The sequence below is a fragment of the Sphingobium sp. CFD-2 genome (assembly GCF_024611135.1).
Classification (GTDB): domain Bacteria; phylum Pseudomonadota; class Alphaproteobacteria; order Sphingomonadales; family Sphingomonadaceae; genus Sphingobium; species Sphingobium fuliginis.
In genome coordinates this window covers 2759344-2816333 of the sequence record NZ_CP084405.1, presented here as the reverse complement: position 1 = coordinate 2816333, position 56990 = coordinate 2759344, and the positions used below count along the sequence as shown (strand labels likewise).

Genomic DNA, 56990 nt, shown 5'->3' with positions numbered 1-56990 from the left:
TCTTCCTGCCGTTCCTGATCATCGACCTTGTGGTGGCATCGACGCTGATGGCGCTCGGCATGATGATGCTGTCGCCCACGATCATCTCCATGCCGTTCAAGCTGCTGCTGTTCGTGCTGGTGGACGGCTGGGCGTTGACCATGGGTTCGCTGGCCGGATCGTTCGCGACATGAAGGGCGGGCGCTTCTCTCCTCCAAACGGCTCCGGGGCGGCCTGATCCATGGAAAACGCCGATTTCTTCATGGGGCTGGCGCAGCAGGCGCTGTGGATCACGGCGCTGGCGGCAGCGCCGATCCTGATTCCCGCGCTGATCGCAGGCGTCGTCATCGGCATGGTGCAGGCCGCGACCTCCATCAATGAACAGACGCTGGCCTTCATCCCCAAGATCATCGTCGTCGGCGCGATGCTGGTGCTGTTCGGCGGTTCCATCATGGTGCTGATCGCCGATTTCACGCGCGAGATTTTCGAGCGCATTCCGGACCTGCTGCAATGATCGCGCCGGGCTTCGCCCCAGGCTTTGTCAATGTGGAAGTCCAGCTCTGGATCTGGCTGATCGCCATGATCCGCCCCGGCGCCGCCTTCATCGCCGCGCCCGTCTTCGGCGCGCCCGCCGTGCCGTTGCAATTGCGGCTGATCCTGTCGCTGGCGCTGGGCATGGCAGCGCTCAACAGCGTGCCTATCCAGCTTCCCGCCGACGGCGTCGCCAGTTTCCAGGGCGTGATGCTGGTCGCGGGTGAGGTGCTTGCCGGCCTCGCCATCGGTTTTGCCGTGCAGATCGGCTATGCCGCCGCGCTGGTGGCCGGGGAGGCTATCGGCAACACCATGGGCCTCAATTTCGCGGCGATGGTCGATCCTTCGTCGGGCCAGGCGACGCAGGCGGTGGGCCAGTTCCTCTCCATCCTGTCGACCTTCCTGCTGCTGGCGATGGACGGGCATCTGATGCTGGTGAGCTTTGTCGTGCAAAGCTATCGGGCGCTGCCGCCGGGTGGCGCGATGCTGAGCAACGATGCGGTCTGGCACCTGATCGAATTCGGCGGCGCGCTGCTCGGCGCGGGCGTCACCATCGCGCTGCCGGTCGGTTTCGCGCTGGTGCTGGTGCAGATCGTCATGGGCATGCTGGCGCGCACAGCGCCCGCGCTCAACCTGTTCGCGGTCGGCATGCCGGTGGCGCTGATGGCGGGGCTCATCCTGCTGGCCGTCACCGCGCCGATCATGGGGGAGGGGATCGCCGCCGCCCTGAAGGCCGGGCTGGACCAGGCCCAGACCATTGCGGAGGGGCACTGACCATGGCCGGGAGCAATGGCGGCGGCGAAAAGACCGAGAAGCCGACAGCCAAGAAGCTGAAGGATGCGGCTAAGAATGGCGACATTCTCCAGTCCCGCGATCTCGCCACTGCATTGGTGGTGATGGCCGGCATTGGCTGGATCGCGGTCACGGGGCCCTCCATGGTCGAATCCCTGTCCGACATGCTGATAGAGGCGTTGCGTTTCCGGCGGGAGGACATCGTGAATTTCGCGCCGGCCGACCGGGGCATCGCGCTGCTGTCCGGCATCGCCCTGCCGGTCGCGGGGATATTGCTGGCGACCTTGCTGGCTGCCATTGCGGGGCCGGCGCTGCTCGGCTCGCTCGGCTTCCGTCCCGGCGCCTTCGCGCCCAAGGCGTCGAAGCTCAATCCCGCCGCCGGCCTCAAGCGCATGTTCGGGCTCCAGGGGCTGATCGAACTGGTCAAGTCCGTCGCCAAGGTCGCGCTGCTGGGCGCGATCGGCGTCTGGATGATCTGGGACCGGCTGACGGAGATCGTCGGGCTGGGCAAGGCGGGGCTGGCGCCCGCCATGGCGGACCTTGGCAATATGTTCATCATGACCTGCCTGATCATGGCGGGGGGCCTGTTCCTGATCGCGGGCATCGACGTTCCCGCCCAGCTCATGCAGCGGTCCAGGCGGCTGTCGATGACCAAGCAGGAGATCAAGGACGAGCATAAGGAGAGCGAAGGTTCCCCCGAGCTGAAAGGCCATATCCGCCGCAAGCAATATGAGGTGCTGAGCGGTTCGACCCGCAAGGCGGTGGCGGAGGCCAGCGTCATCATCACCAACCCCACCCATTTCGCCGTCGCCTTGCGCTACAAGCCGGGGCAGGACGCCGCGCCGGTGGTGGTGGCGCGCGGCTGCGACGCGGTGGCGGCGGCGATCCGCGACCTTGCCGACCAGAACGGGGTCACGGTGCTGCAATATCCCGAACTGGCCCGCGCCATATACTTCACCTCGCGCGCCGGGCAGATCGTCAATGAAGGGCTGTACATGGCGGTCGCGACCGTCCTTGCCTTCGTCTTCCGGGTGGAGAATCGGATGGCGAGCGAGATGGACCGGCCATTCATCACCGTGCCGGACGATCTGCGCTTCGACGCGGACGGCAAAAAATCATCTTGATAATCAGCGGTTTCCTGAAAATCGATCGTCCTTAACTTAAGTTTAGGGCTTAATATCCGTATAATCTTCACGGGGACGCATTAGGATGTGCGTCATGAACGACTATATTTCGCGGACTGAACTGTCGGTGGAGCGCGGCGCGACCCGCGCGCCGTCCGCCGTGTCCGCGATTGCGCCCATTTCATCGGCCGCCACCGTGCATCAGGGCGGTGGATCGTCCCGGCAGGCGCCGACGCCGGAGGATCAGTCGGGCGTGGAGGAAAGCATCGCGACCAGCGCCGAATATGCCAAGGTGCATGCCCGCATTGCCGACATTCTGGCTGAATTGCGCAGTCAGGGCGGCACGGTGACGGTCGACGGGGCAGCCGACGAAATCCAGTCGATGCTGCCCGAGCCGCAGATACTGGTCCCCTTGCCCCCGGCCTCCAAGGAGGCGGTGGAAAGCACGATCCGCGTCGCCAAGCGCATCGCGGAGCAGGCCGCCTATGCCCATGCGGCGCAGGCCAACATCCGTCGCGGCGCGGTCGACCAGATTCTGTCTCCGGGCGTTTGAGCCGGGTTCGTCGCGGCGCTCCTGCGCCTGCTCGCGAGCGCGCCGTTGCAGGCGGCGTTGAGAAATTCAGGACTGTGGTCTGAGCGGTTGGGGTGGATTGCCGACATTCCCCTCCCGCTTGCGGGAGGGGAATGTCTTGGATTGGCCAATCCCGGACATTTCGAAATTCGTCCACGCGGCCTGGATGTTGCGTCGGTGAGGTGGGCTCCTGCCTTCCCCCCTGAAAATCATTCCTAAAGGTCTTCGCGCTAGGGCCGTTCTCTCTCTTGAAAGGACGGCCAATGACTTCGGTGAGCAGCAGCATCTTGACGGCGCTAGGCGCGGGATCGGGCATCGACACCGCGTCGCTCGTCTCCAGCCTGGTCAGCGCCACCAAGGAACCGCGCCAGACGGCCATCACCAGTCGCCAGACGCTGAACACCGCGCGGATTTCCGCCCTGGCGTCGGCCTCCAGTTCGCTCGACACCTTTGCCGATGCGCTGAACAGCCTGCTCGCGGGCACCGGCTATTCGGGCGCGCCGGCTTCCAACGACCCCAGCATCGCTTCGGTCAGCGCGCTGCCCGGCGGCACGCCCACCGGCCTTCCGGCGCAGATCGAAGTGCGCAACCTGGCGACCAGCCGGACGCTGGTGTCGGCGGTCAACGCGAACACCGATGCGGCAAGCGGCGCGGCGGCGACCGTGGGCACGGGCACGCTGATGCTGAAGGTCGGTTCCGGCGCCGCGGTTCCCGTCACCATCACCTCGGCCAACAACAGCTATGCCGGCCTTGCCGCCGCCATCAACGCGTCCGGTACCGGCGTCACCGCCTCCGTCATCACCGATTCGCAGGGCACCCGCCTGATGATGAAGGGGCCGACCGGTGCGGCCAACGACATCTCGCTGACGGTTTCTTCCTCCACCCCCGATGCCAGCGGCGCGTCCCTGGACCAGTTCGCCTGGACCAAGGCCAGCGTCCCGGCCGGCAGCACCATGGCCAGCGCCGCCGACCCGGCGGACGCGGTGATCCTGCTCGACGGCGTGGAGCAGCATTATGCCGGCAACACCATCGACGGCGCGATCCCCTATCTGCGCATCGACCTCAACAAGGCGGCGCCTGGGACCAGCGTCACGCTCGCCACGACCGAGCCGACCACGTCGATGCGCGACCTGATGGTCGAATTCGTCGACGCCTACAACACGCTGATGAAGGCGCTGAACACCGCCACCTCCACCGGCACGGACTCGTCCAATGCGGGCGTGCTGAACGGAGAATCCTCGATCCGCGACATGAAGCGGCAGCTTTCGCAGATGGTGTCGGCCCAGCTCAGCAGCACCGGCGCCTACAAGACGCTGAACGACCTGGGCGTCAGCACCAATCGCGACGGTACGCTGTCGCTCGATACCAAGGCGCTGGACAAGGCGATTGCGGCCGATCCGAAGGCGATCACGCAATTGCTGAACCCGTCGGTCAAGACCGCCACGAATATCGGCCTTGCCGGCCTGATGGACAGCGTGCGCGACAATATCAAGAAGGATGGCGGACCGCTCGCCACCACGCAGGACAAATATGAGAAGCTGGCGAAGGATCTGACGGATCAGCTCGACAAGCTCGATACCCAGATGACCAACTATCAGGAGCAGCTCACCAAGGTCTATTCGGCCATGGAAACGCGCCTGTCGGCGTTGAAGGCGACGCAAAGCTATCTCCAGCAGCAGGTCGCCCTCTGGACCAAAAACGACAATTAATACCGAAAGGGTCGGAATATCATGTTCTACAATCATGGCGGGTTCGGCGGCACGGCAGCGGCGCGGCGCTATGCGGCGGTCCATTCGGGCAGCCGGATCGAGGGTGCGACGCCCCACGCGCTGGTCAAGGTGCTGTTCGACGAGCTGCTGCTGGCGCTGGATGCCGCCGCGCTGGCGGAACGCAATGGCGACCGGCTCAAGGTTTCCGACAAGCAGGCCCGCGCCATGTCGATCCTCTTCGCGCTGGAATCGAGCCTCGATTTCGACAAGGGCGGAGACATCGCCACTGGCCTCGCCCAGATCTACCGCGAAGCGCGGCGCCTGCTGCTCGTCAGCGCCAAGGAGCATGATGCCGCGCCGGTGGAGCAGGCCCGCCTGATGATCGGCGAGATCGCGGAGGCGTGGAACCAGATCGGCTGAAGGCGTCCGTCATCCCGGCTTTCGCCGGATGACGGCATGTTGCACGGGGTTGCGCCTTCAAAGGCGCGCTTGTATAGGCAGCGCTCGCAAAGGGCGGCCCGGCGGGGGCCGCCTTTTTGCGTTTCGGACTTTGTTTGCATCAGCCCAGAAAGGGAAGGACCATGTCGATTACGCCGCTCATGCCCGTTTACCCCCGGTGCGATGTACGCCCGGTCCGAGGCGAGGGCTGCTATCTGATCGGGGAACGCGGCGAACGCTATCTGGATTTCGCCAGCGGCATCGCGGTCAACCTGCTGGGCCATGGCCATCCGAAGCTGGTCAAGGCGATCGCGGATCAGGCCGCGACGCTGATGCACACGTCGAACCTCTACGGCATGCCGCTGGGCGAGAAATTCGCGCAGCGTCTGGTCGACACGACCTTTGCCGATACGGTGTTCTTCACCAATTCGGGCGCGGAAGCGGTGGAATGCGCGATCAAGACCGCGCGCCGTTACCACTATGCCAATGGCGAGGCGCACCGGCACAAGATCATCAGCTTCGACAACGCCTTCCATGGGCGGACGCTGGGGACGATCTCCGCCACCAGCCAGCCCAAGATGCGCGACGGTTTCGAACCGCTGCTGCCCGGCTTCACCGTGGTGCCGTTCAACGATCTGGAGGCCGCGACGGCCGCCGTCGATGAGAACACCGCCGGTTTCCTGGTGGAAACGGTGCAGGGCGAAGGCGGCGTGACGCCGGCGACGCAGGAGTTTCTGAGCGGCCTGCGCAAGCTGTGCGACGATCAGGGCCTGCTGCTGATCCTGGACGAGGTGCAGTGCGGCTATGCCCGCACCGGCACCTTCTTCGCGCATGAGCAATATGGCCTGACCCCCGACATCATGGCGGTGGCCAAGGGCATTGGCGCTGGCTTCCCGCTGGGCGCCTGCCTCGCGACCGAGGAAGCGGCCAAGGGCATGGTGTTCGGCACCCATGGGTCGACCTATGGCGGCAATCCGCTGGCCATGGCCGTCGGCATGACGGTGCTGGACGAAGTGCTGGGCGAGGGTTTCCTCGACCATGTGAAGGCCATCGGCGCGCGCCTGCGTTCGGCGTTGGAGCAGCTTATCCCCAATCACGACATGTTCGAGGATGTGCGTGGGCTGGGCCTGATGCTCGGCGTGAAGCTGAAGAGCGACTATGACGCCCGCGAGTTCGTGGCGCATCTGCGCGACAATCACGGCCTGCTGACCGTGTCGGCGGGGCAGAATGTCGTGCGCATCCTGCCGGCGCTCGTGATCGAGGAAAGCCATGTCGCGGAATGCGTCGAACGGCTTTCCGCCGGGGCGCGGAGCTTTGCGGAGGCTGCGGCCTGAATTAATCTCCGTTCGCCCGAACGGGTTGAGGGGGTTCCTCATGACCAATCATTTCCTGAATCTGAGTGACGCCGGCGGCGATGCGATCGCCGCCATGATTGCCGACGCCATCGACCGGAAGGCCGCGCGCAAAGCTTGGCCCAAGGGCAAAGCGGATGCGGATGCGCCGCTCGCCGGTCACACGCTGGCGATGATCTTCGAGAAGAATTCGACCCGCACCCGCGTGTCGTTCGACATGGCGATCCGCCAGTTGGGCGGCACATCGCTGATCCTGGACGGCGCGACCAGCCAGCTTGGCCGGGGCGAGACGATTGCGGACACCGCCCGCGTGCTGAGCCGCATGGCCGACGCCATCATGATTCGCACCGACGATCATGCGAAGATCCAGGAAATGGCGCATTACGCCAGTGTTCCGGTGATCAATGGCCTGACCGACCTGTCGCACCCCTGCCAGATCGTCGCCGACCTGCTGACCGTGGTGGAGCATGGCGTGGCATTGCCCGGCAGCCAATGGGCATGGCTGGGCGACGGCAACAATGTCCTCCATTCCATCGTCGAGGCGGCGGGCCTGATGAAGTTCGGCGTGCGCATCGCCGTGCCGGAGGGTTATGACCCCGACCCGTCCTTCGAGGCCGAAGCGCAGGCGCGTGGCGCGACCATCACTCGCACCCGCGACCCGCTGGCGGCGGTGGCCGGCGCGGACATCGTCGTCACCGACACCTGGATCTCCATGGGCCAGGCCCATGCCGAGGAGAAGCTCAAGGCGATGATGCCCTATCAGGTGACGCCGGAACTGATGGCGCTGGCGAAGCCCGCGGCGAAGTTCCTCCATTGCCTGCCCGCCCATCGCGGCGAGGAAGTGGTGGAAGCGGTGATAGACGGGCCGCAATCGGTGATCTGGGACGAAGCGGAAAACCGCATCCATGCGCAGAAGTCGGTGCTGCTCTGGGCGTTGGGCCGGCTTGGTTGAGTTTGGGGCTCCTGCGCGGCCAGGAGCCCGGTCCCGCCCTTCGCAGATTATCGCATCGCCTGAACCGGGTTCCCGCCGGCGCGGGAGCACGACCTGTCCCAAGGAGCGGGCCGCGATCAGACCGTCCGCATCCCACCGATCAAGTCCAAACCCAAGTGCATTTGCATGCCCGGGCATCGCAACCTATCTAAGCGCCTTTGCATGATCGGCGCGCCCCGGCGCGCCGCACGGAGCCTGACTTGACCTCTTCCGCTACCCTTGACCAGGCCCTTGGCTTCACCATCCCCTCCCGCCACGCGCGCGGGCGGATCGTGCGGCTGGGGCCGGTGCTCGACGATGTCCTTGCCGCCCATGCCTATCCGCCGCAGATCGAGCGGCTGCTCGCCTCCGCATTGGTGCTGGCGGCGCTGCTCGGCTCGACGCTCAAGGATGCGGGTGGGCAGCTCACGCTTCAGGCGCAGACCGAAAATGGCGTCGTCAGCCTGCTGGTGGCGGACTATAAGGGCGGCGAGGTGCGCGGCTATGCCAAGTTCGATGCCGACCGGCTGGCCGAACTGGGCCCCGATCCGACGCTGTTCGGCCTGTTCGGCAAGGGCTATCTCGCCATCACCTTCGACCAGGCGGTGACTGGCGAGCGTTATCAGGGCATCGTCCCATTGGACGGCGAATCGCTTGCCGATGCGGCGGAACATTATTTCTTCCAGTCCGAGCAGATCCCCAGCATCATCCAGATCGCCACGCGCCACGACGCGGGGGAGGGGTGCCTTGCCGCTGGCCTGCTGCTCCAGCACCTGCCCGAGGGGGAAGTCGGGCGGGAACGGCTGCATGTCCGCCACGACCATCCGGAATGGGAGCATGTCCAGGCGCTGGCCCACACGCTCAAGGACGCGGAACTGACCGACAACGCGCTGCCGCTGTCCGACATCGTCTGGCGGCTGTTCCACGAAGAGGAGGAGGTGCGCGTCACCGATCCCACGGCGCTCAGCAAGGGGTGCCGTTGCGACCTCGATCATATCCGCAGCGTCATCGGCCGCTTTCCGGCGGCGGAGCGGGCGGACATGGCGGATGATCAGGGCATTATCGGCGTGGATTGCGCCTTCTGCTCGCGTCTTTTCCCGGTCGCGCTCGCCAGCTTTGCGGAGGAATGAGCGGGCGCCCTCCTTATTGCTATCAAATTGCCGCAATTGACGCGCAAGGCTGATCTGGATCAGCAACGATCGACAGGGGGATCGGAATGGTGGCAAAGCGGCGCGCCCTTGGTGCGGCGGCGATGATGATGGCGGTTTCTGCCGTGCAGGCGGCGGCGCCCGCGTCACGCCTGCCCAAGGGACTGGAGACGGGTGAATGGGAATTGCGCGGGCGGGGCGAGGATGGCGCCGCGCGCAAGCTCTGCGTCTCCAGCCTCAGCCAGCTTCTGCAAAGCCGCCATGCGGGCCATGCCTGCAAGAGCTTCACCGTCAGCGATGTCGCCAACCGGCTGGTCGTCACCTATGAATGCGGCGCGGCGGGCAATGGGCGGACGGACCTGCGCGTCGAAACGTCCCGGCTGGTGCAGATCCAGTCGCAGGGCATTGCCGACGGCGCGCCCTTCGCCTTCGCGCTGGAGGGCCGCTGGCTCGGCGCCTGCCATTAGGCGCGACCGGCTTGCGCTGACGCGTCGGGAGGCGTAGCGCGGCGCTCATGGTTGCCCATAACGGAAAATTCGCCGTCGTCCTGCTGTCGGGCGGGCTCGACTCCATGGTGGCGGGCGGGCTGGCGCGCGAGGCCGGTTATCGCCTGTTCGCCCTGTCGATCGACTATAATCAGCGCCACCGGCTGGAATTGCAGGCGGCGGGTCGAGTCGCGTCGGCGCTGAACGCCATCTCGCATATCGTGCTGCCGCTGGACCTGACGGCCTTTGGCGGGTCTGCGCTCACCGCGGACATTGCCGTGCCCAAGGGCGGCGTCGGGACCGGCATTCCCGTCACCTATGTACCCGCGCGCAACACCATATTCCTGTCGCTGACCCTGGGCCTGGCCGAGGTGGCGGGCGCGAACGACGTGTTCATCGGCGTCAATGCGCTCGATTATTCGGGCTATCCCGATTGCCGGCCGGAGTTCATCGACGCCTTTCAGAAGATGGCCGCGCTCGCCACCAAGGCAGGGGTGGAGGGGAATCCGGTCCGGATCAATGCCCCGCTCCAGCATATGAGCAAGGCGGACATCGTGCGCGAAGCCTATCGGCTGGGGCTGGATACGGGGCTGAGCTGGTCCTGCTACGATCCGACGCCGGACGGCAGGCATTGCGGCCTCTGCGACAGTTGCCGCCTGCGGTCCAAGGGTTTCGTGGAGGCCGGCCTGCCCGATCCCACCGACTATGCGGTGAAGCCCTGACGCCATGAGCTACGCCGTCAAGGAAATGTTCCTGACCCTTCAGGGAGAGGGCGTCCATGCCGGCCGCCGGGCGGTCTTCCTGCGCTTTGCCGGTTGCAACCTCTGGACCGGGCGGGAGCAGGACAGGGCAAGCGCCGTCTGCCGCTTTTGCGACACCGATTTCGTCGGCACCGACGGCGATGGCGGGGGCAGGTTCGCGGATGCGGACGGTCTGGCCGAGGCCGCGCTCGCCTTTTGGGGCGAGGGGCGGGAGGGGCGCTATATCGTGCTGACCGGCGGGGAACCGATGCTCCAGGTGGACGATGCTCTGGTCGATGCGCTCCATGCGCGCGGCTTTGCCATTGCGATCGAGAGCAACGGCACCTTGCCCGCGCATCCGGGGCTGGACTGGGTCTGCATCAGCCCCAAGGCGGGCAGCGAGGTGGTCCAGCGCAGCGGCAATGAGCTGAAGCTGGTCTGGCCGCAGCCGGGGCGGGGGCACAGCCTGGCGGATGTCGAGGATATGGAGCGCTGGGCCTTCGATCATTGGCTGGTGCAGCCGCTGGACGATCCGAAGGCAGCGGAAAACGCGCGGGCGGCGGTGGATCTGGTGATGGGGCGGCCCCGCTGGCGGCTCAGCCTTCAGTCGCACAAATATCTGGGATTGCGCTGAGGGCCGTGGCCTGCCTCAGGGGAAGCTTCCATCCTGGAGCGATGAAAACCACTCTGGCCGCTGAAACCTGTCGCTGACGTCGCGCCAGCCCGCCCCCCTTGCCCCCTCCCGTTTGCGGGAGGAGGAATGTCGTGATTGGCGCCGTTGCCTTAAGGCTGGACGCCGATCTTCTGGTTCCATGCGAGCTGGCACGCAGGCAGCATCTTGCCCTTCTTCCAGCATTTGGGGTCGAAGGACGGCAGGGTCAGCGAATAGCTGCGTCCCGGATCGCCGTAAAATTGCTCGCCCGCCAGGACCAGCGACTTCTTGATCGACCCCAGTCCGTTGCGCGCCACCTCGTTCAGCGTGCCCCGCTGGGCAAAGATCGCCTGCCGTCCGACCAGCGCCGCCGCCTGGCAGAAGCCGCGTTGCGCCTGCACCGTCGAATAGCCGGAATAGATGCGCGTGCCATATTGGTCCGATGCCATCTGGCCGGGCTTGCCCTTGCCGACCGTCCGCTGGAAATAGCCGAGCAGCGTCGTCTGCGCGGCGTCCAGTTCGGCGTCGTGATGGGCGATCATGGCGTTGTAATTGCTGATCGACAGCAGGGTCGGCTCAAACTGGCATTGCAGGGCCGCGACGTTCAACGCCGCGCGCAGGTTCCACACCAGCCCGGCCTTGACCTCCGCCGCGGTCGCGCCCGGCAGGCCCAGCGCGGTCGTGGCTTCGGCGTCGGTCAGGGGCGGGGTCGAGAAATCGGGCGGCGACCAGAAGAATTGCGCGGCGGCCGGCTGCGCCATCAGCGTCGCCGCCGTCATGGCCAGCCCCAGCACGACCCGGCGTCCAAGGGATCGGTGTCCAATGGAACGGCCCACATAACGCAATGTCATTGAAATCCCTCTTTGTAACGAGCGCTGCGAACTATCTCCCGCCCGTCTGTATCATGCCTGAACGCGGACGCCAGCCTATTGATCCGACAGCACTTCGGTATCGGCCGCGGGCTTGCCCTCGCTCTCATTCTTCGCCGCCGCCGCCGGAGCGGCCGCATTGTCGCTGCGGTTGGCGGGAAGCGCGACGGCCACGCCCTCGCTCTGCACCCCGTCCAGATCGGTCATGGCGTCGGTGGCGGTGCCGTCGACCACTTCCAGATTGTTCATCGGGACGGCGGTGCCGCTTTCCTTCTTGCTGCCGCATCCGGCCAGCGCCATGCAGCCGGCCGAAACCAATATTGCCATTGTCGTCTTGACGTCAGGACGCATCCGGGTCTCCTAAAGCGTTGCAGCATGCCCGGCAGCCCCCCACCTGGCGAAAGCCGCGACCCTAGCGGCCCGTCCCGCATTGCTCAACCCCCGCTCCATCTGCCGCCGGACACCGGCGCAGGCGGCCGAGAAAGGCCGGGAAATGCCGGGCAAGCGCCGAGTCCAGCTCGGTCATCGATGCCTTCACGCCCAGCGCGGCCATGCTCGTCACAGGATATTCGGCCAGGCCGCACGGCACGATGCCTCCGAAATGGGACAGGTCGGGATCGACATTGATCGAAAAGCCATGAAGCGTGATCCAGCGCCGCACCCGGATGCCGAGGGCGCCGATCTTCGCCTCCCGCCCCTGGGCATCGTCGGTCCAGATGCCGATCCGTCCCTTCGCGCGCCGGGCCGCTATGCCGAAATCGGCCAGCGCATCGATCATCCATCCCTCCAGGTGATGGACGAAATTGCGCACGTCCTTGCCCCGATTCCGCAGGTCGATGTTGAGATAGCCGATGCGCTGGCCCGGCCCATGATAGGTATAGCGTCCGCCCCGCCCCGCATCGTGCACCGGAAAGCGCGGGTCGAGCAGTTCGGCCGGATCGGCGCTGGTTCCGGCCGTGTAAAGCGGCGGATGTTCGAGCAGCCAGACCCGCTCTGCGGCCTGCCCCTCGAAGATCGCGGCGGCCCGGCCCTCCATCTCGGCCAGCGCCCGGGGGTAGTCGACGGGCGCGCTTTCCACGCGCCATTCCACGCTGGGGGCGTCAGGGGCTTGGGCTGGGGATGGCGAGGACATGGCGCTTCCTTGACTTGGGCAGAGCGAGCGATCAAGTCTCCTCCGCGATTTTCAGAGCATCGGGTAGAGAACAGGGCGTAGAGATATGGCGACAATGTCCATCGGCAAGGCGTGGGAGGAGGCGGTCGCCTTCGTCGCGCGCGAAAGCAGCCTGCTGTTTCCCGTCGCCCTGCTGTTCGTCGCCCTGCCGGGCCTCATCCTTCAGGAGATGACGCCGCCGGAACTCGCCAAATGGAACCTGTCGGAAACCACCATGCCGCAGGTGCCGGGCAGCTTCTGGCTGGCGATGATGCTGGCGATGATCATCATCGGGTTCGGATCGCTGACCCTGTTGGCGCTCGCCCTGCGCCCGGGCATCAGCGTGGGAGAGGCGCTGCGGCTGAGCTTTGCGCGGCTTCCGGTGCTGCTGGGCGTGGCGCTGGTGGTCGCCGGTTTCCTGGCCGGCGCGGTGATCGCCGCCACCCTGGCGGTGACGGTCCTGTCGCTCATCGCCAAGCCTCTGGGCGCGACGCTGGCGCTGCTGCTCGGCGTGGGAGTGGTGGCCGTCACCATCTTCGCGAGCGTGCGGCTGCTGTTGCTCAATCCCGTGGTGATCGACGGGACGGCCGGCGTCATGGCGTCGCTGCGCCATGGCTGGGCGCTGACCAGGGGGCATTTCTGGCGGTTGTTCGGCTTCATCGTGGCGCTGACCCTGTTGTCCGCCATTGTCGGCGGCGCGGCGCAGGCGGTGTTCGGCCTGATCGGGACGTTGATCGGCGGTCCGACGGGCGGCCGGCTGATCGGCGGCGTGGCTGCCGCTGTCGTGTCGACGGTGGTGCAGGTCTATATGCTGGTGATGCTGGCGCGGCTCTATCGTCAGGCGGAGGGCAGCTGACCCAGCACCGGCACATGCGGCGCGGCGTCGGGCGACAAAAGCCCCGCAAGTCGCGGATCGGCGAAGATTTCCACTTCACGCCTGTAGGGCACGAAGCCCGCCTTGCGGTAAAATCCCAGCGCCGCGGGGCTGTCGAGCGTGCAGCTGTGCACCCAGAAGCGCGTGACCTCCTTGCGCCAGGCCAGCGCCTTGGCCTGCGCCATCAGCCATCGGCCCAGACCCTTGCCGGTCAATTCCGGGATCAGTCCGAAAAAGGCCAGCTCGCAGTCGGGCAATGAACGGAAGTCGAGTTCCAGCAGCCCCACCTCCACGCCCCGGGGATCGGTGACGGCATAGACCTCGACCGCGGGATCGTGAATGATCGCGCTCAGCGTGGCGTCGTCCATCACCAGGCGGGAGAACCAGAGCCACGGCTCACCCACGCGCCGGAACAGCGCGCGATAGGCCTCTGGCGTCGGCGCCTTCCATGGCACCAGCCGCAACGGGGCGGGCGGGATGGGGGCGGGTTTCGGCCGCTCCCGCATTTCCAGATGGGTGACGATCGTCGCGATCCGGTCGTCGGGAACGGGCGTCAGGCCCATGCTCAGCTCCAGCTCGCCATCGGCGGCAGGCTCATCAGGATCGCGTCGACATTGCCCCCGGTCTTCAGCCCGAACAGCGTGCCGCGGTCATGCACCAGGTTGAATTCGGCGTAGCGGCCGCGCCATTCGAGCATGCGGGCATGATCCTCCCGCGACCAGCTTTCCCCCATGCGCCGCCGGACAATGGGCGGGAAGGCCTTGAGGAACGCCTCGCCCACGTCCCGCGTGAAGGCGAAATTCGCGTCGAAATCGCCCTCCAGATGGTCGTAGAATATTCCGCCGACGCCGCGATGGACGCCGCGATGCGGAATGAAGAAATAATCGTCTGCCCATGACTTGAAACGGGGATAATAGTCCGGGTCATGGGCGTCGCAGGCGGCCTTCAGCACATCATGGAAATGCGCCGTGTCCTCCTCGCGCGGCAGGGGAGGGTTGAGATCCGCGCCGCCGCCGAACCAGCTTTTGGACGTCCTCAGATAGCGCGTGTTCATATGCACGGCGGGCACATGGGGATTGGCCATGTGCGCGACCAGGCTGATGCCGGTGGCGAAGAAGCTCGGGTCTTCGCTCGCGCCGTGGATGGTCCTGGCGAACTCCGGAGAGAAGGCGCCGCCCACGGTCGAGACGTTGACGCCGACCTTCTCGAACACCTTGCCCTTCATGACGCCGCGCACGCCGCCGCCGCCTTCGCCGGGCGCTATACCAGGCGCCTCCCGATTCCAGGCGATATAGTCGAAGCGGGCGTCGGACCCGGCCTCCCGCTCGATCGCTTCGAATTCGGCGCAGATGCGGTCCCTCAGCGATTCGAACCAGTCGCGGGCGGCTTGCTGTTGCGGGTCGAGCGCCAACGTCATTTTCGGTAACTCTGTCATTGCGGGAAACTTCCGGTCTGGCGAAGGGCCTCTGCTATCGCGATGCCCGTGGAAACGGCGATGTTCAAGGACCGAAAGCCCGGCGCCATCGGAATGCGCACGCGCACATCGGCCAGATCGCGCACGCTGTCGGGGACGCCGGCGCTTTCCGATCCCATCAGCAGAACGTCGTCGGCGCGGAATTCCACCTCCGGCAGGCGTTGCGAAGCATGGCTGCTCATCAGCATCAGCCGCCTCCCTTCGGCCCGGCGCCGGGCGTCGAACGCCTCGAAATTTGCATGCTGGGTGATGTCGGCGGCCGCCCCATAGTCCATCGCGGCGCGTTTCAGCTTCGCGTCGGAAAAGGCGAAACCCATCGGCATGATGATGTCCACGGGCACGGAAAAGCAGGCGGCAAGGCGCAGGATCGCGCCGACATTGCCGGCGATTTCGGGTTGATAGAGGGCGATACGCATGCGCCGCGCCATAGAACAGCGCGGTTAATTCTCCTAGCCTGTCTAAAAGGCTTGGCAAATGGCGCATCCTACGGTTATCAGGCCTGCAAACCGCGCCAGGGGGAAAGGCGCGCCCTTCTGCTTGGGCGCCGCGGCTCTCCCGATAACATAGCCATAATGGGCAATGCGGCGGGGTCAGGGACGTTCTTGCAAGGGTTGAGGTGCATGGCGATCGTTGAACATTTGGAGAGTGAGGGGGCGTCCGTCTCCGATGGAGGCGGCAGCGACGGTGTTCGCCGTCGCGATTTCATCAACATCGCCGCGGTGAGCTTCGCCGGGGTCGGTGCGGTCGCGGTGGTCATACCGCTGGTCGATCAGATGAACCCCAGCGCCGACGTGCTGGCGCTCGCCTCGACGGAGGTCGACCTGTCCTCCATCCAGCCGGGCCAGGCGATCAAGACGACGTTCCGGTCGCAGCCGCTGTTCGTCCGGCACCTGACCGACAAGGAAATCGCGGAAGCCGACAAGGTCGATCCGTCCAGCCTGCGCGATCCGCAGACGCTGGAGGAACGCACCGTCGACGGCAAGAAGCAGTGGCTGGTCACCATGGGCGTCTGCACCCATCTGGGCTGCGTGCCGCTGGGCGCGGGCGAGGGTGAGAACAGGGGCGAATATGGCGGCTATTTCTGCCCCTGCCACGGTTCGTCCTACGACACCGCCGCCCGCATTCGTAAGGGCCCCGCGCCCAAGAACCTGGAAGTGCCGAAGTTCAGCTTCACTTCCGACACCGCCATTCTCGTGGGTTGAGGGGGACTGTCATGAGCTTTCCATGGGCTGAACATTATACTCCCAAGCATCCCGCGATGCAGTGGATCGACGAGAAGCTGCCCTTGCCGCGCCTCGTCTACAATGCCGTGGGCGCCGGTTATCCGGTGCCGCGCAACCTCAACTATTTCTGGAACTTCGGCGTATTGGCCGGTCTCGCGCTGGTGATCCAGATCGTCACCGGCGTGATCATGGCGATGCATTACGGCGCCAACACGCTGGTCGCCTTCGGCACCGTCGAACAGACGATGCGCGACGTGAACGCCGGCTGGCTGATGCGCTATGCCCATGCCAACGGCGCCAGCTTCTTTTTCATCGTGGTCTATCTGCACATCTTCCGCGGTCTTTTCTTCGGTTCCTACAAGGCGCCGCGCGAAATGGTGTGGCTGCTGGGCCTCGTCATCTTCCTCCTCATGATGGCGACCGCCTTCATGGGCTATGTGCTTCCCTGGGGGCAGATGTCCTACTGGGGCGCGAAGGTGATCACCGGTCTGTTCGGCGCGATCCCCGTGGTGGGCGAGCCGATCCAGACCTGGCTGCTGGGCGGTTTCGCCCCCGGCAACGCGTCGCTCAACCGCTTCTTCTCGCTGCACTTCCTGCTGCCCTTCGTGATCGCCGCCGTGGTGATCCTGCACATCTGGGCGCTGCATATTCCGGGTTCCTCCAACCCGACCGGCGTGGAAGTGAAGGGGCCGCAGGACACCGTGCCCTTCCACCCCTATTACACCGCGAAGGACGGTTTCGGGGCGGGCGTGTTCCTGATCCTGTTCGCGGTCCTGCTGTTCTATGCGCCCAACTATCTGGGCCATCCGGACAATTATATCGAGGCGAACCCGCTTTCGACGCCGGCGCATATCGTGCCTGAATGGTATTTCTGGCCTTTCTACGCGATCCTGCGCGCCTTCACCGTGGACTTCTTCTTCGTCCCGGCGAAGCTGCTGGGCGTGCTGGCGATGTTCGCGTCGATCCTGCTGCTCTTCTTCCTGCCCTGGCTGGACACCTCCCCGGTGCGGTCGGGCAATTATCGCCCGACCTTCAGGAAGTTCTTCTGGATCCTGATCGTCGACGTGCTGATCCTGGGCTATTGCGGCGGCGCGCCGGCGGCGGAACCCTATGTGATGATCTCCCAGGTCGCGGCGGCTTATTATTTCGCCCACTTCCTGATCATCCTGCCGCTGATCTCGCGCTTCGAAAAGCCGCTGCCGTTGCCGAACTCGATCACCGAGGCGGTGCTTGGCCGCCATGCGCTCGAGGGTGAGCGCGAGGCGCTTCCCGGCATGGGCAGCGATCCGCAGCCGTCGCACGCCGGTTAAGGGGGACAAGACTAATGATACGCATCGGCGCATTTCTCGTCGGCCTCTTTTTCGCGGGCTGGCTGCTGGTTTCCTTCCTGGTGGGCGCGGTGGCCTATGTCACCGAGCCGCCGGCGGTCACGGTGGAGCATGAATTCCACCGCGATCCCAAGCATGTCGCCTTCTCGTTCGACGGCCCCTTCGGCAAGTACGACCAGGCGCAGCTCCAGCGCGGTTTCCAGGTGTTCAAGGAAGTCTGCTCGGCCTGCCACAGCCTGAAGTTCGTCGCCTTCCGCGACCTCAAGGGCATTGGCTATAACGAGGCGGAGATCAAGGCGATCGCCAAGCAGTGGGCGATCAAGACCCCCGACGTCGATCCCAAGACGGGCGAGATGTCGACCCGCGATCCCATCCCGGCGGATTATTTCCCCAAGCCCTTCGCGAACAACGTTGCGGCGGCGGCGGCGAACAACAATGCGATCCCGCCCGATCTCTCGCTGATGACCAAGGCCCGCCATCACGGCAGCGCCTATGTCTATTCGCTGCTGACGGGCTTCCAGGCGCAGCCGGCCGAACTGCTGAAGGAATTTCCGGACGCGAAGACGCCGGAGGGGCTGCACTACAACCCCTATTTCGCGAACCTGAACCTCGCCATGGCGCCGCCGCTGACGGCGGACGGACAGGTCACCTATGGAGACGGCACCAAGGCGACCGTCGACCAGATGGCGCAGGACGTCGCGGCCTTCCTGACCTGGACGGCCGAACCCAAGCTGGAAAACCGCCGTCGCGCGGGTCTGGCGACGATCTTCTTCCTGCTGATCGCGACGGGCCTGGCTTATATGGCCTACCAGAATATCTGGGCGGACAAGAAAAAGGCCGCCTGAACGGGGTCTGGAACAGAACATCGGAGGGGGCGCGGGAAACCGGGCCCCCTTTTCTTATGAGGGCGAAGATGAGCGCAGACAGCCTGGCGGCCCTGGTCCGCACGATTCCCGATTTCCCCAAGCCCGGCATCCAGTTCCGGGACATCACCACATTGCTGGCGGACGCAGCCGGTCTCACTGAACTGGTCGAGCGGATGGCGGCGGTGGCGCGGCCGCTCGACCCGGCCTTCATCGTCGGCATCGAGGCGCGCGGTTTCATCCTTGGGGCGGCGCTGGCCCATGCGCTGGGGGTGGGTTTCGTGCCCGTGCGCAAGAAGGGCAAGCTGCCCGGCAAGACCGTCGGCATCGATTATGTGCTGGAATATGGCACCGACCGGCTGGAATTGCATGAAGGGCAAATCCCGGACGGGGCGCGGGTGGTGCTGGTCGATGATCTGATCGCGACCGGCGGAACCGCGCTTGCGGCGGCGCAACTTGTCCGGGAGCAGGGCGCAACCGTGCTGATGGCGCTGTTCGCGATCGATCTTCCCGATCTGGGCGGCATGGCTGCGCTGGAAGCGGACGGCGTCGCGTCGGCGGCGATCATCGCCTTTGAGGGGCATTGAGGCGGTTCTGGTCAGGCGCCTCAGATAAAGGGGGAGAAAGGCCCCAGGGGCCAATCCAGGACATTCCCCCTTCCGCCAGCGGGAGGGGAAATGGCAGCAGTCGGCCCATTGCGCCTTAAGAAGACCGCATCTCCTCAGCGCCCAAGCGCTCCCTCCAGCATATCGACCGCCTGTGCCAGACGCTCGTCCAGCAGCGCCAGCAACTGGGTCCATCCCAGCATGTCCGCCAATTCGCCCGGGCCGTCGGAAATGCCCCGCAGGCCCATTACCGGCACGCCAAAGCGCTGGCAGGCGCGGACGACCGCGAAGCTCTCCATGTCGACCATGTCCGCGTCGATCGTGGCATATTCGTCCCCGCCGACGATGTTCGCCCCCGTGGACAGCCGGGCGGTGCGAAGTTCCAGCGGCATGTGCAGCGCTATTTCGGCCGGGTGGTCGGAAAAGGGGGTCACGCCCTTCGGAAAACCGAGGCGGGAGGCGTCCATGTCCCGCCAGGAAACGCTGGCGACCTGATAGACCTCGCCCAGGGTGCAGATGCGCGATCCCGCCGATCCCAGCGAGATGACGAGGTCGGGCAGCGCGCCTTCCAGATCCAGCCGCTGGAGCGCAAGGCCGGTGTTGAGAGCGGCTTCCACCGGGCCCACGCCGGTCATCAGCGGGTCGAACCGGGCCCTGAGGTGAGGACCATATTCATCCTCCACCGCCATCACGAACAGGACGCGCTTGTCCGCGATCATTTCTCCCCGTGGCATGCAGTCCCCCCGATTCGCCGATGTTTCAAGGCAGGCGGGCGAGCAGCGCGCTCATCCCGTCATGGATGGTCAGGCCGGCGGTCCCTTCGATCAGCCAGCATTCGCCCTGCCGCCACGGCTCGCCGTCGATCGTGCCGGCGCCGGCCAGCGGAATGAACCAGGCCATTTCTCCTTCGATCCGCTGCCCGGTGCCGGCTTCACCCTGCACCATGTCCAGGATGAAGGGCGCATCGCAGCCCGCCACCAGTCTTTCTTGCGCTGTCATCGGGACGACCCGGTCGGGCAGGGCATAGGGCGTCGCCACGCTGACGGCCATCGCCTCTTCCAAATGCAGTTCGCGTGGCCGGCCATAATCGTAAAGGCGGTAGGTCACGTCGTTATTCTGCTGCACTTCCACCAGCGTCACGCCGCCGCCTATGGCGTGCACCGTGCCGGCGGGAATATAGTAGAAGCTGCCCGCCCGCACCGGCTTCCAGTCCATCAGCGCCTCGATGCTGCCGTCGAGGGCTGCTGTGCGCAACGCCTCTGCCGTCAGGTCGCGGGTCAGGCCGATTCCCAGCCGCGCATCGGGTTCCGCATCCAATATGTACCAGCATTCCGACTTGCCGCCCGCCAGCCCGCGTTCCCGCGCCTGCGCATCATTGGGGTGGACCTGAACCGACAGCTTTTCGCTGGTGAAGATATATTTGACCAGCAGCGGCAAAGGCCGCCCTTCTTCCTGCTCCGGCGGCGAGAACCAGACTTCGCCGACGCGACGGCCATCCGAAGGCGCGATGGCGGCAGGAATATCGATGCGGCCCCAGGGCTTTTCGACGCTATGGGCGAGCAGGCGGATCGTGGTCATGCGGTTCCTTATGAACGGTCGCTCCCGTCAGGCAAGGGCCTCCATCCGGAAAGGACGCACTATCGGGCTAGAGCCAATCGACATTCAGCCCTGACGGCCTGCAAATGACGCTTTTCCGTGCTTCCGGTGCTCACCTATTTTGAGTAGGCTGCGCTCCGGGTCACGGAAAACCATCATTTTCGGCTCGTCATCTTCTGAATGTCGATTGGCTCTAGCGGTCAACGGAAGTGCGGGACATCCCACCCGCGTCCGCCTTGCTGTCGAGATCGGAAACGGTCCGTATCGATCTTCCCGTCTGGAAGTTCGTTTATTGGTTTCTATATGAAACCGATCAGATCAGTGAGGATCAGGACATGAACCGGCCGATGAGAAGCGGCGCCGGCGGCGCACGCCCTGAAGGCCAGCGCCGCAGGGGCCATATGGATGATGCGATCGGCGTCCTTGGCCGGCGGATGGGGGGCGGGGTGGTTCCCCTGATCCTTCCCGTTCTGGCGACGATGGCCTTCCTGATGTTCTTCACGACGGTCTATCGGTGGGTCGACGATCTGCTGGTCGCCAGCGTGATCGCCATGGTCGCGCCGATGATGGTCCTGCCGCTGCTCCTCCGGCAGAAGGGCGTCAACTGACGCCCTCCGCGCTCAGCGCATCCATGGCCAAGGCCACGGCACCCAAAGGACCGGCCTGATCGCCAAGCAGCGGCGTCATGACGATCCGGCCGATGCTGGAATCGTCGACATGCGGCAAATAGCCCCCAAGCTGGACGACGACGTTTCGACGGACCTTCGCCAGCAGACCGGTCCGCCCCATGCCCACGCCCCCGCCGATCAGCACCTGTCGCGCCGCGGTGCCCAGCAGGATGGTGGAGACGAGATGGGCGATGTCGCTGGCGACATCGTCCCATCGGGGGTCGGCGGGATCGATCTCATGGCCCGGCATGCCGAAGCGGTGGGCGAGCGCGGGCCCGGACACCAGACCCTCGATGCAATCGCCGTGAAAGGGGCAACGGCCCGCAAAGCCGTCGCCGGGAGCGCGCGGAACACGGATATGGCCGATTTCCGGATGCATGGCGCCATGGACGGTGCGGCCGTTGAACGCGAACCCTGCGCCCACGCCGGTCCCGATCGTGATGTAGCACAGGCTGTCGGAGGGCGCGTCCCCCAGCGCGCCCGCGCCCCAGCGCAGCTCCGCCAGAGCGGCTCCGTTGACGTCGGTGTCGATCATCGCGGGGCAATCGAAGGGCGCGGTCAGGGTGCCGAATATGTCCGCACCCGCCCAGCCGGGCTTGGGCGTGGGCAGCATGACGCCGAAGTCCGGGGCGCGGCGGTCGAGCCGAAGCGGGCCGAAGCTGCCGATTCCGATGGCGGCGATGGGCGCCTCCGCATGCCAGCGTTTCAGCACCGCGACGGCGCTGGAGAGCGTCTCCCGCGGCGTCGTGGTCGCTATCGTCTCCCGGTCGACAATCGTCCCGCCGCGCGCGCGGAGCACCAGGACCTTGGTCCCGCCCAGTTCGATTCCGGCCAGCATCGGTTCAGCATCCATCATCGCCGTCCAATCATATTGCCCCAGGCCCTGCAAGTTCGGAGCGCACCGTCATGCGTGGCCCAATTCAACATTTGTACAATGGGATGGCGGCTTTTCCATTGCCGACCGCTATTAGGGCGGGAAGAACAGGGCAGGGCGCGACGAACGCAACCCGATGATTTGGAGGCAATGGATCATGATCCGGCAAAACCCGTGCTTCAACCCCGTGCCGGTTGCCGCCCGATGAGGGCGCCGCTGCTCATCTGCGCGCTGCTGCTGACGGCTTCGGCCTGGCCCATCGCTGCGCAGACGCCTGCCGATCCGCTGGGCTTCGTCGATCCGCTGATCGGCACCGGCCCGGAAGGCCACACTTTCCCTGGAGCCTCCGCGCCTTTCGGCATGGTCCAGCTTTCGCCCGATACCGATACGACCTGCCAGGTGCGCGACTGCTATGCCCATGCGGCGGGCTACAGCTATCATGATCCGACGATCCAGGGATTCAGCCACACCCATTTCTCCGGCGCGGGCCATTCCGATCTGGGCGACATATTGGTGATGCCGCAGACGGGCGCCGTCCGGCTCGATCCGGGCGATCCGAAACAGGCGGGCTCCGGCTATCGCCAGCGCTTCTCACACGACAGCGAGACGGCCAGGCCCGGCTATTATGCGGTGACGCTGGCCGATAGCGGCATCCGGGCGGAGCTGACAGCGGGCGAGCGGGTGGGCATCCACCGCTATGCCTTTCCGGCGGGGCGGGAGGCGCATCTGCTGATCGACCTGCGCTCCTCTCTTTACGATTATCCGGGCAAGATCCTCTGGTCCGGTCTGCACCTCCACCCGGACGGCACGCTGACGGGCTTTCGCGAGACGCGGGGATGGGCGGCGGGCCGCAAGCTGTTCTTTGCCATGCGTTTTTCCGCACCCCTGAAGGACCATGCCTTCATCGACCGGGACCAGGCGGTTCCCTATAAAGGCTTCCAGGCGCCGGGGCGGGGCAGCGACGCGCTGGCCGAGAAGCTGGGCAAGGCGCTGGAGGCAAGGCTCGACTTCGGCAGGCTCGATGGCCCGTTGGAGGTCCAGGTCGCGCTTTCAGGGGTGGATGAGGGCGGGGCCATCGCCAATCTCGATGCGGAAGGCGCCGGTTTCGACACCGTCCGGAGGAGGACCGAGGACGCATGGCGGCAGGCGCTCGGGCGGCTGGAGATGGATGCGCCGGAGCCGATGCTCACGAATCTCTACACCGCGCTCTACCATACGCTGCTGGCGCCCAGCATCTGGAGCGACGTCGACGGCCGCTATCGGGGGCCGGACGATCAGGTTCATGCGGCGAAGGATTTCACCTTTCGCTCGACCTTCTCGCTCTGGGATACCTTCCGCGCTGAACATCCCCTGCTGACGCTGGTCCAGCCGGAAAGGACGACCTCCGACGTCGTCAACTCGCTGATCGCCAGCCGGGAACACAGCCCGCACGGCATATTGCCGGTCTGGCAGTTCGCCGGGCGGGAGACATGGACGATGATCGGCTATCATGCGGTGCCGGTGATCGCGGACGCCTATCTGAAGGGCTTCAGGGGATTTGACCCGGACAAGGCGCTGGCCGCCATGGTCGCCAGCGCGGACTACGCGCCCTATGGCGGGCTGGGCGACTATATGAAGCTGGGCTATGTGCCCATCGACCGGGAACCGGAGGCGGCGTCGAAGACGGTCGAATATGCCTATGACGACTGGGCGATCGGCCGCATGGCGCAGGCCATGGGGCGCGGCGATGTGGCGAAGCGCTTCCTCGCCCGGTCGTCCAGTTGGCGCAACGGCTTCGACGTCAGGAGCGGCTGGCTGCGGGCGCGCAAGGCCGATGGCAGCTTCCGCACGCCGTTCGATCCGGCCGCGATCAACTATGTTTCGGATTATACGGAGGGCAATGCCTGGCAATATAGCTGGTTCGTGCCGCAAGATCAGGCGGGGCTGTTCCGCTTGCTGGGCGGCGACGCCCGGGCGATCGCGAAGCTCGACGCCATGTTCGACTATGATGTGTCGAAGCTCGACTACAGCCATGCGGAGGATATTGCCGGGCTGATCGGGCAATATATCCATGGCAACGAACCCAGCCATCATGTCGCCTATCTCTATGCTTATGCGGGCGCGCCCTGGCGGACTCAGGCGCGGCTGAAGCAGATCGTCGAGAGCCAATACAAGCCGACACCCGACGGACTGTCGGGCAATGACGATCTGGGGCAGATGTCGGCCTGGCTGCTGTTCACGGCGCTGGGCTTCTATCCCGTGACGCCGGGATCGAACCAATATGTCGTCGGTCGCCCCTTCGTCCGCCGCGCGGTACTGACGCTTCCCAACGGCAGGCGCTTCACGGTGGAGGCGGAAAATCTGTCCGCCGCCAATGTTTATGTGGGTGCGGTCGAACTAAACGGACGGCCGCTGCGGCGAAGCTGGATCGCGGACGGGGAGATCCGCGAGGGCGGGACGTTGCGCTTCACCATGCAGGCAAAGCCGAACCGGGAATGGGGAAGAGGAGCGGGAACCTGGCCCTATTCGCTTTCTACCGCGCCGGCTGAGCGGTGATGGGCGTGGCAAGGATTGAACTTATGATGCCTGCGATGTCAAGGCGATGGGCGTCGGCAACTTTTCCGCTTGAAATCAATCCAATAGCGATTCGGTCTGGCGTGCCTGCCCAGAATTTGCCCAATTCGCCCACAGTTGAATTTCCTCCAGATTTGGCAGCATATTGGATGATTGCTTTAAAGTCTCAGATAGTCGATGTTGGTATCTGTTTCTGGCCTGGCCGATAGATAGAAAATGCTTGCACGGATCAAGCCATTTTCTTTCTCATATTATCCCAAGCTGCTGGGTTGTGGGCGGTCATCTGGGTCGCATCATAAGCGGCGAGGGTCTACGCTTCCTCGGGCCGCGCCGGACAGTGTCGACGGAGGGCTGACAAAACCGTGCCGGCAGGGACCTCGGCGAGTTCCTTCAACCGAGCCTAGGCGGATCAGCGAACCGTTCTTCAGCGCCCTGCTAGATTTGCTTAGCTTGGTTTTTTTGCGATGCAGGTCAGGAAGTCGAGAGCGTGGTCGAACCATATTCCGACGGTTTCGAGGCCTAGATTCCTACACAATGTCCGGGCAGATACCTCGGTGAAAAACGTGTAATGCACATTCACGAGATAATCCCTACGCAGCATAGGAGCCTGAAAGAATAGCGATCCACCCGGATTCATCCGCTCGACCAGAGTGTCTAGTATGTCGCGCATGTTCGGGAGATGCTCCAGCACGTGCATCGACGCGACCGCGTCGAAGCCGTCCTTTATGTCGAGATAATTATCGCTGGGTACGATCCTGCTCCTTTCTGGCATTGCAGCATGTACCTTGCGCAGGACGTTCAAGCTGAGTTCGACCGCATAGACTTTCTCGAACCTTTTGGCGGCTGCGCCGGAAAGTATGCCTCTCCCCGCGCCAAAGTCCAGGAACACGCTCCTTGACTGCTCTGGATAAGCGGAAAGCAGAAAGTCGATGAACCCGCAGGCGTCGATCGCATCAGGAACCGTGGCGAGATATGCGTTATCGACGGCATAGAATTCCTCCGATGAATCGGACTGCCACGACAGGAAGTCTGCCCCTTTATGGATTGCCCGTAAATGCGTGGCATTGAGGATGGCGAGGCAATTAAGGCAAATCCATAGATCGTAGATGGTCCCGTGCTGATCGGTACGCTGTTCGAACGGCGCGAGCGAATATCTCTCTCGGCAAGCGGTACAGGCGAAGTCACCGCTGCCTCTGGCTTCACGGAGGGAAAGAGACTGTAGGTCTGCAATTGCTTTCTGGCGAACCACGTCCCCTCCACCAGCCATAGCCTTTTTGTAAAAGCGTCTAGCGGTGGGAAATATCTGAGGAAATTTTAAAAATGACTTAGACATTTTCATAGTATTCCGATAAGATAAATAAAAATACTTACAAATAATTTAATATTATTGCGTATTAAAATAAATATGTAAAATACGATATCCATATTAAATTAGCATATAAAATTAATGAGATAGATTTATAATAATATTACGAAAAGTAAAAGCTAAATAAGTATTTCACATGTTAATTGTTTGTTAAATATTAATTCAATTTGCGAAACGCCGCGCAGAACATCGTCTTTGAAGCTGGGGTGAAGCGTCTTCTCACGGCCGCCGCGCCCAACCCTGCTCAAAAATCGACCTTCCGCAATGCCATTCCACAATTTCTACTCGAACGATGATTGGCGACATGTCTTTCGTCCATTGCAATATGGCTTGATAGTGGCGCATCAAAGCTTTCAATCTTAGCGATAAGAAGCGAATTCGTAGCAGAATACGGTTGGCGGTCTTTTATGTCATGCTAAACCGTACTGGAGTTCCTTTCCTGCAACGCGCTGACGCGCCATGTCGAGCAAACGCATGAGGCAGAACAGGATATGGTCGGCGTTCGCATGTTGTGCCAGCGGAAGGCTTACCCGGTGGCTGTAGTTGGCGCAAACGAACCTGTGGCATGGTGCGGCGAGAGCTTATGACGGGTGCTTTCCGTTTCACAGGCGATGCATTCAGAGCGGAGGCCGTCAAGGCAGACCGACATGATGTGGTCAGGCAAGCATCGTTATCGGAGAACCGCCGGGAAAAATCGCGGACCAGGAACTTAGGCTCTGCGGAAGGGTTTCTTGCTCACCGGCGTTGTATGTCATGAATACCCTACATGCGCAAAGGTGGAGTTAATTAACGATTTTGGAGTAGCATTTTGGGTTTTTGCTCATTGAGAGACTTGATTTCTATCGGATGTCAGGCCGAACTTAGTAATTTTTCTCCGCCATGTGAGTTTGAGCCGCCTGTAAAAATTAATGGTTTATTGCAGGATACTTCAATTCGTTCTTTCACGTATATTCAAAATGGATCCTCTATTATAGATACAGATATTGGTAGATTTTGCTCAATTGCGATGAACGTTTCTACAGGAGCCGGTGAACATCCTGTCGATTGGTTGTCGAGCCATCCCTTCGTTAATGACCCTCATGATGTGGCTGCTGGATTGTCAAATTGCTATCCTGACTATCGAGCATGGCTCAAGGGGGTGCCTAGTAGAGTTACTGATCGAGGCGGTGATCGCGTTACAATAGGAAATGATGTATGGATCGGGGAGGGGGCTTTTGTTCGGCGTGGAGTGACGATAGGAACTGGAGCTATAGTTGCTGCCCACGCTGTCGTGACTAAAGATGTAGCGCCATTTTCAATTGTAGGCGGAAATCCGGCTAAGCATATCCGATATCGAATTTCAGAAACCTTGATCGATGAGGTTCTCAAATCTCAATGGTGGGAATTCGATCTTCGGCCGATCATTGAAGGTATGGATTTCTCAGACGTGCGTGCATCGGTCGCGAAAATACAGGAAGCGAGCGTGCACGGACTAATTGAGCGTTTTATCCCGCCACGCTATCTTATCGATCATGACGGGGCTAAGTTAGTATCACGCTAGTTCCGCTAGTGAAGGGAGCTGCGGTTATGGCGTGCGTGGAAGATGGTGGGGCGGAGGTAATCTTGGCAATCTCCGGGTTTCATTACGGCATCGAAATGAGTTTCTGGTGCTAGGCGGCGTGGACAAATTTGAGCCAGTATCTGGCTGTGGCGAGATGGACCATTCCGAGAAAGCTGTTGGCCAGTTGATCGTATCGGGTTGCGATCGCCCGGTTGATCTTGAGTTGCCCGAACATGCGTTCGATGCGGTTGCGCTGCTTGTAGAGCGCCCGGTCATGCTCGATTTTCACGCGCCGGTTTGACCGACCCGGAATGACAGCCTCGATATTCCGTTTGACAAGGTCAGCACGGATTGCGTCGGCGTCGTAGCCCTTGTCGGCGAGCAAGGCGTCAGGTGCGCGCTCGGGTAGGTCGATCAGGGCATCATAGGCCTTGCAGTCTGCCGCTTCGCCGACCGTCAGATGGAAGGCGAGCGGTCGCCCGAGGGCATCAGCCAGGCAGTGAAGCTTACTGGTGAACCTGCCCCGCGAGCGCCCAAGAGCGCGTCGAGGAGTCCCCCTTTTCCGCCCGCAGCCGAGACATGGGCGCGAACTGTGGTGCTATCGATGCTGTAGTGGCCGGTGTCCGCCATGATTTCGGCGAGCGTCACAGCCGCAGTCTCCCAGGCCCCGGCCTCGCTCCATCGCCGGAACCGTGGATAAATGGTGTTCCAACTGCCGTATTTAGGCGGGACGTCGCGCCCCGGAGCACCGCGCCGAAGCCGCCAGAGGATGCCGTTGATGATCGCGCGGTTCGGCTCAGGGGGCCTGCCTCGACCACGGTTCTCGGCCTCGATTGGCAGCAAGTCCTTTAGGATGCGCCATTCCGCCTCGGTAAGATCGCCCCTGCTCAAGCCTACCTCCAAAAAGCAGCCTTGAATCAACCGTTCTGTTCGGGGTCAACCGTAACTCGTCTGGCTGTTGGGGGCAGATGCAGTTACGATCCACCGCGATATGACCACGACAGCGAACAACGACGACGATCATTGTGACTGCGAGGTGCATGGGTATCAGCCGATCACATTCGTCTGCGCTCATATTGTGGGTCGAACATCACCGGACACAGCCGGATTTGTTTCCTTTCCGTCAGAAGATGAAAATGACCTCAGGGATGCATGGTGTGAGGCTTGCGACGCCTATCTGCAAAGCAATGGCGGCGAGTGGATCGAAGACACTGTGGAGGTGCCTGATGGCATCACGATCATATGTGCCAAGTGTTATCGCCAGCGCGAAGCGGATGCCCCGCTTAGCGGGACGAAGGACGATCCGGCACGGCTGAATTTGTCCACGCCGCCTAGCTTTTCGCGCCAAGCTCCTAGATTCGGGGAAATTGCCTCGTCGCTGCGCGTAATTAGCCGGAATTTGTGCGTTGCAAATGGCAGGGCCAAGGGGCATGAGGGCGGCTTGATGCTGATTGAGACGTGCCTTTTCCGGAGATCCGATGTTACATAATACAGGCCAGTTTGGTGATGGTCAGGAGCACGTCGCAAATGTTTCGGAGGTGCCGAAATCTTGGCCTCGTGCGGCGTTGAAGAGGGTGCGCGGGTTGAGCCCGCTGTTTGTATGTACAGTGCTGATGCCTATGGTTATGGCCGTGCTGTATTTCGGTTTCCTGGCGTCCGACGTTTATGTCTCAGAATCCCGGTTCGTCGTGCGATCTCCCGACAAACCAGCCTCATCCGGCATAGGGATATTGCTCAAAAGTGCAGGTTTTACCAACGCTGGAGACGAAGTATATGCTGCGAAGGATTACGTTGTCTCGCGTGACGCACTTTCGGCGCTGAACCGGAGTGATGCCTTTCGCAAAGCCAGTTCCCAGAACTCGATCTTTTATTTTGATCGTTTCGGGACCCTGTTTTCTGGATCCACGTTCGAGGATCTTTACAAATATTTCCAGAGTAGGGTCCACGTCGACCATGTTGCGAGTTCCAGTATCACAACGTTGACGGTCCGGGCATATACGGCGCGTGACGCGCAGCGATTTAACGAACAGCTGTTGGAAATGGCCGAAGCGACCGTCAACCGGCTCAATGAACGCGGTCGCAAGGATCTCATCCGTTTTGCTGAAACGGAGGTTGAGGACGCAAAGCGAGCCGCCCGCATGGCGGCACTGGCGCTTTCAGCTTATCGGAACCAGGAAGGCGTGGTAGATCCTGAAAAGCAGGCTGCCGTCCAGCTTCAGATGATCTCCAAATTGCAGGACGAACTGATCGCCGCACGTACTCAGTTGGTAGCGCTGCGCCAGTTTACGCCGCGCAATCCTCAGATCGAGGTGCTCCAATCTCGGATCAGGGAACTTGGCCGAGAAGTGGACATGCAATTGGGGAAGGTGGCGGGCGATCGCCGATCCTTAGCCGCCACAGCAGCGCAGTATCAGCGGCTTGCGCTGGAAAGCCAATTCGCGGATAAGCAGTTGGCGGCGTCAATGGCGTCGCTTGAAGATGCGCGGAACGAGGCGCGGCGCAAGCAGGCCTATGTGGAACGGATAGTCGAGCCAAACCTGCCTGACGACGCGCTGGAGCCGCGGCGTCTGCGCGGGTTGATTTCGACGTTGCTGTTCAGCCTGATCGTCTGGGGCGTACTTCAGATGCTGTTCGCTGCCATACGCGAGCACAAGCAGTGAGCGCACGAGCTAGGGCCGACGGTTCGTTTCTGCAATCGCTGAGCATCCAGAGCAGGGTGGTCGGCGCGTTGCTGATGCGGGAAATCATCACGCGCTATGGACGTCATAATATCGGCTTCTTGTGGCTGTTTGTTGAGCCGATGATGTTCACATTGGCGGTCACATTGTTGTGGAGCGGCCTCGGCCTCAATCACACCAGCACGCTACCCATCACGGCGTTCGCCGTCACGGGATATTCGAGCATTCTGTTATGGCGTAACATGCCCGGGCGTTTGATCGCCTCAGTAACTCCTAATTTGGCGCTTATGTATCACCGAAATGTCAAGGTGGTCGACGTTTTCGCGGCGCGCCTCATCCTCGAATTCGTTGGAGCCACTATCTCTTTCATCGTCTTAGCCATCGGCTTCGCGGCTTATGGCTGGATGGATTTGCCGGAAGATCTGCTGAAGGTGATGGGAGGGTGGCTGTTGATCGCATGGTTTGGGGCAGGACTTGCGCTTGTGCTGGGCTCGCTGTCCGAGGATTATGAACTCGTTGAGAAGCTCTGGCATCCCGCCGCCTATATGATTATGCCGCTTTCGGGCGCAGGCTTTGTTGTTAGTTCACTGCCTCAGGCAATGCAGGAGGTTGTTCTATATATCCCCGTCATACACGCCACCGAATATCTTCGGGAGGGATATTTCGGATCGCTGATGGACGCCCGATATGACCTTGGCTATGTCATCGGGTGTAATCTCGTGCTCACTCTGCTGGGTATCGCGCGCATGACGAAGGTGAGCAGGGAAGTCCAACCCGAATGATTCGGCTTGTAGATCTAAACAAAAGCTATCGGACATCGCAGGGCCTTTCGCCGGTTTTGCGTGATGTTAATCTCACCATTGGAAGGGGAGAGAAGGTCGGGATATTAGGCCGTAACGGCGCCGGGAAATCGACGATGATCCGGATTCTGAGTGGTGCAGAAAATCCGACTTCCGGGCACATCGAAAGGAAAATGTCGGTGTCGTGGCCACTTGCCTTTGGCGGAGCGTTTCAAACGTCTCTAACCGGGCTCGATAACCTGCGCTTCGTCTGCCGAATTTATAATGTTGATGCTCAGGAAAAAATTGAATTTATCGAGCAATTTTCTGAGCTTGGAAGATATTTTCGTGAACCGCTGCGTGTATATTCATCGGGAATGAGGGCGCGGCTTGCCTTTGCTTTGTCTATGGTCATAGAATTTGACTGTTTTCTCATCGATGAGGTCATTGCGGTTGGCGATGCACGCTTCCACGAAAAATGTCATTATGAGTTGTTCGAGAAGCGGGCGGAGCGTGCTCTCGTAATTGTATCTCACGATGCGGGTTACATCCGCGAACATTGCTCGAAAATATGCGTGCTTTCGGAAGGGCAGTTGTCTGTGTTTGACGATGTTCAGGAAGCCTATGATTTCTACCACAGGTCTATCCATCTCTAAGGCAGGTGTAACGTCAGACGGTTGTACCCTACGCGGGTCTGCACCGTTGGCGCTGCTGCCCCGCTTGTTAAGGGCGTGGCTGACACTTGAGCCCAAGCATTGGTTACAAGCCGCAGATTCTTGGCTTGCATGGATGGCATTTTTCCCGAAACGCGGTTCAGCATGGCTTATCGCCGGAAGACTTTTGAAGGCGGCGGAGAGGTACGACGAGGCTCGACTTGTGCTTGCGCGGGCCAGAGCACTCTCACCTGACGATGCGCGCATCCCTTTGATCGCGGGGCGTGTGTTGAGGGCCTTAGGGGAGCGAGCGGAAGCCATTGAGGTTCTCGCCGAGGCATTTCGCATGGGCTTGCGGGTAGAGGCCAGCGCGGAGTTGTGCCGTTACGGTGCACGCGACCGCGTTCCAGGTTTGGTCGGAACAATCTATGCCAATCGGGACTATGCCGACTTCATCGCGGCCAACCCAGTCCCTTTGCCGCCGGCGAGCGCCGGAAGTCGGATATACTTTCATGTGCTTGTCGACGAAACAGATGCGTCGCTGGAGGACGTGGAAAGGACGCTAGCGAGCCTGCTGTGTCAGTCGTGCCAACCCGCTTCAATCTGGACGCGCAAAGACGGCGGCGCGCCCAGGAGAATGGCTATGCCAGAAGTGGAGGTGGACGAGGTCGCGTGGCAGATCATTCTCGCTGCAGGCGTGTCGCTCCATCCTCAGGCTTTGGCTTGGCTGAGCTTCGCGATCCATCATGTTGGTTGTGGAACGGTCTATACGGACAGCGATCATGGCATCGTTATGAGCGATGGGAGCGAGAGGCGAACCGATCCCGTCCTTCATCCTATGACTGATGATCTATGGTTCGGGCAGCGCAGCTTCTGGCCGGTCCTGGTGGCGTCAAGATGTCTGGTTCAGCCTTTTAAAGAGCGAGGGGGGTTAGTTCCGAACTCTTGGGCAGAATTACCCAAACCGATCGCGCACGTGCCTCGGATTCTAGCCACAAGCTTTGTCTCCTCTTCGAGCGAAAGGGACGAAGCGAGGGCTGCCGCTGTCACAGGCGGCCAGGGGCGACTGTCCGTGATCATACCGACACGGGATAATCCGGACCTTCTGGCAGCATGCATAGAGTCGCTGCACGCAATGGCTCTCGAACCCAGCCGTCTTGACATCCGCGTGGTTGACAATGGCAGTGTGCGGCCTGACACAAAGCAGCTCCTCTCAAATTTGAAGCTATCCGGCAGGGTTACGGAAATCATCTCCTTTGATGAGCCATTCAACTGGTCGCGCGCAAATAATATAGCCGCCCGGCGCTGTTCAGGGGATGGCCTGCTGTTTCTGAATGACGATACGGAGATGTTAGCGCGCGGGTGGGATGATCACATACTGTCGCTCATGACAGAGCGGAGTATTGGCATCATTGGCGCGCGCATGCTTTACCCCGACCGAACCATACAGCATGCTGGCTTTATCTTCGGCATGGATAATGGCCCACAGCATGAAGGACGGTGGATGGAGGAGGATGACCCGGGACCGGATCAGCGTTGGTGCCGGGCGCGGCAAACGGTAGCCGTCACCGGGGCGTTCATGGCCATGCGGCGCTCCATCTTCGAGCGGCTTGGGGCATTTGATGAAATCGACCTAGCTATCGATTTCAGCGATATTGATTTGTGTCTGCGTGCGCGAGCGGCTGGACTTAAGATTCTGTATTCGCCAGAGCTCTTGCTCCTTCACCACGAATCGGTATCGCGCGGTTTCAACCGTAGCAGGAAGAAGCGGCGGCGAGTTCGCGGCGAGGCTGCAATATTGCGGGCGCGCTGGGGTACTGCACTGGATAGGGATCCAGGCTATAATCCGCAACGAACGCGACGCGGTGCGCCCTTCGATGGCTTACGAGAGCCGATGATGGATGAGATCCTGGATCATATCGCCTGGAGCGGAGCCAGCGATCCTTGGACGGAGGTGGCAAATATGTTTGAAGAGGGGAAATTAGGAAAATGCTGACAGACAAGGTTATCGTCGCGACGATTACCCATCAGCGTTCGGGATCCAAATGGTTCGGTTCGATACTTCGCAGTGGCCTGTCGATAGGGTCGTTGGGGGAAATATTCAATCCGGATGATACATCGCTGTTGTCCTTCCGAGCTTACGTGCAGAATATCGGTTTCGATAAGATAGTAAGAAAAAATCAATATGAAGTTCTTGATGATTACTTTAATGGTATTGGTGTGTTTTTTGGGAAAATATTCAATTTCGATATAATGTTCAATCAAATGGATTGGATGACCCTTGGCTGGAATGGAAATACCAAATTCATCTATGAATACTTGCGTTCTCGTAATGCAGTTGTGATTGCACTGGTTCGCAATCCGGTTGATATCTTCTGCTCAGTGAAGGCGTTAGATATTTCAAAGCGCCCCCATGTATCCGAACTCGACTCTGATCAAAGGGGATCAATCGGAATTGCGTATCAACAATTGGAGGGGCAGAAAGTATCTCTTTCTATGGAGGAATTTTATAAATTTCGTGAAAATCTTAACGAAAATTGGCAATCTGTACGAAAATATTTCGATGGGCATCATGGATTTGTTGAAATATGCTATGAAGATCTAATAAATAATGTTGATCTTACAAGCATAATAGAAAAAATAACTGCGTGTGGTAGATATGTAAAATTGTTCGAGAATGGCATTATTAGCGCATTTCCACGATTGCTAAAAGTTAGTGATGATTATGAACGCATATTCGATAACATTGACGATTTGCGTTCTTTAAAATATTAGCATTGCAAAGGGCGGAAAAGCGCTATCCTGTTCCTTTCTGTGTAAGGGCCGGTCATGAGCTTTTAAATGGTCGTCCCAATGCGCGCAGGCGCTTGACCCATCGCCAGGACGCGGAATTCCGTATTGTCATTATCTGTTCATGCCAATCGGATGCGAAGCCCTCTGCTCGCTCAGCGCGCCTCGTCTGCGTATCCAGTTCTTGCTGGAGCGTAGAGGTTTGTTCTCGCAAACGCGAAATTTCTTCTTCTGCACGAATGCGGGCCGATTCAGAGTATGATCCTCCGGCAACGCGTGCGTCGAGGAGTTCTAAGGCCATGCGGGATACGCGTTCGATTTGCGGATCGCGTACGATGTATCGGGTGGCCTCGGTGCCCGGAAAGAGCCTCGCCATGGATTCCACGATATCCCGGTGCCGATGTTCTACAATCGGTGAAAGGGACTCGCGAGGAGAATCTAGCGCTTCTGCTAGATCGCGTCTTAGCGTTTCCAGTTCGCGGCGCAGTCCATAGGCCGTGTCACTGGAAATTCTTGCAAACTCATAGGCCTCCAAGCGCCGCGCCTCCGCATCCGAAGTGCGGACGTTAAGTGCCGAAATTGTTTCCTTTAAGGAATCACATTCGCAGGTGTCAACGGCGGAGTAAAAGTCGGCCATTGGGCGGCGCAAAATCAGGCCGGGTGATCCGTGTGCTGGCGAGCGCCGCGAGGGCGTAGCCCGAGTGGGGGTCGCCAACACACGGATGGTCTTTTCTGTCAGGGGTTGGAGCGTAAGCGTGGGCTGGAGGCCGCAGATCAGGCGGCTTCGGCGATCGGTTGCTGATCTGGTCGCCAATTCCAGGGCATGAGTTCATCCCAGCGAGCGGCAGGCCAGTTGCCGGCGATCTTGGCGATAACGTCGGCAATATAGGCCTGTGGTTCGAGGCCGTTGAGCTTTGCGGTCTCGATAACGGAGTAGATGGCCGCCGCCCGATCGCCGCCTGCCTTTGATCCGGCGAACAGCCAGTTTTTACGGCCCAAGGCCACGCATCGCATGGCACGCTCCGCAATGTTGTTATCGATCTCCAGACGCCCATCATCGAGGAAGCGCGTGAGCGCCACCCAGCGCTTGCGACCATAGGCGATCGCTTTCGCCATCTCGGACTTGGGCGAGAGGCGGCGCAGGGCATCGTCAAGTGCTTGCCGCAGCTCATCGATCAACGGCTGAGTGCGGTCGTGCCGGCTTCGTCGGCGGATCTCGGGTTGCTGGCCTTGAACCTCTGCCTCGATCTCATAGAGTTGGCCGATGCGTTCTAGCAGGTCGGTGGTGAGCGGCGTCGGCTTGGTGGCGTGGATGTCGAATATCTTCCGCCGGAAATGCGCCCAGCAAGCAACCTCGGTGACGCGGTTCGTGTCGTAGAGCTTGTCATAACCGGCGTAACCATCAGCCTGCAGGTAGCCGGCGAAGTTGGCCAGCTGACGCTGGGGATGCGCACCGGTGCGATCGGTGGTGAACTCATACCAGACGAGCGAGGGGGTCGTAGCGCCCGAGCCACGATCATCGACGGCGTAAGCCCAAAGCCTGCCGGTGGCCGTCTTGCCCCGGCCCGGATCAAGCATGGGAACAGGCGTATCGTCGGTATGGATCTTTGAGGCGGTGAGGCCCACCTCGCGAATGCGACTGACGATCGGGTCGAGCAGCACGGATGCCTGTCCTACCCAGCCCGCCAGTGTCGATCGGTCGATCTCGACCCCCTGCGCAGCCATGATCTCGGCCTGGCGGTAAAGCGGCAGATGATGGTCGAACTTGGAGACGACAACGTGGGCCAGCGTGCCGAAGGTCGCCTTGCCGCGCGCTATCGCCTTTACCGGCACGGGCGCCTGGACGATCTTCTCGCAGGACCGGCAGCTATACTTGGGCCGGATGGTCCGAACGACACGCCATTGCACTGGCACGGCATCGAGCATCTCGTCGCTATCCTGCCCCAGAGGCCGCAGCGCTCCGCCGCAATCTGGACAGGTGCAACTGCCCCGTTCGGGCTCGATCCGCTGTTCCTCCCGCGGCAGATGAGCAGGCAGCGCACGAACAGGCGACGGCCGATCAACCTCTGCCGGATCGGCCCGGCGGGCGGCGGCGACGATGGCCTCGCCTTCGAGCTCTTCGAGCGCAAGCTCAAGCTGTGCGATCTGAGTGTCGAGCTTCTCGGACGACTTGCCGAACTGCATCCGCTTGAGGCGCGCGATCTGCACGCGCAGCGTGTCGATCAGGATGTCGCGGGCAGAAATATCGGCGTGGGCGGCCGCCAAAGCAGCTTCGAGCTCGGCGATCCGAGCGTCTTTATCAGCGGTGGAAAGGCCTGCGTCCGACACCGCGACCCTATAGCGGAACAGACGCCGCAATGCCAGAAAAAGCGCCGGAAAATGGGCGTTTTAGCCCGCAAGTGACGGGGTGAAAGTGCGTTCCGGCCGCCGCCAGTCGATGCCTTCCAGAAGCATGGAAAGCTGGGCCGCCGTCATCACCACCGAACCGGTCTTGGTCGATGGCCAAATGAACCGGCCTCGGTCCATCCGCTTGGAGAAAAGGCACATGCCCTGACCGTCATACCAGAGCAGCTTTACCAGATCACCGCGCTTCCCTCGAAAGGCGAACAGCGCACCGGAATGCGGGCTCTGCTCCAGAACTTGCTGCGTCATCACAGCCAAGCCGTCAAAACCCTTACGCATATCTGTTGCGCCGCAGGCCAGGAATATCCGCGTTGAGGGCGGCAGCGGGATCATTGCGTCAGGACGCCGATCACCCGCGACAGGGCATCGGCATCGACGGTGGCGTCCACGTTCACCCTGATGCCAGACGGCAGCTCGATGCCGATCACTCCCTCGCTGCGTGCTGCGACCGTTGGCCCAGGCAAGGCCAGCTGATCGCTGATCTGCACCTCCGCAAAGGCAGGCTTGATCGACTTGCGCACCCCGGCGAGCTCACCGGACATCGCCTGTCGCCGCCATGTGTAGATCGAGCCGCTGCCGACGTCATGGCGTTCACAGGCCGCGCGCACGCAGCCCTCCGGGCCGAATGCATCCTGCAGCACGGCCAGCTTCTGCTCTACCGTCCACCGCCGCCGGCCTGACACCCGGCTAACGATCTCTATCCGACTACTCATACGACCGCTCGTATGAGTAGTCGCTGCGCTGCTCGCTGAATCTTCAATCTCGTCCGACACCGGCCACCCCGCTTAAAGAGCGGCAATCATCCCGGCTAATGGGCGCTGCGCAAGGCGGTCGCCAGACCCCGCTTACGTTGGAGCGTGCCTTGCGCGCCTGGCTTTGGGCCAGACGATAGCTCTCTCCGTTCATCTCGAGTATGGAGACGTGGTGGGTAAGCCGGTCGAGGAGCGCGCCTGTCAGGCGCTCGGAGCCGAACGTTTCGGTCCACTCGTCGAACGGCAAGTTGCTGGTGATCAGCGTCGAGCCGCGCTCGTAACGCTGCGAGATCAGCTCGAACAGCAGTTCCGCGCCGGTTTTCGAGAGCGGCACGAACCCCAGTTCATCGATGATGAGGAGCTTGTATCCGGCCATTTGCTTGTGGAGGCGCAGAAGGCGGCGTTCGTCGCGTGCCTCCATCATCGCGCTGACCAGCGCGGACGCGGTGGTGAAGCCGACCGTCAGGCCCTTCTGGCAGGCGGCAAGGCCGAGGCCGATCGCCACATGGGTCTTGCCGGTTCCCGAGGGACCAAGGGCTATGACGTTCTCGCGGCGGTTGATCCAGTCGCAGCGTGCCAGTTCCAGCACCTGCATCTTGTTGAGCTTGGGGATCGCGGCAAAGTCGAAGCTGTCGAGGCTCTTGGCGGCCGGGAACTTCGCAGCCTTGATCCGGCGCTCGACCATCCGGCGTTCCCGGTCGATCAGCTCCAGTTCGACAAGCCGGGCAAGGTAGCGGACGTGATCTGCGCCCTCGGCCGCGCATCGCCGGGCCAGCTTGTCATGCTCGCGCAGGAAGGTTGGTAGCTTGAGCGTCTTGAGGTGGCTGGCCAGTAACAGCTCGGGGGACGGACTGCTCATGCCGCATCCTTCGCATCGCCCGAGAGCAACTGCATGTAGGAGCGCGCCGATGTCGTCTCCACCCTGGCTCTGGGCAGATAGGGATAGATCGCCATGTCCAATCGGGGTGGTCGGCGCTCCACCCGGCACAGCAGGAGATGCTTCACGGCATCAAAGCCGATCGCCCCGATATCGAGAGCCTGCTTTACGGCCGCATGCAGATCGGCAAGCGTGAAGCTCTCCAGCAGACGCAGCACCTGCACATACTCGCGCCGACCATGCTTGCCCATACGAGCTTCCATGAGGCGGCGCAGCGTTGCAAACGCTTCGGGCAGGTGCCAGCCTTGCAGGGGCGCTGCCTGATCGAGCGCATTGATCTTCTGTTCGATCAGGGGAAGGTAATGGATGGGATCGAAGATCACGTCCTCGCGCTCGTAGCTGCGCACATGACGGGCAATGACCTCGCCCCGGCAGCCGATCACCACCTCGCCGACATAGCCCCGGATCCATACCTCCTGATGGCCGAAGCGCACCGGCACCGAGTAATCATTGGTCCGGTAACGCACCAGCGCCTGCGACGAGACCTGGCCGCTGGTCTGGTCACAAGCCTCGAACGGGGCAGCCGGCAGTTCCTGCATCGCCGCCAGATCGCGCTTCAGCCTCTCGCCGATCGTCTCGCTCTCGCCCCGCAGCCGGTCGTTCTGACGCTTGCGGCATTGCTCCTCGAGCCACAGGTTGAACGCCTCCCACGTCGCGAACCGGGGGATCGGCACCATGAAGTTGCGGCGAGCATAACCGACCAGCCCTTCAACACTGCCTTTGTCGTTCCCCCTGCCGGGACGGCCGTAACGATCGCGGATCAGGTAATGCGACAGGAAGCCGCTGAACAGCCGGGCGCGCTGCCTCGTGCCGTCGGGCAGGATCTTCGAGACCAGGCAGCGGTCGTTATCGTAGACGATCGACAGCGGCACCGCGCCGAAAAACGCGAAGGCGTGCACGTGGCCGTCCATCCATGCCTCGGCAACGGCAGCGGGATAGGCGCGCACGTAGCAGGCGTCGCTGTGCGGTAGATCGAGCACGAAGAAATGCGCCTTCTGCACAACACCGCCGATCTCGACCATGGCCTCACCAAAATCTGCCTGGGCATGGCCGGGCGCATGCGCCAGCGGCACGAACATCTCCCGGCTGCGCTGCTCGCGCTGTCGGATGTAATCCTTGATGATCGTGTAGCCGCCGGTGAAACCGTGCTCTTCGCGAAGGCGGTCAAATACCCGCTTCGCCGTATGACGCTGCTTGCGCGGAACCTGACGGTCACCATCAAGCCATGCATCGATGATCGGAACGAACGCTTCCAGCTTGGGCCGCCGCACCGCCGCCGTCCGGCGGTAACCGGGGGGCTCCGAATACGACAGCATCTTGCGGACCGTGTCGCGCGATACGTTGAAATGCTTCGCCGCCTCACGCTGGCTCATGCCGCCCGCGCAAGCAAGACGCACCTTCAGGTAAAGATCCACGGTATATATCTCCACGCCCTCCCTGCTCGCGCAAAGAAGGCAAAGTGGACGACTTTTACGCCGCCCGCAGCAGCACTTCGCCGCCGCCACCGTGGTCTAATTTTGCACCGCCGTTCTCAGCAGGATAAACGCTCAATTTCCATCATCTTCTGTTCCATTTCAGACTTCAAAATTTCGATTTGTGACAGCATCCCATCGCGCTCCAACAAAGACAGATTTTCTGCTCTGTGAGCGCTTTCGCGAACCTGGATAACTTCTTGAGAAAGTACGTCATTTTGTTCTGTAAACCGTTGTATTTCCGCTTTATGACTGTTCGACTGCCGAGCAATAATATCTCTGTGCTCATCGGATAGCAGCGCGATATTTTCCCGATGGGTCGCTTTCAGGATCGCCATTATCTCGTCGCGATCCTCAATGTTGGCGATCAAGCGATCGCGTTCTGCCGCCATAGCCTCTATTTCAGCAGTTTGTGCATCGAGCCTCGCCCGCAGTTCCTTGTTTTCGACCGAGAGGATTGCAAGTTCACCATTCTTCGAATCAATGGCGAGCAGCATAGCGTTTAGCTGGGAGGCCTTCGCTTCGGCCTCCTGCGCACGCGCTGAAATCACCGAGATTTTGCTCTGCATGGCGCGCTGCTCGACAATGAGCCCTTCTATTTCCGCGTTCTTTGAAGCAAGCTGTCGGTCGAGATCTTCCTGCGCCTTGGCCAATTCCCCAAGTAGCTTGTTTTCTTCTGAACTCAATGTGTTTTCCCTGTGTTCCAGCATGGTGACGGCTGCCCTGTTGTTACGGATGAACACAGAACGTAATGTTTAAACGCTGTTCTGGAGGGAGCCTTGGCACTGCTTTATTGCCTCTCACGTTAAGGTGATGAAACGCTTCGGGTGAGTTTCGACGTTTAGTTATCATCGGGAACAGCGCCCGCCAACACGATTCGGGATATCTCCCTACATCCGTTTGGATATATATAGACGCAGCGACGGGCGAGAGGCATGGGCTACTGTCCGTTTGTCACGGTTACAGAATTTAGAGGTTGGATGGTGGAAGTCGACTATTTGATTACCGGTGGTGCAGGATTTGTTGGTTGCGCGCTATCGGCCGATTTGCTTCGCGCTGGGGGAGCCGTAAAGACGCCGCCATCCATAATCGCAGTCGACAGCCTGCACCCGCAGGTCCATTTAACCGATAGTCGTCCTGCGTTTCTGCCCGTGGCCGTTGATCTGCGTAAAATGGACATCTGCGACGCGGCTGCTTGGGACACGCTGCTGCAGGAGATTCGCCCGCGAACGATCATCCACCTTGCCGCTGAAACGGGTACGGGGCAGTCGCTGGATTTGCCCGTTCGCCATACCCATACGAATATCACGGGTACTGCGGAGATGCTTGAGGCGCTGCATCGAGCGGGCCAGGTCCCAGATCACATTGTACTGAGTTCGAGCCGCGCAGTTTACGGGGAGGGAGTCTGGGTGGACCCCGCAGATGGTCGGATTTTTCAACCGGGTCGGCGTGAGAGTGCGGCTTTGGAGAGAGGCGATTTCGCCGTTGCTGCGCCTTCTGGGCTTCTGGCGACTCCAGTCGCACTCCATCATGCACGTGTCCAACCAGCGCCATCGAGCATCTATGGTGTGACCAAGCTGGCGCAAGAGCAAGTCCTCTCGAACTGGTGCGCAGCCCGTAGCGTTCCGTTGACTACGCTCCGCCTTCAGAACGTCTACGGGGTGGGGCAGTCACCGTACAATCCCTATACCGGCATTATCGTACTCTTTCACCGCCTCGCGGCTGCAGGGAAGCGCATTGAGGTTTATGAGGATGGCGATATGGGGCGCGACTTCATCTACATCGACGATGTCGTGCAAACGATGATTAAGGCAATCGAATACCCTTTAAAGGTGTCGAGAACAATAGATGTCGGAAGTGGGGCTGTAAAAACGATTTTAGAGGCGGCGCAACAGATTGCATGCATTTACAGTGCGCCCGAACCGGAAATCACCGGAGCCTTTCGTTACGGCGACATACGATGGGCAGTGTGCGACCCCGCGGACATGCAGGAACAATTCGAAGTAACGCCGAGAGTAGGTTTCGTCGAAGGGAATGAACGGTTGTCGCGATGGTTACGCGATACGGGAATTATAGCGGCCTAGGCGGCTCGGCGTAAACTTTGACCTTTGGGTTGCTTCGCTGGCAGAAGTTGTGGTTAAAGCCGTTGAGAGCAAAATGCTGCCTTTTCCGCCTGCTGAAATGAGTTCGCGTGATGACAAAGATATTGGTGACTGGCGCGGGTGGATACATCGGATCCCACGTTGTTCGCTCGTTAGCTGACCGTGGCGCCGATGTGCTCGCCCTACATCGCGGCAATGCCCAAATCGATAGTCGTGCCCGTGAAATAGTCTGTGATTTTTCATCGCTGGATGTCAGGAAATTAGTGGTTGACGATGGGCTGAGTTGCGTTGTGCATCTCGCTTGGAGCGATGGTTTTAGCCATGATTCTCCCATGCATATCGACAATTTGCCTTTCCATGTGCGCTTTGTCCGTGCACTTGCTGATGCAGGCTTGCGGCACTTTGTCGGTCTCGGCACAATGCATGAGGTCGGTTATTGGGAAGGCATGATTACCGAGGCGTCGCCCAACGCCCCTCGCTCGCTGTACGGTATTGCGAAAAATGCACTCCGGGAAGCCGCGCGGCTGGAGATCGCTAAGGTGAGCGGCGTGTTTCAATGGTTGCGTGCCTATTATATTCTTGGTGATGATCAGAGGAGCAAGTCGCTTTTTTCGAAAATTATTGGCTGGGAAGCAGAGGGCAAGGAGAGCTTTCCCTTCACCATGGGCTTAAGTAAGTACGACTTCATTCAGGTCCATGATTTGGCTGATCAAATCTCTCGGGTTGCCCTTCAGACGGCTGTGACGGGAGTAATCGATTGTTGTTCGGGTGAGCCCATCGCGTTGAGAGACAAGGTCGAGCAGTTCATTGCCGACCACGGCCTAACGATCCGTCCGCAATACGGCGCTTTCCCCGACCGGGCCTATGACTCTCCTGCCGTTTGGGGTAGCAGGGAGAAAATCGACCGGATTCTGTCGGGAACCTGATAGGGCTATCTTTGCTGTTGAGAACAAAGTCCGAGTTTTAGCAATTGATGTGGAGCAAGTCCCGTCATAGGAATGAGCCGCGCTTGGGGGATAAGATTTGTCTGATTTGTTTCGCCGCTCAACGGTAGCCAAGAAAATGCGAGTTTTATTCATTTTGGGCTGCAATGAAGGCCCTAGTGCAAGGTATCGGGTGTTCAATCACATTGAAGCGCTTCAGGCGATGGGCATCGAAGCCGAATGGCTTTGGGACATTCATTCCGAAGCGACGGACGAGATGTATCTACGGCAATTCTCGATCGTCATAAACTTCCGCGGAGGACATAGCGATCGCGTGGACCGGATGTTTGCGATTCTCAAGCGATTGGGGATCCCCACTGTCTATGACATTGACGATCTGGTATTCGATCCCTCGCTGGCGAGCCAGATCGATGCTTATCGGAAGATGAACGCTGCTGAGCGACGGGATTATGTGGAGGGCATGCGCAGCATAGAACGCGTTATGCTGGCCTCTGATTTTGTGACGGTATCCACGTCTTTTCTCGCCGAGCAAGCCGAGAGGGTCAGTGGCAAGCGAAGTTGGATCATACCCTTCGGTGTTAACGACCGGCAGGTTGAGATCGCGAGCTTCGTGCGATCCTATGAAGGGGGCGTCCGGTTCATCACCTATTTGAGCGGAACCAAGACGCATGAGCAGGACTTCGCAGAAGCGGTTGTTGCGCTGCGCCGCATTCTGACCGAATACGATGACGTTTACCTCAAGCTGGTTGGCTATCTCGATGTGGATACCCACTTGCCGGGGTTGCAGCACAAGGTGATCCGTATTCCGCATATGGACTGGAAGAATCTGGTGATAGAGACGGCAGGCGCCTACGTGAACATCGCGCCGTTCGAGCCGGCCAGCCCATTTTGTCAGTCCAAAAGCGACCTAAAGTATGTGGAGCCGGCTCTGTCGGCAGTGCCGACAATCGCCTCGCCTATCCGATCCTTTCAGGACAGCATTGAGCATGGGATTAATGGCTTGATCGCAGAAAGCGCCGACGAATGGTACGCGGCGTTCAAGCTCTTGCTTGACGACCGCGAACTACGGGATCGCCTCGGCAGCGCCGCGCGAGAAGACGTGCGACGCGAGCGCTATCCAACCCAGATCGGCCGCAAACTCCAAGAAGCCTATTCGGAAATTATCAGTTTGCACGGCCTTGAAAGGCGTACGACGGACCGAAAGGCCGCGACGCCCCTGGTTGGGCGCAATAAATCTGGGTTGCGCATTGCGTGGGTGATTCCGCAGCCGTTTGAGGCATCTGGCGGCCATCGCAATATCTTCCGCGCCATTCGGTATCTTGCGGAATTTGGCCACTCTTGCTCGCTGCACGTCCTGCCTGACAATCATCGTTTCAGTCACGGCGATGAAATCAGGGAATTCATTACGGAAGAATTCTTCGACCTTAAGGCAGACTCCGTTCACCACGGCGTTAACAACATTCCCGAATGCGACGTTCTAGTCTGCACTTATTGGACGACTGCTTATATCGTAAAGGAAAATGCGCATAAGGCACCGCTTCATGTGTATTTCCTGCAGGATTATGAGCCGATGTTCTTCCCCATGGGGACGGATTATGTGCGTGCCTGCGAAACCTATCGTTTCGGCTTTTACCCGATCACCTCCGGTCCGTGGCCGCTCCGCATGCTGGAGAAGGAGTGGGGTATAAAGAAGGGGGCGTTTTTCCGTTTTCCACTCGACCGCGACATCTATTATCCGGCAGATCAGCGTCGTTATGAAGGGCCAGGCCGCATCGCATATTTTGCCCGGCCTGACATGCCTCGTCGTTGCTATCCGTTAGGTGTTGCAGCGTTGGAGATCGTCAAGCGCGAACGCCCGGATGTCGAAATCCTGTTCTATGGTGATCGTTCGGACAAGTTTCAACATGTGCCGTTTCCATTCACCAATGTCGGAATGACGCCTCGGATCGAAGATCTGGGCGACCTTTATCGTTCCGTCGACGTAGGGGTTTGCTTCTCGACTACCAATCCGTCTCTTGTCCCCTTTGAGATGATGGCTTGTGGATTGCCGGTGGTTGATCTCGACGTCAACGGAAATGAGGTCAGCTATGGTGGCCGAGAAAATTGTATGTTGGCGGCAGCGAGTCCGCGAGACATTGCTGACAAGATCTACGCGGTACTGGACGATCGTGAGAAGGCCGCTGATCTTACCCGTCGCGGCATCGAATATGCAGCCGAATTCCCTACCGAGGTGGAGATGGTGCGCCTCATCGAGAGTTATATGGTTGCAGAATTCGACGCCGTGACCGGGGAGCGAAAGAAAATCGCCTGACTAAAACTTGACCTGACCAAGCTTGGCGGGGTCATCGATTTCGCGATGGCGGCAATATTGTGCGAGGATGTGCATCAGCGACTGGTGGATATCCTCCACAATGCCGTAATTTTCGCACTCGACATGTAAGCTGACGTCCGCAATCTGAGCAGATTTTCCGCCAGTAAATCCGGTCATGGCGATGGTACGCACGCCAATGGTACGTGCCAGTTCCAGTACTCGGATGATATTGGGCGATGATCCGGATGAACTGATGGCGATCAGTAGATCGCCTGCCTCCGCCATTGACGACAGTTGGAAAGAGAACATTTCCTCGCTGCCGATGTCATTTACGATGGCGGTGATCAGTTCGACCGTGGTCGAGAAGCTGTGCACCTTCGGCCGCAATGCGGTGTCGCTACGGATACCCTTCAAACAGTCGCAGACGAGGTGATTGGCGATGGCAGCCGAGCCGCCATTTCCGCAGGAGTAGATGCGCTTGCCTGTCTTGGTGGTATCGAGGATGAGGTTTGCGGCGGCGTTCAGGGAATCTGGGTTGATGGTGGCGGAGGCAGCATTGAGGCGGGCAAAATATTCGCTCGCATAAGGCGCTGCTTCGGGGAAGGTGCGATCGGGGAAGTACGTCACTTAGGCTCCAGCTACTTATAAGGGGTTATAGAATAGAATACGGCTGCCAAGCGGCTCGAATCCGAACCGAACCTGACGAAGGCCGACCGCGTTGGCAATATCTTCATGACGTTCGCGCGGAGCATAGAATATCATGAACCCGCCTTGGCCGGCACCCAGCAGCTTTCCGCCTAACGCACCGGCACCCATGCCTTGCGCATACCACTCGTCGATCGCGGGCGTCGAAATGCCGGAGGTCAGTGTTTTTTTTAGCGACCAGTTTTCGTGCAGAATGTGGCCAAAGCTATCAACATGACCCTGTGACAGTTCGTCGCGCATCACATAGACAAGTTCGACCATGCGCTTGAGCGCAGCCTGCTTGTCCAAGTCGCTGCCGGACTGCGCCGATTGTGCGCTCAGGATTGCAGAGGCGCTGCGCGTGATGCCTGTATAGAAGACGATGATCCGCTGCTCGAGAAGGTCGCGAATGTCCCGGCGCATGATGATCGGACTGACGTTGACGCTGTCGTCGGGGTTGAACTCTATGACATTGAAGCCGCCAAAAGCAGCAGCATATTGGTCCTGCTTGCCGATGGGCTGATGGCAGCGCTCGATCTCCACCTCGCATGCGCGAGCCGCGAGGTCCGCCGCCGAGGCGTGGACTCCATTATAAGCCGCTATGGCATTGAGCAGACCGACGGAGAAGGTGGACGAGGAACCCAGGCCCGTACCACGCGAGGGGATGTCGGCGGTGGTCGTGATCTCGACGCCGCCGCGCATCCCGGTCATTTCAAATGCGGCGCGCAGCAATTCGTGCTCAATATCTTCCAGCCGAGTGACTTCCTCGGTCTTGGAATATGCGAGCCGGATACCACCGTCGAATTTGCGGTTGATGCTGATGTACACATATTTGTCGATCGCGGTGCTGAGCACAGCGCCGCCATGCTTGCGATAATAGGAGGGTAGGTCGCTGCCTCCTCCAACGAAGCTCATGCGGAGAGGGGTTCGGCTGATGATCACAGTGGCTGTTCCGTTTGTTTAAAGCGCGGCTTTAGTACGAGAGGATAATGTTGACAGCCTGCGCGATATCCTGCGCACGCGCGGTAGGTTCGGCGGGCCATTTGCCATCTTGGCCGCCTTCGCCGGTCTCCACCAATATGCAGTGCAGATTTGCGCGATTGGCCATAGCAATGTCTGCCGTGCTGTCTCCGATCATCCAAGATGCGGACAGGTCGAGGTTCATAGCGGCTGCAGCCTGTTCGATCATCCCCGTCCCTGGCTTGCGACAATTGCAGTCGATCTTTAGTTCCGGCACCTCGCCTGCATAGCCGCTGTGGGGATGATGGGGGCAGACATAGGTGGCGTCCAGATAGGCGCCTGCCTGCCCCAATTCGCTTTCCAGCTTTGCATGAATACGGTCTAGGGTGGGCCAGTCGCACTCGCCTCTCGCCAGGACCGGCTGGTTCGTGATAAGAACGACACGATATTCGGCATCGTTGAGACGCTTCAGTGCCTGGCCCACACCAGGGAAAAGTTCGAGATCATCGGGTTTGCGGACGTAGTCGCGCAAAGCATTCAACGTACCGTCGCGATCCACGAAGACCGCCTTTTGCCGGGTTGCGCGGCGCGCACGTGCGACCACACCCGTTTGCAGGTGCCGTTCCGCCTTGTCCAGTCGGGCTGGCGTGCCGATGTCCTTGATATATTCAAATGAAATATATCCGGCGAGCTTATAACCAGCCTCGATCATTGCGGGAAACAGGTCTTTTGCAAAATCGCCGACTGGCAAGCGATCAATCCAGGATGTCAGTGGGGCCTTATCAACGACGTAGAGAGCTGCGTTCACCAGATTATGGAGGTAGACTCCGTCGGGATGAGGATAGGAATGAAACGCTGTGATGACCTTGTTGGCATCTAGTTCAACGAGATCGGAATCGGCCGGATGATCGTTCGGATGAAGCAATAAAGTGGCAGCTGCGGAAGACCGGTCGTGGACATCGATCATGTGCCGAATATCGACGTCAAACAAGGTGTCGCCGTAGACAACGATAAAGCGGTCCTGAAGCTTATCGAGACAGGCGAGCGTGGCGCCTGCCGTGCCACGTGGTTCGCCGTCGTCGATCAACGTTATCCGGGCAGAAAACTCGTTTTCGTCGACAAACGCCTGAATTTGATCTGCCGCGTGATTGACCAGAATGACGATATCGTCGATGCTGTTTACGATCAGATTGTCAATCTGCCGCTTGAGGAGGGGCACGCCATCGACCTCGATCAACGGCTTCGGTTTGCCATTGAGCCGACTCGCCAGGCGCGTCCCCTTACCTCCGGCCAGGATGATGGCCTGGGTCATGCGTTGGCTTCCTGCGCAATTATTTCGTCAACCGAGCGATGCATGGCTTCCTCGGAACTCATCGTGGGAGCCCATCCGCTCTTCGTCAGTCGTTCGACGGAATAACGGAAACGAGGAACGTCCCCGACCCAGCCGCGATTGCCTTGGCCGAAGTGCAACTCCGCGCTGCCTCCCGTCTGATCGCGAACCCGTTCGGCGATGGAGCGCACGGTAATTCCATCGTCAGTGGGGCCGATATTGAATACCGCATAAGGGATATTCAGGTTTCGGATGTGCAGCATGGCCTCCACCAGGTCCTGAACGTGTAGATAGGCTTTTTGCTGCGTTCCATCGCCCAAAACTTCAAGCCGACCGGAGTCCCGCTTCAGCTTCTGAATAAAATCTAGGATCACACCATGGGTTGCGGGGACGCCAATGACATTGGGAAAGCGGAAGATGCTGACTTTCGCAACGAAGGCTTCATGCGCAGCTCGTATCTGTGCCTCGGATGCAAGCTTCATCGCGCCATAGTTGGAGATGGGCTGGAGCGGTCCGATATCTTCGTGGATCTTCTGATCTCCCAGATCGCCGTAGATTGCTGAGCTGGAGGCGAAATGGAGCACGCCGATGTTCCGGCGCTTCATAACGTCGAGGATGGCGACCGTCGTCATGAAGGTCTGGCGCAGATCCACGCGGTAATCCGCGACGCCAGCCGGAATGTCGGAGTTGGCAGCCATATGCCATATTTCGTCAATCTCAAAGGCGCCAAGCGCCGCATCAAGGATGTCGGGGTCGCTGCAATCCGCCTCTATGAAGGAGAAGGCCGGGTTCGTCATGAGATCCGTCATTGCCTCGCGTCTGCCACGCGACAGATCGTCCAGCGCGATCACGCGGAAGCCTTGATCCAAGAGGGACTTCGCTAGATTGATGCCGACGAAGCCTGCGCCCCCCGTGATGAGATGAACTGACATTTTGGCCCTTTTTAGTTGGAATTCGAAATAGAATAGGACGACGGCTGCCGTACTGACAGCTTTTTGAGTCTGCCGATCAAAAGCTGCTCGACACGCTCGGCCATCTCCCGCTCGCTGGGGAAGGTCGACACGAATTTTAGTCCGGCCGCGCTTCGCGCAGCAAGTTCTGCGGGATCATCTAGCAGGTCCGCGATTGCTCGAGCCATGCGTAGAGGGTCTGCATCGGCCAATAGCGCTATATCGCGCCGGTTGTCGTAATTGACCTCATTGCCGGGCCGGTCGAGATCGATGACAGGCAGTCCGCAGGCCATCATCTCATAAGGAACTAGGCTCGGGTTCGTGGTTGAAAAGGCGAGGCCAGCCGTCGATGTAACATAAAGTTGGGCGAGATCCTTCAGTGTGGGGACGACATCCAGATAAGTTACTGGGTAGTCCTGCTGATGGTCTTTTGCGCCATTCGAGCCAAAGAACAGTATTTCATAGTCCGGTCGGAGGTGATGGAAATGGCGTAGCGCCATTCCGCCAATCTCGAAGCATCGACGGTGCATTTCGGGCTTCGCGAAGAAGATAAGTCTTTTTGACCGCGGCTGACCCTTGCCCGCAGCCAGATTGTAAACTCCCTTATCCACCGGAAATTGGAAGGAGTCTGCCTCCATCCCATAGTCCCGCCGCAGTATCTGCGCACACCAAGGACCAGAGGTGATGGCGTAAAGGTTTCTGCGATAGGTGTTCTCGGCGAGGATATATTCTGACCCCATGGGGTAGAAGGCCGGTTCGAAATCCTGCACGAAATAGAAGATTTGCCCAACGGACGCGCGAACGGATTCTGCCAGACCGACTGTCGACCAGTGGGTCGCCATCAAAACATCTTCGCCGTTGGCTTGGCCAGTGAACCGCCTGACCCGCCCCTCGAACGGGTAAAAATGCTCCCGTACGGCGTGGCGCAGTTCCGTATCGCTAAGAGAGGTGTCTGAGAAATACAGCCTGACGTCGTGACCGAACTGTTCCAGATGATAGGCTGCGCGCAGGATATTGCGATGTCCCCCGCCGCCAACAATCAGGCCGGGCACGATCCATCCAATTTTGAGCCGGTCCGTTGAGTGATGTGCTCCGCGCGGTATGGGCGCCGAAAGACCGTAAGCGCTGATCGCCTTGCGCGCCGCTGTTTCCGCTGAGAACGTTTGGAGCGTGTGCTTGCGGGCAGCTTTACCCATCCTGGCCCGGAGTTCCGCGAAACAGACAAGGGTGTCAAGTTTGTCTTCCCACTCCGACATGCTTGACGCGAGATAACCGGTCACGCCATCCTCTATTGCCGCTTTGAAAGGCCCGGTGCGGCTGGCAACTGTCGGCAATTCAACAAGCGCGGCTTCAAAGAATTTCAGTTCGCTTTTGCCTTCACAAAAGACATCGCCTTCTTCGAGCGGAGCAATGTTGATGGTGCACTCCGCCATGTTTTGGAGCATGTCGAGCGCAGGCATGAAACCTCTTCGCTCAATTCTTTCCGCAAAGGGCACCCAGCTTTCATCGAGGTCGAGCATGCCGACTAGGCGAAAGATGATGTTCGGATGACGGTACATCAGGGCCTGCAATGCCGATGCGCACTGCTGAAAATCACGCCCATGGGTGTTGGAACCTGAAAAATAGCATATCCGAATCTTGCCATCGCAGGACGATGGTGAAGCCAATATGGCCTCCGACAAGGACAATTGCGCGGCATTAAAGCTGTTGGGTACTACATGCGCATCTCGACCAAGTTCGCGCATGCGTTCGGCTAGGAAAGGGGTCGTGGTCGTCGCTTTTCCGCAGGAAAACAGGAGTGAGCGGTAGGCGCGCACGCCCCATTCATAGTCCCGCCGCTGGTCCGCGTCCAATACGGCAACGCCGGCAATGCTATCGATGATGCTGGGCTCGAAGACATAATCATCGATGTCGAAAACTGTGTCTATTCGATGGATCCGACAATATTCGAGCAGCTCAACGACCCGTTTGGACGGATCGAAAGGAGATCGGAAAATGACGATGACCTTCGGACAGATATTCCGGTCGACAATGTCTCCGCTACGACTGAAGTCCATGACTTCCGTGTTATAACCCAGGGAATTTAATCCCTCGGCGATATTGTACACCCGATAGCGTTTTGACTCTCCTTCCCAGCAGCCGATCAGGAAGAGTATGTCGATGCTGCGATCCAAGGCGATGGACATCAGCGGCGGCCCTGTTTTAATTTGCTACATCGGTTTCCGACCCAGCGAAGAGGTTTAGTCACGTACCAACTCACCGAATTTCGAAGGCGGGATAAGGTGAATTCTGCCTGCTCGCATCGATAACGCAGGGCATTAATTTCGTTGGTCAATATGTCTGTGTGTCCGCTAGTTGCACGCAACCACTCCGCTTCATTGTCCTGCTGGTGAAGTCGCGTTTCAGCCTGCGCCAGCTTCTGAGCGGTTGTCGCCAGAAGTTGTCTGACCTGTCCCAGCAGGTCTTCTGCCTCCTTCTGGCGCGAGCGGGCCTCCTCGACCTGGGCTGATGCGTCACTGGCTCTTGCTACCGCAAGCTCGATAGCTCTCAGACGTTCGTCGACAGAAAACGGCTGATGCTGATCCAACTCCACGCGCGTAAGAGTGAGTTTCAAATCCGCGAGTTCGCACCGAATGTCTCGCAGCTCTTGGACGATGGTCGCGGGAGAATGGTCAGCCGACGACTCATCACCCCCCGTTATAGGCCAATCGGCACTGTCCCCGATGGGCTTAGTTCCCAAAATACTACTCCCCAACTGCAGGGTTACGTGTGCTCACGGCGCCAATGAGCAATGACGAAAACCGCTTCGCTTCGCAAGACCGTTCAGTCCTGTTTATCCAAGAGAGATGCTTCGATCAGCGCCGAGGCAAAGGCCGAAACCATGTGTTGGTAATCGCCGATTTCGGATAACATCGCATAACCCCGCTGGCCTAGGAGGGCACGCTCCGCCGGTGCTTGGACAAGTCGTTCGAGTCGTATCGCCAATTGATCTGTCTGGCCGGGATCGTAGAACAGGCAGTTCCAATCCTGCCGGACGATTTCCGGAATGCCATCGACGGCCGTACTTATGATTGGCAGCCGAAAAGCCATGGCCTCCATCAGCACCCGCGGCGCGCTTTCCCGCCGTGAGCAGCAGACAAAAATGTCAGCAGCCGCGTAAAAGAGCGTCACGTCTTCCACTGCGCCCGTGATTGTGACACGAGCACGCACAGGGTGCGCGAGTTTCGCGAGTTCGTGGTTGAGGCAATCGAGATACGGCAGTTCGACGGGCGCTCCTACGATGAAAATGCGAATGCGGGCGAGGCATTCTTCCTGGAGCAACGTGACGGTGCGGATGAGATCTTCTTGCCCCTTGCGCGCGCAAAGACTGCCGACGGCCAGAATGAGGATTTCAGCTTCTTCCACTCCCAACTCCTCACGTGCATCGCCGCGATGCCATCGGCCGGTCTCGGCAGACAGGCGGGCAGGGGGAATGGCGTGGCGGATGACGTGAAAGTTTTGCCGGGTGGACACTGGCGTCCATGCCGCCCGAGTGGCCTCTGCAACAAAGATCACACGATAGGCCTGGGCGAAGGCAGCATAGGCCAATGCCTGCACGCGCAGGGGTGCGCGGCGGAAATAGCGGTGCCAAATTCCTGCCTCATGATGCCACCATAGTACACCGATGCCAGCAAGAGAGGCCGCATGAACGGCCATGTGCATATCCAACGTGTTCGCCAGAACGACCTGCGCTTCCAAACGCTCCAATAGTTCGCGAAGCCTGATGCAATCTGCCCAATAACGGTTGGGCGACGCGCGTCTTGGCGGTGTGTCAAACATATGAACCGCAATTCCGAGTGCGCGAAAGTCCGCAGCGAGCGGGCCGTCATTCGGTGCTATGACCGTGCAGCGGAACCGTCCCTGCGACTGGAGACCGGCTATGAGGTCGAACAGCGTGATCTGGGCGCCTTCGCGGTTCAGGCTGTGCGAGACAAACACGACATGGATGGGCGCTGCGGGGATGTCGAGGGCGATTCGGCGCGCTGCCGGTCGAAAAAGTGGTTGGCTATTGCCTAAATTCGGATTGTAGAAACTGTCGTATAACGCATCCGTGCCCAAGAGGGGGAGGTGGCGGAGGCCAGAGGCTGCTTGTTTTGGATCAAGCATCAATTCGGCCGCCGCACACAACAACGTTGTCTTGTCTTTAAGAGTGAGAGCTGCGCAATAGCTCAGGCCGCAGGCATCCGCAGAGTGAAGCCCGGGAGGAAAGCCGCCTGTCGCTAAAAATATATCCCCCGGCACGAGCATGCAGGTCGCGCTGACCGCCGCACATTCGTGCGTTACCTTGGCGAGATACATATAGCCGGGCTTACTCGTGTGCAGCCCTCGGAATCTCGGCAGGGCCGAGGGCGCGCCCGCGGCTGCGGCGAAGCCCGATTGATCGATGCGCTCATCGTTCGAAAGAATACGGGCGCCGACTGCGCCAGCACCGGCCGCGTTGCAATATCCGGCCATATTTGCCAGCCAATTTTTTCGCTTTGGAAGGAAGGGCTGGCAGAGGAACAGGATGTAGTCGCCGCGGGCGGCTTTGGCGCCAAAATTCAGCAGGCTAGCCAGATCTTCTGCTGGGCATGGCGCTTTGCAGAGGCGAATCGTGGCAGAGCTGGCTAATGTATCTAGTGCCACAACATCGAAAGGATCCGGCAAGCATAGAATGATTTCGGTCACCTGTACTCCTCCGGTCTTGAGCGGGTAGAGCAGGGCGTCGAGGTCGGTCTTGCGTGACTGGACGGGTATCACCACACTAATCGAACATGTGGGCGGGACGAAGGCAAGTTCGAACAGACCGAGATGAGTGTTACGCGCCCAAACCGGCTGTTCTACGGTCGCGCATAATCCCCGGCGAGTGACAGCCTCGGTAACTGCGCGGCGTCCTGCCTCAATGCTTTGGGGCTTCGCGTTTCCGGATAGGGCGGTCGATCCCGGACCCTCCCGCCAGTGATAGAGTATTTGCGGAATATGATCGATGCGCCGTGCGAGCTCGGACGCGCGCAAGGCGAAATCGAAATCCTGGCTACCATCAAATTCGGGCCTGATACCGCCCAACGTCACAAACAGCTCTCGCTTAACCGCCATCGCATGACTAAGGTACATGTAGGACAGCAGTAAGATCGGCGACCAGCCGGGTTTGAATGTCGGTGACTTGCGGCGACCGTCGGCCGCGAGTTTGTCGCTATCGGAATATGACAAGTCGCATTCGGGAAAATCGCTGAAATGAATTGCGAAACGGGCGATGCAATCCGGGGTCAGAAGGTCGTCCTGATCGAGGAACAGCAGTATCTCTCCGTTAGCCAAGGCGGCTGCGCTGTTTGTGGCGCTGCCGATGCCCCGGTTGGTATCATCGATCGAAATGCGGATGCGCGGATCGCTCGCGGCGAGATTGGTGAGATAGGCCGTCAACTCAGGATCTCTACTCCCGTCATCGACGATGCAGAGTTGCCAGTCCTGAAAGACCTGTTTCCTGACGGAACCTATGGCGGCTGCTAGCATGTCCATCGCCGGGCGATACACCGGCATTACAACCGACAGGCGTGGCAGGCGGCCGTTTCGTGCGGTCAGCGCGGCGACCAGATTTTCGCTGGCGAGTGGACTTGTACCGTTGACGGACAGCCACGCATCGAAAGGTCGGGGCGTTTCAAGCCAATGCCGATGATCCTTGGGCAGCCATTGTTTCAACCAAGCCAATCTTAAGGTCGCGCGTAGGCCGCGTCTCGCGATCCAACGATCGATCCAGCGCAGCAGCAGGTTCATCTGTATCATTGCCTTGGTGCAAAGACTAAGTTCACAAAGAACAGGCAGCTTCTCCCGCATTCTTGCCGGAGTCGGACAAGCCGAAGAAGACGTTGCACTTTCCGAACCTACCCAGATTGTTATGTGCAGCATCGGTAGGTTGTACGACGAACGTTAGCGTTCCCGCGATCGCAGATTTAGTAGCAAGCTCGCGGGCGAAATGACCCGACTTGCCTGTTCGGCTAAGGATCGGGTTATTAATTCGGTGGATGATGCTCTGATAAGTCATTAGAAATTTGTTATCTCAAAATCTGACAAGGCAGTCGAGCGTATTGGTTTAAATCGATGCCTTTGTCGCCATAAGTTATAAAGACAATAATTGGATTTAAGATCGAAATAAAATAGGATTTTCCAATCATGACTCAATAAAGTTATTATGATACTTCTAGCCGTCTCTGTATAATATACGAAATTTCTATAGCAGTTTTTGTAACATGAAACTGTGCACCCAAGCGTGGTAACTCCGTAGCCGATGGGTTTCAACAGCTTTGTGTCGATGACATTTACCGACATAGCGCGAGGCATGACAATGGAATAAGGCAGATCGCGGCAGAATTCGGCGAAAGGTTTTCAGCGGGATGGAAAGTGGCACAAGAGTGGGTTAAGGCCAGCACAAATACAGTCCCGGAGTATGACCTTGATCTCTTTTTTCCTTAGCGCTGCCCGGATGCGGTCGCTGCGCGGTACGTGTCTCGTCGCCATGCTGGTGTCGCTCGGCGGCTGCGGGATGATGCCAGCGGTCGGACCGTCATCGCGAGCCGTGGCACGGATTGAAGGTCATACTGTCTCTAACGCTGACATAAAGGTCATTGACGTCACGGATGGCGTTGCACGCCAGATGCTCGCCGGCAGCCGGGCCGCGCTTTTTTCCGAAGTACTGGGCCAAGGCGCGCCGGACAACACGGTCGTGGGGCGAGGGGATATCCTCGACATCGTGATTTGGGAGGCTCCCCCGGCGGCGCTGTTCGGTGGAACCATCGGCGGCGCGACAGAGGTGAATCCCGTCAATAGTCAGGTAGCGAAAAGCACGAATATGCCCGAGCAGATGGTTGGTACAGACGGGCGGGTGACCGTTCCCTTTGCAGGATCGGTTCTCGCGGCCGGCCGGACGCCGCAGGACATTGCACGAGATATCGTCGGGCGTCTTTCCGGCAAAGCCCATGATCCTCAGGTCATTGTCCGCCTTGTTCGTAACGCGACCCGGGAAGTGACGGTCGTGGGGGACGTGGTTACCAATATCCGATTGCCCCTCACGGCGAAGGGCGAGCGCGTCCTCGACGCGTTGGCGGGCGCGGGTGGCGCTAAGCAACCTGTCGGAAAGATGACCATACAGGTGAGCCGCGGCACGCGCACAACATCAATGGCACTTTCCTCGATTATCTCGGATCCCGCCCAGAACGTGTATCTGCAACCTGGTGACGTCGTGACGGCACTCTATCAGCCTTTCAGTTTCACCGCGCTTGGAGCGACGGGCGGCAACGGCGAAGTTCCGTTTGAGGGCAATGGTATCACTCTAGCGCAGGCTCTGGGCCGGGTGGGTGGATTACGCGATGATCGAGCGGATGTGCGCGGCGTTTTCATTTTCCGGCTTGAAACGCCGACAGCGCTTGATCCTGCCGTGGCTGCAGGTGCGCGCACAACCCCGGATGGCAAGGTGCCGGTCATCTATCGCATCGACATGAAGGATCCAGCGACCTTCTTCATCGCGCAGAGCTTGCCTATTCGCGACAAGGACGTGCTGTATGTGTCCAACGCACCCATTGCCGACCTTCAGAAATTCGTCAATATCCTATCCTCATTGATCTTCCCGGCTATCACGCTCCAAAATGCGAACGTTTTGTAAGATACTGAGAGGACTTGTGTGAAGGTTCAGACAAGTCCTCTCAGGTACGCGCCATAGGCCGATTTGCCCAAGTCTGCGGCCAGACGCCGTAGCTGGGCA

General features: G+C 60.1%; 56 protein-coding genes and 1 pseudogene (2 of these 57 only partly in view). 30 read left to right on the top strand and 27 right to left on the bottom strand.

Annotation, left to right across the window (positions count from 1 at the left end; all coding sequences use genetic code 11):
- The 13 genes from fliP to queE all read left to right on the top strand — a co-directional run.
- Positions 1–173, top strand: the final stretch of a protein-coding gene (fliP, locus tag LDB29_RS13905) for a flagellar type III secretion system pore protein FliP (protein WP_025548553.1). It extends 607 nt beyond the left edge of the window; the window shows 173 of its 780 coding nt (coding positions 608–780); the start codon falls outside the window, past its left edge; the stop codon is at positions 171–173.
- A 47-nt stretch (positions 174–220) separates the two neighbouring features.
- Positions 221–493, top strand: a complete 273-nt coding sequence (fliQ, locus tag LDB29_RS13900; protein ID WP_025548552.1) for a flagellar biosynthesis protein FliQ — start codon at positions 221–223, stop codon at positions 491–493.
- A complete protein-coding gene (fliR, locus tag LDB29_RS13895; RefSeq protein WP_137710252.1) occupies positions 490–1284 on the top strand; it encodes a flagellar biosynthetic protein FliR in 795 nt (264 codons plus the stop codon). The genes fliQ and fliR overlap by 4 nt, the downstream gene beginning before the upstream one ends.
- 2 nt (positions 1285–1286) lie before the next feature.
- Positions 1287–2426 (top strand): flagellar type III secretion system protein FlhB, encoded by a 1140-nt coding sequence (gene flhB / locus LDB29_RS13890; RefSeq protein ID WP_025548550.1) that lies wholly within the window; start codon positions 1287–1289, stop codon positions 2424–2426.
- 94 nt (positions 2427–2520) lie between these two features.
- Entirely contained in the window at positions 2521–2979 is a 459-nt protein-coding gene (locus LDB29_RS13885) for a hypothetical protein (RefSeq protein ID WP_025548548.1), read from the top strand.
- A 281-nt stretch (positions 2980–3260) separates the two neighbouring features.
- Positions 3261–4706, top strand: a complete 1446-nt coding sequence (fliD, locus tag LDB29_RS13880) for a flagellar filament capping protein FliD (protein ID WP_025548546.1) — start codon at positions 3261–3263, stop codon at positions 4704–4706.
- Positions 4707–4727: 21 nt separating this feature from the next.
- On the top strand, positions 4728–5126 hold the full coding sequence (fliS, locus tag LDB29_RS13875; protein WP_025548545.1) for a flagellar export chaperone FliS: 399 nt from the start codon (positions 4728–4730) through the stop codon (positions 5124–5126).
- 161 nt (positions 5127–5287) lie between these two features.
- A complete protein-coding gene (locus LDB29_RS13870; protein ID WP_025548544.1) occupies positions 5288–6478 on the top strand; it encodes an aspartate aminotransferase family protein in 1191 nt (396 codons plus the stop codon).
- A 40-nt stretch (positions 6479–6518) separates the two neighbouring features.
- Entirely contained in the window at positions 6519–7448 is a 930-nt protein-coding gene (gene argF / locus LDB29_RS13865; protein ID WP_025548543.1) for an ornithine carbamoyltransferase, read from the top strand.
- A gap of 239 nt (positions 7449–7687) precedes the next feature.
- Positions 7688–8596: an Hsp33 family molecular chaperone HslO gene (locus LDB29_RS13860; RefSeq protein ID WP_025548542.1), complete on the top strand. Its 909-nt coding sequence runs from the start codon at positions 7688–7690 to the stop codon at positions 8594–8596.
- A gap of 86 nt (positions 8597–8682) precedes the next feature.
- Positions 8683–9081 (top strand): hypothetical protein, encoded by a 399-nt coding sequence (locus LDB29_RS13855; RefSeq protein WP_082166205.1) that lies wholly within the window; start codon positions 8683–8685, stop codon positions 9079–9081.
- A gap of 47 nt (positions 9082–9128) precedes the next feature.
- Positions 9129–9821, top strand: coding sequence for a 7-cyano-7-deazaguanine synthase QueC (queC, locus tag LDB29_RS13850; RefSeq protein ID WP_025548540.1), 693 nt, complete (start codon positions 9129–9131; stop codon positions 9819–9821).
- A 4-nt stretch (positions 9822–9825) separates the two neighbouring features.
- Positions 9826–10473 carry a 7-carboxy-7-deazaguanine synthase gene (queE, locus tag LDB29_RS13845; protein ID WP_025548539.1) on the top strand — a complete coding sequence of 216 codons (648 nt, stop codon included), beginning with the start codon at positions 9826–9828 and terminating at the stop codon, positions 10471–10473.
- A gap of 149 nt (positions 10474–10622) precedes the next feature.
- Here queE and LDB29_RS13840 read toward each other — a convergent pair whose 3' ends face one another.
- The 3 genes from LDB29_RS13840 to lipB all read right to left on the bottom strand — a co-directional run bounded on the left by LDB29_RS13840 (position 10623) and on the right by lipB (position 12492).
- Complete coding sequence (locus LDB29_RS13840; protein ID WP_025548538.1) at positions 10623–11342, bottom strand: hypothetical protein; 720 nt, start codon at positions 11340–11342, stop codon at positions 10623–10625.
- A gap of 75 nt (positions 11343–11417) precedes the next feature.
- A complete protein-coding gene (locus tag LDB29_RS13835; RefSeq protein ID WP_025548536.1) occupies positions 11418–11711 on the bottom strand; it encodes a hypothetical protein in 294 nt (97 codons plus the stop codon).
- Between the two features lie 61 nt (positions 11712–11772).
- Positions 11773–12492: a lipoyl(octanoyl) transferase LipB gene (gene lipB, locus LDB29_RS13830; protein WP_025548534.1), complete on the bottom strand. Its 720-nt coding sequence runs from the start codon at positions 12490–12492 to the stop codon at positions 11773–11775.
- Between the two features lie 85 nt (positions 12493–12577).
- Between lipB and LDB29_RS13825 the strand changes: the two genes are divergently transcribed.
- On the top strand, positions 12578–13366 hold the full coding sequence (locus LDB29_RS13825; protein ID WP_025548532.1) for a hypothetical protein: 789 nt from the start codon (positions 12578–12580) through the stop codon (positions 13364–13366).
- On the opposite strand, the gene LDB29_RS13820 is transcribed toward LDB29_RS13825, so the two are convergent.
- The 3 genes from LDB29_RS13820 to LDB29_RS13810 are packed head-to-tail and all read right to left on the bottom strand — an operon-like array spanning position 13348 to position 15286.
- The gene (locus LDB29_RS13820; RefSeq protein WP_025548531.1) at positions 13348–13947 is read right to left on the bottom strand and encodes a GNAT family N-acetyltransferase; all 600 of its coding nucleotides are present in this window, start codon (positions 13945–13947) and stop codon (positions 13348–13350) included. The genes LDB29_RS13825 and LDB29_RS13820 overlap by 19 nt on opposite strands.
- Positions 13948–13949: 2 nt before the next feature.
- On the bottom strand, positions 13950–14801 hold the full coding sequence (gene hemF, locus LDB29_RS13815; protein WP_025548529.1) for an oxygen-dependent coproporphyrinogen oxidase: 852 nt from the start codon (positions 14799–14801) through the stop codon (positions 13950–13952).
- A 14-nt stretch (positions 14802–14815) separates the two neighbouring features.
- Positions 14816–15286 carry a tRNA (cytidine(34)-2'-O)-methyltransferase gene (locus tag LDB29_RS13810; protein WP_037482177.1) on the bottom strand — a complete coding sequence of 157 codons (471 nt, stop codon included), beginning with the start codon at positions 15284–15286 and terminating at the stop codon, positions 14816–14818.
- 192 nt (positions 15287–15478) lie between these two features.
- Here LDB29_RS13810 and petA point away from each other — a divergent pair, with 192 nt between their 5' ends.
- The 4 genes from petA to LDB29_RS13790 all read left to right on the top strand — a co-directional run bounded on the left by petA (position 15479) and on the right by LDB29_RS13790 (position 18859).
- Entirely contained in the window at positions 15479–16060 is a 582-nt protein-coding gene (gene petA, locus LDB29_RS13805; protein ID WP_025548526.1) for a ubiquinol-cytochrome c reductase iron-sulfur subunit, read from the top strand.
- 11 nt (positions 16061–16071) lie between these two features.
- On the top strand, positions 16072–17391 hold the full coding sequence (locus tag LDB29_RS13800; RefSeq protein WP_025548524.1) for a cytochrome b/b6: 1320 nt from the start codon (positions 16072–16074) through the stop codon (positions 17389–17391).
- 14 nt (positions 17392–17405) lie between these two features.
- A complete protein-coding gene (locus LDB29_RS13795; RefSeq protein ID WP_044660303.1) occupies positions 17406–18254 on the top strand; it encodes a cytochrome c1 in 849 nt (282 codons plus the stop codon).
- Between the two features lie 68 nt (positions 18255–18322).
- Entirely contained in the window at positions 18323–18859 is a 537-nt protein-coding gene (locus LDB29_RS13790) for an adenine phosphoribosyltransferase (protein WP_025548522.1), read from the top strand.
- 134 nt (positions 18860–18993) lie between these two features.
- Here LDB29_RS13790 and LDB29_RS13785 read toward each other — a convergent pair whose 3' ends face one another.
- A complete protein-coding gene (locus LDB29_RS13785) occupies positions 18994–19596 on the bottom strand; it encodes a 5'-methylthioadenosine/S-adenosylhomocysteine nucleosidase (RefSeq protein WP_025548521.1) in 603 nt (200 codons plus the stop codon).
- Between the two features lie 40 nt (positions 19597–19636).
- The gene (locus tag LDB29_RS13780; RefSeq protein WP_025548519.1) at positions 19637–20455 is read right to left on the bottom strand and encodes a class I mannose-6-phosphate isomerase; all 819 of its coding nucleotides are present in this window, start codon (positions 20453–20455) and stop codon (positions 19637–19639) included.
- 353 nt (positions 20456–20808) lie between these two features.
- On the opposite strand from LDB29_RS13780, the gene LDB29_RS13775 reads away from it, so the two are divergent.
- Complete coding sequence (locus LDB29_RS13775; protein WP_226870480.1) at positions 20809–21081, top strand: hypothetical protein; 273 nt, start codon at positions 20809–20811, stop codon at positions 21079–21081.
- Here LDB29_RS13775 and LDB29_RS13770 read toward each other — a convergent pair.
- Positions 21074–21979, bottom strand: a complete 906-nt coding sequence (locus LDB29_RS13770; protein WP_025550132.1) for an ROK family protein — start codon at positions 21977–21979, stop codon at positions 21074–21076. The genes LDB29_RS13775 and LDB29_RS13770 overlap by 8 nt on opposite strands.
- 240 nt (positions 21980–22219) lie before the next feature.
- Between LDB29_RS13770 and LDB29_RS13765 the strand changes: the two genes are divergently transcribed.
- Positions 22220–24550, top strand: coding sequence for a GH92 family glycosyl hydrolase (locus tag LDB29_RS13765; protein ID WP_257557035.1), 2331 nt, complete (start codon positions 22220–22222; stop codon positions 24548–24550).
- A gap of 463 nt (positions 24551–25013) precedes the next feature.
- On the opposite strand, the gene LDB29_RS13760 is transcribed toward LDB29_RS13765, so the two are convergent.
- A complete protein-coding gene (locus LDB29_RS13760; protein WP_257554438.1) occupies positions 25014–25817 on the bottom strand; it encodes a bifunctional 2-polyprenyl-6-hydroxyphenol methylase/3-demethylubiquinol 3-O-methyltransferase UbiG in 804 nt (267 codons plus the stop codon).
- A gap of 949 nt (positions 25818–26766) precedes the next feature.
- Between LDB29_RS13760 and LDB29_RS13755 the strand changes: the two genes are divergently transcribed.
- Positions 26767–27474 (top strand): CatB-related O-acetyltransferase, encoded by a 708-nt coding sequence (locus tag LDB29_RS13755; RefSeq protein ID WP_257554437.1) that lies wholly within the window; start codon positions 26767–26769, stop codon positions 27472–27474.
- A gap of 109 nt (positions 27475–27583) precedes the next feature.
- Here LDB29_RS13755 and LDB29_RS13750 read toward each other — a convergent pair.
- Together LDB29_RS13750 and LDB29_RS13745 are read right to left on the bottom strand one after the other, a co-directional pair.
- Positions 27584–27982 (bottom strand): annotated as a pseudogene (locus LDB29_RS13750) (IS5 family transposase); the annotation flags it as partial.
- Complete coding sequence (locus tag LDB29_RS13745; RefSeq protein WP_257557032.1) at positions 27931–28317, bottom strand: transposase; 387 nt, start codon at positions 28315–28317, stop codon at positions 27931–27933. The gene LDB29_RS13745 and the pseudogene LDB29_RS13750, both read right to left, overlap by 52 nt.
- A gap of 635 nt (positions 28318–28952) precedes the next feature.
- On the opposite strand from LDB29_RS13745, the gene LDB29_RS13740 reads away from it, so the two are divergent.
- Genes LDB29_RS13740 through LDB29_RS13720 form a run of 5 tightly spaced genes read left to right on the top strand, consistent with a single transcriptional unit; the run spans position 28953 to position 34359 of the window.
- The gene (locus LDB29_RS13740) at positions 28953–30134 is read left to right on the top strand and encodes a hypothetical protein (RefSeq protein ID WP_257554435.1); all 1182 of its coding nucleotides are present in this window, start codon (positions 28953–28955) and stop codon (positions 30132–30134) included.
- Positions 30131–30934 (top strand): ABC transporter permease, encoded by an 804-nt coding sequence (locus LDB29_RS13735; RefSeq protein WP_257554433.1) that lies wholly within the window; start codon positions 30131–30133, stop codon positions 30932–30934. Before LDB29_RS13740 ends, LDB29_RS13735 begins: the two co-directional genes overlap by 4 nt.
- The gene (locus LDB29_RS13730; RefSeq protein ID WP_257554431.1) at positions 30931–31587 is read left to right on the top strand and encodes an ABC transporter ATP-binding protein; all 657 of its coding nucleotides are present in this window, start codon (positions 30931–30933) and stop codon (positions 31585–31587) included. Before LDB29_RS13735 ends, LDB29_RS13730 begins: the two co-directional genes overlap by 4 nt.
- Positions 31588–31633: 46 nt before the next feature.
- Positions 31634–33580 (top strand): glycosyltransferase family 2 protein, encoded by a 1947-nt coding sequence (locus tag LDB29_RS13725; RefSeq protein WP_257554429.1) that lies wholly within the window; start codon positions 31634–31636, stop codon positions 33578–33580.
- On the top strand, positions 33574–34359 hold the full coding sequence (locus LDB29_RS13720) for a sulfotransferase (protein WP_257554427.1): 786 nt from the start codon (positions 33574–33576) through the stop codon (positions 34357–34359). Before LDB29_RS13725 ends, LDB29_RS13720 begins: the two co-directional genes overlap by 7 nt.
- A gap of 52 nt (positions 34360–34411) precedes the next feature.
- Here LDB29_RS13720 and LDB29_RS13715 read toward each other — a convergent pair whose 3' ends face one another.
- The 7 genes from LDB29_RS13715 to LDB29_RS13685 all read right to left on the bottom strand — a co-directional run bounded on the left by LDB29_RS13715 (position 34412) and on the right by LDB29_RS13685 (position 40681).
- Positions 34412–35011 (bottom strand): hypothetical protein, encoded by a 600-nt coding sequence (locus LDB29_RS13715; RefSeq protein WP_257554426.1) that lies wholly within the window; start codon positions 35009–35011, stop codon positions 34412–34414.
- A gap of 137 nt (positions 35012–35148) precedes the next feature.
- Positions 35149–36723 (bottom strand): IS66 family transposase, encoded by a 1575-nt coding sequence (locus tag LDB29_RS13710; RefSeq protein WP_373886338.1) that lies wholly within the window; start codon positions 36721–36723, stop codon positions 35149–35151.
- A gap of 39 nt (positions 36724–36762) precedes the next feature.
- On the bottom strand, positions 36763–37110 hold the full coding sequence (gene tnpB, locus LDB29_RS13705) for an IS66 family insertion sequence element accessory protein TnpB (RefSeq protein ID WP_011950829.1): 348 nt from the start codon (positions 37108–37110) through the stop codon (positions 36763–36765).
- On the bottom strand, positions 37107–37490 hold the full coding sequence (locus tag LDB29_RS13700) for a transposase (RefSeq protein ID WP_041380262.1): 384 nt from the start codon (positions 37488–37490) through the stop codon (positions 37107–37109). Before LDB29_RS13700 ends, tnpB begins: the two co-directional genes overlap by 4 nt.
- A 43-nt stretch (positions 37491–37533) precedes the next feature.
- Positions 37534–38388, bottom strand: coding sequence for an IS21-like element helper ATPase IstB (gene istB, locus LDB29_RS13695; protein ID WP_257554425.1), 855 nt, complete (start codon positions 38386–38388; stop codon positions 37534–37536).
- Positions 38385–39881: an IS21 family transposase gene (gene istA, locus LDB29_RS13690; protein WP_082430708.1), complete on the bottom strand. Its 1497-nt coding sequence runs from the start codon at positions 39879–39881 to the stop codon at positions 38385–38387. Before istA ends, istB begins: the two co-directional genes overlap by 4 nt.
- Positions 39882–39997: 116 nt before the next feature.
- Positions 39998–40681, bottom strand: coding sequence for a hypothetical protein (locus LDB29_RS13685; protein ID WP_257554424.1), 684 nt, complete (start codon positions 40679–40681; stop codon positions 39998–40000).
- Positions 40682–40873: 192 nt separating this feature from the next.
- Between LDB29_RS13685 and LDB29_RS13680 the strand changes: the two genes are divergently transcribed.
- The 3 genes from LDB29_RS13680 (at position 40874) to LDB29_RS13670 (ending at position 45295) form a co-directional block, all read left to right on the top strand.
- On the top strand, positions 40874–42022 hold the full coding sequence (locus LDB29_RS13680) for an NAD(P)-dependent oxidoreductase (protein WP_257554423.1): 1149 nt from the start codon (positions 40874–40876) through the stop codon (positions 42020–42022).
- 110 nt (positions 42023–42132) lie between these two features.
- On the top strand, positions 42133–42966 hold the full coding sequence (locus tag LDB29_RS13675; RefSeq protein WP_257554422.1) for an NAD(P)-dependent oxidoreductase: 834 nt from the start codon (positions 42133–42135) through the stop codon (positions 42964–42966).
- 97 nt (positions 42967–43063) lie between these two features.
- Positions 43064–45295 carry a glycosyltransferase family 4 protein gene (locus LDB29_RS13670; protein WP_257554421.1) on the top strand — a complete coding sequence of 744 codons (2232 nt, stop codon included), beginning with the start codon at positions 43064–43066 and terminating at the stop codon, positions 45293–45295.
- On the opposite strand, the gene LDB29_RS13665 is transcribed toward LDB29_RS13670, so the two are convergent.
- The 7 genes from LDB29_RS13665 to LDB29_RS13635 all read right to left on the bottom strand — a co-directional run bounded on the left by LDB29_RS13665 (position 45296) and on the right by LDB29_RS13635 (position 55009).
- Positions 45296–45922, bottom strand: coding sequence for an SIS domain-containing protein (locus LDB29_RS13665; RefSeq protein WP_257554420.1), 627 nt, complete (start codon positions 45920–45922; stop codon positions 45296–45298).
- A gap of 15 nt (positions 45923–45937) precedes the next feature.
- Entirely contained in the window at positions 45938–46921 is a 984-nt protein-coding gene (locus tag LDB29_RS13660) for a hypothetical protein (RefSeq protein WP_257554419.1), read from the bottom strand.
- A gap of 31 nt (positions 46922–46952) precedes the next feature.
- Positions 46953–48251 (bottom strand): HAD-IIIA family hydrolase, encoded by a 1299-nt coding sequence (locus LDB29_RS13655; RefSeq protein WP_257554417.1) that lies wholly within the window; start codon positions 48249–48251, stop codon positions 46953–46955.
- Positions 48248–49201, bottom strand: a complete 954-nt coding sequence (locus LDB29_RS13650) for an NAD-dependent epimerase/dehydratase family protein (RefSeq protein ID WP_257554415.1) — start codon at positions 49199–49201, stop codon at positions 48248–48250. The genes LDB29_RS13655 and LDB29_RS13650 overlap by 4 nt, the downstream gene beginning before the upstream one ends.
- Positions 49202–49212: 11 nt before the next feature.
- On the bottom strand, positions 49213–51405 hold the full coding sequence (locus LDB29_RS13645; RefSeq protein WP_257554412.1) for a glycosyltransferase family 4 protein: 2193 nt from the start codon (positions 51403–51405) through the stop codon (positions 49213–49215).
- Positions 51405–51806 (bottom strand): hypothetical protein, encoded by a 402-nt coding sequence (locus tag LDB29_RS13640; protein WP_257554410.1) that lies wholly within the window; start codon positions 51804–51806, stop codon positions 51405–51407. Before LDB29_RS13640 ends, LDB29_RS13645 begins: the two co-directional genes overlap by 1 nt.
- 236 nt (positions 51807–52042) lie before the next feature.
- Positions 52043–55009 (bottom strand): glycosyltransferase, encoded by a 2967-nt coding sequence (locus tag LDB29_RS13635; protein ID WP_257554408.1) that lies wholly within the window; start codon positions 55007–55009, stop codon positions 52043–52045.
- Between the two features lie 676 nt (positions 55010–55685).
- Between LDB29_RS13635 and LDB29_RS13630 the strand changes: the two genes are divergently transcribed.
- Entirely contained in the window at positions 55686–56891 is a 1206-nt protein-coding gene (locus LDB29_RS13630; RefSeq protein ID WP_257554407.1) for a polysaccharide biosynthesis/export family protein, read from the top strand.
- Positions 56892–56917: 26 nt separating this feature from the next.
- Here the strand turns inward: LDB29_RS13630 and rfbA are convergent, their stop codons facing one another.
- Positions 56918–56990: the end of a glucose-1-phosphate thymidylyltransferase RfbA gene (rfbA, locus tag LDB29_RS13625; protein ID WP_257554406.1), read on the bottom strand. The gene runs 788 nt beyond the window's last position; 73 of the gene's 861 nt are visible here — the last part of the coding sequence; its start codon lies off the right edge, out of view — the gene reads right to left on this strand; the stop codon is at positions 56918–56920.

Bases quoted from the DNA above. Each gene is read 5' to 3' on its own strand.
- LDB29_RS13680 (WP_257554423.1), top strand. From the start codon at position 40,874: ATGGGCTACTGTCCGTTTGTCACGGTTACAGAATTTAGAGGTTGGATG.
- LDB29_RS13650 (WP_257554415.1), bottom strand. From the start codon at position 49,201: ATGTCAGTTCATCTCATCACGGGGGGCGCAGGCTTCGTCGGCATCAAT.
- fliQ (WP_025548552.1), top strand. From the start codon at position 221: ATGGAAAACGCCGATTTCTTCATGGGGCTGGCGCAGCAGGCGCTGTGG.
- istB (WP_257554425.1), bottom strand. From the start codon at position 38,388: ATGAGCAGTCCGTCCCCCGAGCTGTTACTGGCCAGCCACCTCAAGACG.
- fliS (WP_025548545.1), top strand. From the start codon at position 4,728: ATGTTCTACAATCATGGCGGGTTCGGCGGCACGGCAGCGGCGCGGCGC.
- LDB29_RS13775 (WP_226870480.1), top strand. From the start codon at position 20,809: ATGAACCGGCCGATGAGAAGCGGCGCCGGCGGCGCACGCCCTGAAGGC.
- LDB29_RS13730 (WP_257554431.1), top strand. From the start codon at position 30,931: ATGATTCGGCTTGTAGATCTAAACAAAAGCTATCGGACATCGCAGGGC.
- LDB29_RS13800 (WP_025548524.1), top strand. From the start codon at position 16,072: ATGAGCTTTCCATGGGCTGAACATTATACTCCCAAGCATCCCGCGATG.
- fliD (WP_025548546.1), top strand. From the start codon at position 3,261: ATGACTTCGGTGAGCAGCAGCATCTTGACGGCGCTAGGCGCGGGATCG.
- petA (WP_025548526.1), top strand. From the start codon at position 15,479: ATGGCGATCGTTGAACATTTGGAGAGTGAGGGGGCGTCCGTCTCCGAT.
- LDB29_RS13820 (WP_025548531.1), bottom strand. From the start codon at position 13,947: ATGGGCCTGACGCCCGTTCCCGACGACCGGATCGCGACGATCGTCACC.
- tnpB (WP_011950829.1), bottom strand. From the start codon at position 37,110: ATGATCCCGCTGCCGCCCTCAACGCGGATATTCCTGGCCTGCGGCGCA.
- LDB29_RS13795 (WP_044660303.1), top strand. From the start codon at position 17,406: ATGATACGCATCGGCGCATTTCTCGTCGGCCTCTTTTTCGCGGGCTGG.
- LDB29_RS13655 (WP_257554417.1), bottom strand. From the start codon at position 48,251: ATGACCCAGGCCATCATCCTGGCCGGAGGTAAGGGGACGCGCCTGGCG.
- LDB29_RS13885 (WP_025548548.1), top strand. From the start codon at position 2,521: ATGAACGACTATATTTCGCGGACTGAACTGTCGGTGGAGCGCGGCGCG.
- LDB29_RS13635 (WP_257554408.1), bottom strand. From the start codon at position 55,009: ATGAACCTGCTGCTGCGCTGGATCGATCGTTGGATCGCGAGACGCGGC.
- fliR (WP_137710252.1), top strand. From the start codon at position 490: ATGATCGCGCCGGGCTTCGCCCCAGGCTTTGTCAATGTGGAAGTCCAG.
- LDB29_RS13840 (WP_025548538.1), bottom strand. From the start codon at position 11,342: ATGACATTGCGTTATGTGGGCCGTTCCATTGGACACCGATCCCTTGGA.
- LDB29_RS13765 (WP_257557035.1), top strand. From the start codon at position 22,220: ATGAGGGCGCCGCTGCTCATCTGCGCGCTGCTGCTGACGGCTTCGGCC.
- queE (WP_025548539.1), top strand. From the start codon at position 9,826: ATGAGCTACGCCGTCAAGGAAATGTTCCTGACCCTTCAGGGAGAGGGC.
- LDB29_RS13785 (WP_025548521.1), bottom strand. From the start codon at position 19,596: ATGATCGCGGACAAGCGCGTCCTGTTCGTGATGGCGGTGGAGGATGAA.
- LDB29_RS13835 (WP_025548536.1), bottom strand. From the start codon at position 11,711: ATGCGTCCTGACGTCAAGACGACAATGGCAATATTGGTTTCGGCCGGC.
- LDB29_RS13810 (WP_037482177.1), bottom strand. From the start codon at position 15,286: ATGGCGCGGCGCATGCGTATCGCCCTCTATCAACCCGAAATCGCCGGC.
- LDB29_RS13740 (WP_257554435.1), top strand. From the start codon at position 28,953: ATGTTACATAATACAGGCCAGTTTGGTGATGGTCAGGAGCACGTCGCA.
- LDB29_RS13790 (WP_025548522.1), top strand. From the start codon at position 18,323: ATGAGCGCAGACAGCCTGGCGGCCCTGGTCCGCACGATTCCCGATTTC.
- LDB29_RS13870 (WP_025548544.1), top strand. From the start codon at position 5,288: ATGTCGATTACGCCGCTCATGCCCGTTTACCCCCGGTGCGATGTACGC.
- LDB29_RS13780 (WP_025548519.1), bottom strand. From the start codon at position 20,455: ATGACCACGATCCGCCTGCTCGCCCATAGCGTCGAAAAGCCCTGGGGC.
- queC (WP_025548540.1), top strand. From the start codon at position 9,129: ATGGTTGCCCATAACGGAAAATTCGCCGTCGTCCTGCTGTCGGGCGGG.
- LDB29_RS13825 (WP_025548532.1), top strand. From the start codon at position 12,578: ATGGCGACAATGTCCATCGGCAAGGCGTGGGAGGAGGCGGTCGCCTTC.
- LDB29_RS13720 (WP_257554427.1), top strand. From the start codon at position 33,574: ATGCTGACAGACAAGGTTATCGTCGCGACGATTACCCATCAGCGTTCG.
- LDB29_RS13770 (WP_025550132.1), bottom strand. From the start codon at position 21,979: ATGCTGGCCGGAATCGAACTGGGCGGGACCAAGGTCCTGGTGCTCCGC.
- LDB29_RS13675 (WP_257554422.1), top strand. From the start codon at position 42,133: ATGACAAAGATATTGGTGACTGGCGCGGGTGGATACATCGGATCCCAC.
- LDB29_RS13645 (WP_257554412.1), bottom strand. From the start codon at position 51,405: ATGTCCATCGCCTTGGATCGCAGCATCGACATACTCTTCCTGATCGGC.
- flhB (WP_025548550.1), top strand. From the start codon at position 1,287: ATGGCCGGGAGCAATGGCGGCGGCGAAAAGACCGAGAAGCCGACAGCC.
- lipB (WP_025548534.1), bottom strand. From the start codon at position 12,492: ATGTCCTCGCCATCCCCAGCCCAAGCCCCTGACGCCCCCAGCGTGGAA.
- argF (WP_025548543.1), top strand. From the start codon at position 6,519: ATGACCAATCATTTCCTGAATCTGAGTGACGCCGGCGGCGATGCGATC.
- hemF (WP_025548529.1), bottom strand. From the start codon at position 14,801: ATGACGTTGGCGCTCGACCCGCAACAGCAAGCCGCCCGCGACTGGTTC.
- LDB29_RS13855 (WP_082166205.1), top strand. From the start codon at position 8,683: ATGGTGGCAAAGCGGCGCGCCCTTGGTGCGGCGGCGATGATGATGGCG.
- LDB29_RS13700 (WP_041380262.1), bottom strand. From the start codon at position 37,490: ATGAGTAGTCGGATAGAGATCGTTAGCCGGGTGTCAGGCCGGCGGCGG.
- LDB29_RS13715 (WP_257554426.1), bottom strand. From the start codon at position 35,011: ATGGCCGACTTTTACTCCGCCGTTGACACCTGCGAATGTGATTCCTTA.